Consider the following 43,967-nt stretch of genomic DNA (forward strand, 5'->3'; position numbering starts at 1 on the left):
GAGCTCGCCGTCGACGTACAGCCGGCCACCGTTGATCTTCTCCAGGTGGTTGATGCAGCGCAGGAACGTCGACTTGCCGGAGCCGGAGGGGCCGATGAGGCAGAACACCTCGCCGGGCCTGACCTCCAGGTCGATGCCCTTGAGCACCTCCACCTGGCCGAAGGACTTGTGGACGCCCTCGGCCTTCACCATCGCGACGCCGGTGTCGCGCACGGTGGTGTCCTGCTTGGTGAGCTTGTCCGTCATGCCGTGACCTTCCTGCTGGAGAAGGACGTCAGGTGCGCCTTGACCTTCTGCCACGGCGTCGGCGGCAGGCTGCGGCTGGAGCCGCGGGCGTAGTACCGCTCGATGTAGTACTGGCCGACGCTCAGCACCGAGGTCATGATCAGGTACCAGGCGGCGGCGAGGAAGTACATCTCCACCGGGGCGCCGGAGACCTGGCCGATGTCCTGGGCGTAGCGGAACAGCTCCGCGAACTGGACCGCGGACACAAGCGAGGTCGTCTTCAGCATGTTGATGACCTCGTTGCCGGTCGGCGGCACGATCACCCGCATGGCCTGCGGGATGACGATCCGGCGCAGGGTCTTGCCGTGGCTCATGCCCAGCGCGTGGGCGGCCTCCGTCTGGCCCTCGTCGACGGCGAGCAGGCCGGCCCGGCAGATCTCCGCCATGTACGCCGCCTCGTTCAGACCGAGGCCGAGCAGCGCCGTCAGCAGCGGCGTCATGAAGTTCGACCAATAGTCCTTGTAGAACGGCATCAGGTTGATGTACTCGAAGACCAGGCCCAGGTTGAACCACACGAACAGCTGGACCAGGACCGGGGTGCCGCGGAAGAACCAGATGTAGAACCAGGCGATGGCCGAGGTCACCGGGTTCTTCGACAGGCGCATCACCGCCAGGATGATGCCGCCGACGATGCCGATCAGCATCGACAGGACCGTCAGCAGGAGGGTCTTGCCGACGCCGGTGATGATCCGGTCGTCGAAGAAGTAGTCCGGAACCGCCTGCCAGTTGATCTTGCCCTGGCCGAACGCGTAGATGATCGCGACCAGAATCGCGATCGCGATGACGGCGGTGACGTACCGCCCGTAGTGCCGGACCGGAATGGCCTTGATGGCCTGCGGTCCGGCCGGGGGCGTCTCCTCGGCCCCCGCCGTCTTGCCGATGTCAGCAGTCACAGGTGTCGCCTCTCAGCGGCCGCTCGGGCGCGGTCACTTGCCGCCGTTGATGACGGACTCCTTGACGGCACCGTCCTGGGCGCCCCACTTCTCCAGGATCTTCTGGTACTCGCCGTTCTTGATGATCGCGTTCATCGCCGCCTGCAGCGCGTCGCGCAGCTGGGTGCTGCTCTTGCCGACCGCGACGCCGTACGGGGCCGCATCGACCTGCTCACCGACGAGCTCGAAGTCCTTGCCGCCGCCGGAGGTCTTGACCGCGTACGCGGCGACCGGGAAGTCGGCGGAGACCGCGTCGGCGCCACCGGAGCGCAGGCGGGTCTCGGCCTGCTGGTTGTCGTCGAAGGCCTGCATGGCGATCGTCTTGCCGCCCGGGCACTTCTTCGCCTCGGTCTTCGCCAGGTCCTCCGAGACGGTGCCGCGCTGCACGGCGAGCTTCTTGCCGCACAGGTCGGCCCAGGTGGTGATGCCCTTGGTGTCGCCCTTGCGGGTGTAGATCGAGACACCGGCGGTCAGGTAGTCGACGAAGTCGACGCCCTCGCCGACCTTCTTGCCCGTGGTGGGGTCGACGCCCTCCTGACGGCTCTTGTTGTCCGTCATCGCCGACATGGCGATGTCGTAGCGGTTGGACCGCAGACCGGTGAGCAGGGCGTCGAACGTGCCGTTCTCGAACTCGAAGGTCACCCCGAGCTGCTTGCCCAGGGCGGCCGCGATGTCGGGGTCGAGGCCGACGACCTTGCCTGACTTGTCCTTGAACTCGACCGGCGCGTACGCGATGTCGGAGCCGACCCTGATGACACCCTTGTCACGGATCTGGGCCGGGAGCTTGTCCGCCAGCGGGGCCGCGTTCGCCGAGCCGCTGTCCGATGGCTTGTTCGTGTCCTTGGTCTGGTCACCGCAACCGGTAAGGATCAGGGCGCCGGTGACCACGATCGCACCGACCGCAGCTAGCCGGGAGTGCGCGGCGGTCGTACGACGGGTGGAGCGTGCGGTCATTGTGGTTCCTCCGGCTGATGGATGGAGCTGCCGATGGGTCGACGAGAACACACACCTTCGGGTGTTGCGACCTCGTGTGATTGACCGCATCTTGCCATTCAGGCTGCGCCATTCAGGGGAGTCGCCATGTCAAAATCGGATAACGGGTGACCCCCGAACAGCGCAGAGCGGCTCCGGCAAAGCCGGACCATCTGCAGGAATGCCCTCTTCCGGCCGGAAGATCTTCGGTCCGTCTCAGGATGCGGTCTGCCGGGGCGTGATGTTTGAGTGCAGTTGCGGCTTTCTCGGGCATTCGACGGCGAGTTGTCCCCATATTGGGCCAAGTGCCCCGTCCCCGTCATGTGACCTTGACGTTATGGACTCGTCGTTGACGGCGATCGTCCGGTAAGAAGGTTCTTTACACCCCTCATCCGGGGCTCGGAGCGCGTGTGCGGCGCGCCGTCGCGCAGGTGGCCGAAGGCATCACTCACGGTCCGTGCGCGGTCCCGCCCGCTCCTCACCAGGAGCGGCAACCCTCAAACCATGAACACTTAAGGGGTAAAACGAAGTGGCAGCGGAGATCGTCAATCCTCGCAGCGACAGCAGTACGGATCAGGACGGCGGAGCTGAGCCGCTCGACTCCTTCGATCCGGCCTTCGCGCTGCACCGCGGCGGCAAGATGGCCGTGCAGGCCACCGTGCCCGTCCGTGACAAGGACGACCTGTCCCTGGCGTACACACCTGGCGTCGCGCGCGTGTGCTCCGCCATCGCGGAGCAGCCGGAGCTGGTCCACGACTACACGTGGAAGTCGTCCGTGGTCGCCGTCGTGACCGACGGCACGGCCGTGCTGGGGCTCGGTGACATCGGCCCCGAAGCCTCCCTCCCGGTGATGGAGGGCAAGGCGATCCTGTTCAAGCAGTTCGGCGGCGTGGACGCGGTGCCGATCGCGCTGAACTGCACCGACGTCGACGAGATCGTCGAGACCGTGGTGCGCCTCGCGCCGTCCTTCGGCGGGGTGAACCTCGAGGACATCTCGGCCCCCCGGTGCTTCGAGATCGAGCGCAGGCTCCAGGAGCGTCTGGACATCCCGGTCTTCCACGACGACCAGCACGGCACGGCGGTCGTGACCCTCGCGGCGCTGCGCAACGCGGCCCGGCTGAGCGGGCGGGCGATCGGGGACCTGCGGGCCGTCATCTCGGGCGCGGGCGCGGCCGGTGTGGCCATCGCCAAGATGCTGGTCGAGGCCGGTATCGGCGATGTCGCGGTCGCGGACCGCAAGGGCGTGGTGTCGGCCGACCGCACGGACCTGACGCAGGTCAAGCGCGAGCTGGCCGAGTTCACCAACAAGGCCGGCATCAGCGGTTCCCTGGAGGACGCGCTGGCCGGCGCCGACGTCTTCATCGGCGTCTCCGGCGGTACGGTGCCGGAGCGGGCCGTGGCGTCGATGGCCGAGGGGGCCTTCGTGTTCGCCATGGCCAACCCGAACCCCGAGGTGCACCCCGAGGTCGCGCACAAGTACGCGGCGGTCGTGGCGACCGGACGCTCGGACTTCCCCAACCAGATCAACAACGTCCTGGCGTTCCCCGGCATCTTCGCGGGCGCGCTCCAGGTGCGGGCGTCCCGGATCACCGAGGGAATGAAGATCGCGGCGGCCGAGGCGCTGGCCGGCGTCGTCGGGGACGACCTCGCCGCGGACTACGTGATCCCCTCGCCGTTCGACGAGCGGGTGGCCCCCGCCGTGACCGCGGCGGTGGCCGCTGCGGCCCGTGCCGAGGGCGTGGCCCGTCGCTGAGCCGACCCACGAACGGCCCCGTCCCCTCCGGACGGGGCCGTTCGTCTTGTCCTGCGTCCCTCCTGACCTTCTGCCTGGCAAGAGGGTGAGGGTCACAGAGGTGCGTGGTTCCGCCGGCCGGGGCGCACCCCTATGGTCAAGGTCATGTTCGCTGTCTACGCCGCCCGAATCGACCACGACCAGCCGCTGAGCGGCCTGGAGTCGGGGGAGCGCCCCGCCCCCGAGGCCCGTCCCGGCTGGAGCACGGTCAACGTCAGGGCCGCCTCACTGAACCACCACGACCTCTGGTCGCTGAGGGGGGTGGGCCTGTCCGAGGACAAGCTGCCCATGATCCTCGGCTGCGACGCCGCCGGCGTCGACGAGGACGGCAACGAGGTCGTCCTGCACTCCGTGATCGGCCAGAGCGGGTACGGGGTCGGGCCCGGGGAGCCCCGGTCCATCCTCACCGAGCGCTACCAGGGCACCTTCGCCGAACAGGTGGCCGTGCCGACCTGGAACGTCCTGCCCAAGCCCAAGGAGCTCTCCTTCGAGGAGGCCGCCTGCCTGCCCACGGCCTGGCTCACGGCGTACCGCATGCTCTTCACCAACGCCGGCGTGCGTCCCGGCGACTCCGTTCTCGTCCAGGGCGCCGGCGGCGGTGTCGCCACGGCCGCGATCGTGCTCGGCAAGGCGGCCGGGCTGCGGGTGTTCGCCACCAGCCGGGACGAGGTCAAGCGCAGGCGGGCAGTGGAGCTCGGCGCCGTGGAGGCGCTGGAGCCGGGGGCGCGGCTGCCGCAGCGGGTGGACGCGGTGATCGAGACCGTCGGCGCGGCCACCTGGTCGCACTCGGTCAAGTCGCTGCGGCCCGGGGGCACGATCGTCATCTCCGGGGCCACGAGCGGCGACCGGCCGTCCCATGCCGAGCTGACGCGCATCTTCTTCCTGGAGCTGAAGGTCGTCGGCTCGACCATGGGCACCAAGGACGAACTGGAGGACCTGCTGTCCTTCTGCGCGGCCACCGGGGTCCGTCCCGTCATCGACGAAGTGCTGCCGCTCGACCGTGCCCGCGAGGGCTTCGAACGGCTGGAGTCGGGCAGCCACTTCGGCAAGGTCGTGCTCACCAACTCCTGACTTTCACCACCTGTTCTTCGAGCGGCGGGCCCGGGCGTCTCCGGGGCCCGCCGCTCGTCTGTCGGCATCTCGGGCGTCCCCGGCTCCCCGAATGTGTCAACTATGGCGCGGGCGGCCGGTTGAAGGGTGGCCGCCCCCCTCGGGGGCCGGTGGGCGGCCGTCAGACCTTCGGGCGGTGCAGGAGCGAGGCGATGTGGGCCGCCGCCGTGGACAGATGGCGGCGGGCCTCACGGAGCTGGTCGGCGGTGATGCCGTTGTCCCGGGCCGTGTCGCGGATGTCGTCGCGGAAGCGGTCCAGGAGGCGGTCCAGGTCGCGGGCCGGGTCGCCCGTGAGGTCCTCGTGCGCCCAGGCCGGTTCGTAGCCGGCCGGGAAGTCCTCCGGGGTCGTGGAGTACTCGGGCCGGGCCGCGGTGCGGCCGAAGGCGTAGTCCTTGCCGAAGTCGCCGAACTCCTTGGCCAGTTCGGTCAGGCCCTCGCGCACCCCCGTGGGCCAGTCGCCCCGGTCGAAGTGGTCCTGCACCTGCTCCTGGACCCGCTTGGCGATGCGCTGCAACTCCTCCTGTGCCTGGACCCGCGCCCGCTCCTGCGCCTCCTTGGCCTGCCGCCGGGCCCGCTGGGCCTCGTCGCGCGCCCTGCGGCTCTCCTCCTTCGCGCGCCGCGCCTGCTCCTTCCATTCCTGCTTGACGCGCCGCATCTCCTCCTTGGCGGCCTGCCAGGCCTCCTTGTCGTCGGCCTTGCCGTGCTCGCCGTGGACCTCGGTGCCCTCCCGGGCCTGGGACGCCGCCGCCCGCATCTCGCGCCGCAGATCGCCCGCGGCGCCGCGCACATCGGCGCGGATCTCCGCGGCGAGTTCGGCGACGGACTCGCGGATCTCCAGCTCCAGATCGGCCAGTTCACCACTGCGGTCGGCCAGTTCGGCGCGGCCGGCGTCCGTGATCGCGTACACCTTGCGGCCGCCCTCGGTGGTGTGCGTGACCAGGCCCTCGGCCTCCAGCTTGGCCAGCCGCGGATACACCGTGCCCGCCGAGGGGGCGTACAGGCCCTGGAAGCGCTCCTCCAGCAGCCGGATCACCTCGTAGCCGTGGCGCGGGGCCTCGTCGAGCAGCTTGAGCAGGTACAGGCGAAGACGGCCGTGGGCGAAGACGGGGGGCATCTCAGAGCACCTTCTTGTCGGTCGTGCCATCGGCGGAGCCGCCGCTGGAATCCTCGGCCGGGCGGGCGTCCCCCGGCTCCGCCTCCCACGGTCCGTCCTCCGCCGGCGGGCGCCGCAGCAGCGCGATGGAGCCGGAGACGGTGGTCGCCTTCAGCCGGCCGTTGCCCGCGCCGAGGCGGCCGGTGATCCGCTTGGCGCCCCACTGACCGCCGACCTTGAGGTCCTCGAAGGCGTTGGACACCGTCCCGCTCGCGGTGTTCGCGTCCACCTGTGCGTCCGCCGGGTGGGGGAGCCGGATGGCGATCTCGCCGGAGACACTGGTCAGGCTCACGTCGGTGGGGCCGCCCGCCGGGTCGAGGTCGACGATCATCGACCCGCTCACCGAGTCCGCCCGCACCGAGGGGCCGGCTCCGTCGACCACCGTCAGGTCGCCGGAGACCGAGTTGAACCGCAGGTCACCGGAGAGGGCCTGCGCCTCCACGTTCCCCGACACGGTGTCCGCGCGCACCGGGCCCGTGAGGCCCACCAGGGTGGTGTCCCCGGAGACGCCCTTGACCTCCGCGCGTCCGTCGATCCCCGAGACCATCGCGCCGGCGCCGACCACTCCGAGCTCCACGCGGGTGCTCGCCGGAACGGCCACGGAGACCACGGCGCTGCGCCGCCAGCCCTTGCGGTCCAGCCACTTGAGGAAGCCCTTCCAGGGCAGGTCCTCGTACGCCACCGTCAGCGTCCCGCCCTGCTGGGTGACCACCAGGGGCGGCCCCTCGATCTCCGAGACCTCCAGGCGGGCCGGGCCCTCGTCGGCACCCACGACGTTCACCGTTCCGTGCACGATGCGGACGTTGAGCTCGGTCACGGACTCGTCGAAGGTGAGCTTCCCGGGCTCACCGACGGACCACTCGGACATGGTGCAGACCTCCCGGACTGGACGCGACACGCCATATCGCGTTGTCTGGAAACCACGATATATCGCGTTCACGGGAAGTCAAGACACTCGTTCCGGCGATACCGCGGCAGGCCCCTGAAAAGCGACAGGGCGCCCCGGAAGGGGCGCCCCGTACCGAACGTTCGTTCCTACTCGTCGTCCTCGTCGTCCAGCCGGGCGAGCCAGGTCGCCAGCCGCTCCACCGGCACCTCGAAGTCCGGATTCAGGTCGACGAAGGTCCGCAGCTGCTCGGCCAGCCACTCGAAGGTGACCTCCTCCTCGCCCCGCCGCTTCTCCAGCTCTTCGATGCCACGGTCTGTGAAGTACATGTGGTCAAGGATAGGCACGCCGAAACGACCGGGCCGCACCCCCGTCCAGGGGGTGCGGCCCGGTCAGGTACGACCCGCGGGAGCGGTTACGCCTCGAACACCTCGCGCACCAGCTGCTCCTGCTCCGCCTGGTGCCGCTTCGCGGAACCGACGGCGGGCGAGGAGCTGTGCGGACGGGAGATGCGACGCAGGCGCTCGCCGGCCGGGATGTCCGCGCCGACCGCCAGGTCCAGGTGGTCGATGAGGTTCAGGGCGATGAACGGCCACGCACCCTGGTTCGCCGGCTCCTCCTGGGCCCACAGGTACTTCTCCGCGTTCGGGTACTTGGCGATCTCCGCCTGGAGCTCTGCACCCGGCAGCGGGTACAGCCGCTCGAGGCGGATAATCGCCGTCTCGGCAGCCGCAGCGTCCGTCACGCCCCGCTTGCGGCGCTCGGCGTCCAGGTCGTAGTAGACCTTGCCCGCGGTGAAGACGACCTTCTTCACCGCCGCCGGGTCCACCGACGCGTCGCCGATGACCGGACGGAACTGACCCGTGGTGAACTCCTCCGCCTTCGAGGCCGCGGCCTTCAGGCGCAGCATCGACTTCGGGGTGAAGACGACCAGCGGCTTGTGGTGCGGGTTGTGCACCTGCCACCGCAGGAGGTGGAAGTAGTTCGACGGCAGGGTCGGCATCGCGACCGTCATGTTGTTCTGCGCGCAGAGCTGGAGGAACCGCTCCGGGCGGGCGGAGGAGTGGTCCGGGCCCTGGCCCTCGTAGCCGTGCGGCAGGAGCAGGGTGACGCCGGAGGTCTGGCCCCACTTCTGCTCGGCGGAGGAGATGAACTCGTCCACCACCGTCTGGGCGCCGTTGGCGAAGTCGCCGAACTGGGCCTCCCACATCACCAGCGCGTCCGGGCGGGCGAGCGAGTAGCCGTACTCGAAGCCCATCGCCGCGTACTCGGACAGCAGGGAGTCGTAGACGTTGTACCGGGCCTGGTCCTCGGACAGGTACAGCAGCGGGGTGAAGTCCTCGCCCGTCTCACGGTCGATGATCACCGCGTGCCGCTGGCCGAAGGTGCCGCGGCGGGAGTCCTGGCCGGACAGCCGGACCGGGACGCCCTCCAGGAGCAGCGAGCCGATGGCGAGGGTCTCGCCCATGCCCCAGTCGATCGTGCCGTCCTCGACCATCGCCGCCCGGCGCTGGAGCTGCGGCAGCAGACGCGGGTGGACGGTGATGTGGTCGGGGATGTTGACCTGGGACTCGGCGATGCGCTTGACGACCTCGGCGGAGACAGCCGTGGACACCGCGACCGGGAAGCCGTCCTGCGGTGCCTGGACGTCCCCGGAGGCCGGCTGGGAGGTGGCCTCGCGGACCTCGGTGAAGACCTTCTCCAGCTGGCCCTGGTAGTCCTGAAGCGCCTGCTCGGCCTCTTCCAGGGTGATGTCGCCCCGGCCGATCAGCGACTCGGTGTAGAGCTTGCGCACCGAGCGCTTCTTGTCGATCAGGTCGTACATCAGCGGCTGGGTGAAGGCCGGGTTGTCCGACTCGTTGTGACCGCGGCGGCGGTAGCAGATGAGGTCGATCACCACGTCCTTGTTGAACGCCTGGCGGAACTCGAAGGCCAGCCGCGCCACGCGGACCACGGCCTCCGGGTCGTCGCCGTTCACGTGGAAGATCGGGGCCTCGATCATCCTCGCCACGTCCGTCGCGTACATGGAGGAACGCGAGGACTCCGGGGCGGCCGTGAAGCCGACCTGGTTGTTGATGACGATGTGGACCGTGCCGCCGGTGCGGTAGCCGCGCAGCTGCGACATGTTCAGGGTCTCGGCCACCACGCCCTGGCCCGCGAAGGCCGCGTCGCCGTGGATGGCCACCGGCAGGACGGTGAAGTCCGTGCCGCCCTTGTTGATGATGTCCTGCTTGGCGCGGGAGACACCCTCCAGGATCGGGTCCACCGCCTCCAGGTGGGAGGGGTTGGCCACCAGCGAGACGTTGATCTGCTCGCCGTCCAGGCCGGTGAAGGTGCCCTCGGCGCCCAGGTGGTACTTCACGTCGCCGGAGCCGTGCATCGACTTCGGGTCGAGGTTGCCCTCGAACTCACGGAAGATCTGCGCGTACGACTTGCCGACGATGTTGGCCAGGACGTTGAGGCGGCCGCGGTGGGCCATGCCGATGACGACCTCGTCCAGGCGGGACTCGGCCGCCGAGTCGATGACCGCGTCCAGCAGCGGGATGACGGACTCGCCGCCCTCCAGCGAGAACCGCTTCTGGCCGACGTACTTCGTCTGCAGGAAGGTCTCGAAGGCCTCGGCCGCGTTCAGCCGGCGCAGGATGCGCAGCTGCTCCTCGCGCTCCGGCTTGGAGTGCGGGCGCTCCACACGGTCCTGGATCCACTTGCGCTGCCTGGGGTCCTGGATGTGCATGAACTCGATGCCGACGGTGCGGCAGTACGAGTCGCGCAGCACACCGAGGATGTCGCGCAGCTTCATCAGCGTCTTGCCGGCGAAGCCGCCGACCGCGAAGTCGCGCTCCAGGTCCCACAGGGTGAGCCCGTGCTCGGTGATGTCCAGGTCGGGGTGCTTGCGCTGCTGGTACTCCAGCGGGTCGGTGTCGGCCATGACGTGGCCGCGGACCCGGTAGGAGTGGATCAGCTCGAAGACGCGGGCGGCCTTCGTGACGTCGTCGTCGTGCGAGGCGTCGATGTCCTTGAGCCAGCGGACCGGCTCGTAGGGGATGCGCAACGACTTGAAGATGTCGTCGTAGAAGTCGTGCTCGCCCAGCAGCAGGTTGGCGACGGCGCGCAGGAACTCGCCGGAGGCGGCGCCCTGGATCACCCGGTGGTCGTAGGTCGACGTGAGCGTCATGACCTTGGAGATGCCGAGCTTGTTCAGGGTGTCCTGGGAGGTGCCCTGGAACTCCGCCGGGTAGTCCATGGAGCCGACGCCCATGATCACCGACTGGCCGGGCATCAGCCGCGGCACGGAGTGGACCGTGCCGAGACCGCCGGGGTTGGTGAGGGAGACGGTGACGCCGGTGAAGTCGTCCATCGTCAGCTTGTTGTCGCGGGCGCGACGGACGATGTCCTCGTAGGCCTGCCAGAACTCGAAGAAGTTCAGCGTCTCGGCCTTCTTGATGGCGGCCACGACGAGCTGGCGGTCGCCGTTGGGCTTCACCAGGTCGATGGCCAGGCCGAGGTTGACGTGGTCCGGCTTGACCAGGGTGGGCTTGCCGTCCTTCTCGGCGAAGGACCAGTTCATCGACGGCATCTGCTTGATGGCCTGGACCATCGCGTAGCCGATGATGTGCGTGAAGGAGATCTTCCCGCCGCGGGCCCGCTTGAGGTGGTTGTTGATCACGATGCGGTTGTCGAACAGCAGCTTCACCGGGACGGCGCGCACGGACGTGGCCGTGGGCAGCTCCAGCGAGGCGTTCATGTTCTTCGCGACCGCGGCGGAGGGGCCACGCAGCGTGACGAACTCGGGACCCGCGGGTGCCTCGGCGGCGGGTGCGGCCTTGGCGGCCGGCTTCGCGGGCGCCGGAGCCTGAGCCGCGGGCTTCGCGGGAGCCGGAGCGGCGGCCGCGGGTCGCGGCGCGGCCGGGGGCTGCGCGGGAGCGGCCGGCGCGGCGGCGGCCTGGGGAGCGGGCCGGGCCGGGGCGGCCGGAGCGGCGGCGGGCGCCGCCTGAGCCGTGGTGGTGGTCTCCGCGGCCCCCGCGGCCGCGGTACCCGCCGGAGCCTGCGGGGCGGCGGCCCCCGGCTTGTAGTCGGCGAAGAAGTCCCACCAGGCGCGGTCTACGGAGTTCGGGTCCTGGAGGTACTGCTGATAGATCTCGTCGACGAGCCACTCGTTGGCACCGAACGCGGCCGCGGGGTTCTTCCCGGCTTGGTCGGTGTCGGTCGAGATGCTCGAGTTACTGGGGGACTGTGGCGACACGGCGGCAACCGCCCTCTTCCGCTTCACAAGAATGATGGACAGCGGGAATAAAGGCTACGCCCCTGAGAGGGGGAAGGTCAGGTCGGGCCACTCCTTCGTCATGTAAGTCACATCAAAACCCGGGTTTCGGCGCTTGAATTGGCGGGAAACAAGCGTGGTTCCGCTGCGCCAGGGAAGGGGCGACCCGGGCCTGACCCCCGTGGGGTGCAGGCCCCGGCCTGATCACACGTGTCCGCCTGCGGGGATGCTCGTGGATCTTGGGGCTCTTGATCGAACTTTACGTCAACTTGGTAAAGAGGGCAGGCCCGGAAGAGTGATGAGGATCCGGCAGCCCCGCTCGGATTCGGCCACACCGATCCGGCCGCCGTGCAGATCCACCGCCCAGCGGGCGATCGCCAGACCGAGTCCGGTGCCGCCGTCGCTGCCCGGACCGTGCGGCCGGTGCACCGCCCCCCGGTTGAAACGCTCGAAGACGCGGTGCCACTCCGAGCGCGGGATGCCGGGCCCTTCGTCCAGGACCTCGAGCTCCAGCGACTGCGGCTGCGGGCCGCGCCGCGCCTTCACCGTCACGCGCCCGTGCGGCGGGCTGTGCTTGACCGCGTTGTCGATCAGGTTGGCGACCACCTGGTGGATGCGCTCGGGATCCGCGTGCGCGGTCAGCTCGGGCGGAAAGACGTCCAGGTGCAGATGGACGTCCGTACGGGTGTGGCTGCCGGAGCCGGAGGCGATGCCCGCGCGGGCCGAGGCGACCATGTTGGCCTCCTTCAGCACGCCCGACAGGTAGGGCCACACCTCGAAGCGGCGCTGTTTCAGCGGCACCACGCCGTTGTCCAGGCGGGACAGGTCCAGCAGCGTCTCCACCAGCCGACCGAGCCGCTCGGTCTGCTTCAGGGCCGTGCGCATGGTCTCGGGATCGGCCTCGGTGACCCCGTCGACGATGTTCTCCAGCACCGCGCGCAGGCCCGCGATGGGCGTGCGCAGCTCGTGCGAGACGTTCGCCACCAGCTCCTTGCGCTGGCGGTCCTGGGCCGCCAGCTCGTCTGCCATGCGGTTGATCGTCTGGGCCAGGTCGCCCAGCTCGTCCCGGCGGCTCTCGCGCACCCGGCGCGTGTAGTCGCCGTGCGAGATGGAGCGGGCCACCGTGTTCATCTCGTCCAGCGGCGCGGTGAGCGAGTGCGCCACGAACTGCGTGATCAGCAGCGTGGCGATCATCGAGAACACCGTGATGAAGCGCAGCTCCGTCGCCGTGCGCACGGCGATCATCAGCAGACCCGTGGTGATCAGCACCGAAATGACGACCAGCGCGCCCAGCTTCGTCTTGATCGAGAACGGGCGCACGCCACCCCAGGGCTCGCCCTGGTCCCTCCGTGCGGCCGGCCCGTCGCTCATGGGCTCGGCGTCTCCAGCGCGTAGCCCACGCCGTGCACCGTCCGGATCCGCTCGGCGCCGATCTTCCGGCGCAGCGCCTTGATGTGGCTGTCCACGGTCCGGGTGCCGGAGGCGTCCGCCCAGTCCCACACCTCCGCCAGCAGCTGCTCGCGCGAGAGCACCGCGCGCGGGGTGTTCGCCAGGCACACCAGCAGGTCGAACTCCGTCGGGGTGAGGTGGACGTCCTCGCCGCGCACGCGCACCCGGCGCTGGGCGTGGTCGATCTCCAGCTCGCCCAGACGCAGGATGCCGCTGCGCGGGGTCGCCGCGGCCAGTGCGGCCCGCTCCATGCGGCGCAGCAGCACGTGCACGCGTGCGGCCAGCTCCCGCATCGAGAACGGCTTGGTCATGTAGTCGTCCGCGCCGACCCCGAGGCCGACCAGCATGTCGGTCTCGTCGTCCCGCGCGGTGAGCATCAGCACCGGCACCGGGCGCTGGGCCTGCACGCGGCGGCAGACCTCCAGGCCGTCGAAGCCGGGCAGCATGATGTCGAGGATCAGCAGGTCCGGCTGCCAGGCCTCGGCGGTGTCGACGGCGGCCGGGCCGTCGCCCGCGGTCTGCACGAGGAATCCCTCGGCGCGCAGGCGGGTGGCGATGGCATCCATGATGGTCTGGTCGTCCTCGACCACCAGGACCCGGCGCTGGGCGCCCGGGGTGGCCGTCGTGCCGTTGTGCGCGGTGTGTGTCTGCTCCATCGCCCGCCCCTGAGTGTGCTTTCCGGAATCCGTGGGGTGATCCCTTGACTGCGCGTAGTTGCGATTGACGCTTGAATGATCGGCGCCAAGGGAGCAGCGTACGGGGACTCACCACACCTTTGCTATCCAGGTCGGACCGCGAGGTGCACGACGTCCGGAACGCCCCGGGCAACGGGGACCTCTTCGGTGCGCACCTGTCGGAACCCGACATTCCGCAAGGTTCCTTCAAATTCCGCAGATGGCTTCGCGGACCACACCGCGAGGACCCCGCCCGGCCTCAACGCCCTTGCGCAGCTTGCCAGTCCGGCCGGTCCGTACAGTTCCTCGTTGTGCTCGGTGACCGTCCAGTCGGGGCCGTTGTCGATGTCCAGGCAGAGCGCGTCGAACGTGTCGTATGTCTCATTGACGTAGGCGATCATGTCTCCTTCGACGACCTCGGTGCGCGGGTCGGCCAGCGCGTCTGCGGTCAGCTCGGCGAGGGGGCCGCCGCGATGCCAGTCGATGATCGCTCGTTCGCGTTCGACAACGGTGATCCGTCCCCAGCGCTGGTCCGCCGCGGCGTGTGCGAGTGAGAAGCCGACGCCGAGGCCGCCGATCAGCACGCTCGGCGCCCGCCGTTCCGGCAGCGCGGCGAGCGCCGCGTCGACCAGGAGGCGCTCGGAGCGCCCGTCGGAGGTGTCCATCAGGAAGCAGCCGTTGGCGATGATCTGCAGCAGTGCCCCGTGCCGGCGCAGCACGACCTCGCCGTAGGGGCCGTCACGGCGGTCCAGCACCTCAGGGGCGTCGTACGAGCCGGTCATGGGGCCATCCTGCCCCAACGGGCCCTTGAAGCCACGTGAATTACGGGTGACACCCGTGTGCGATGGGTCGCGCGCCGAGCGTCCCGGGGTCGGTGAGGTCGCTGGGTCCCTGAGGTCCTGTGACGGTTGGGGGCGATGAGGTGGCAGGGTCTCCGGGAACTTAATAGGTTGCTGAGAATCGCCGCGCGGGTGGCGTCGGTCATGGACAGGGGCGCCCGGTACACGAAGTGTGGGGCGCGACGGAAGGAGCGCCGCACCGTGGAACGGACCGCGACGGCCGGCCCCTCGGGCCCGCCGACACCTTCGGGCCCGCCCCTGCCTCCGTACGGCGTCGGGGGCGAGGGCACGGGTCCCGACGGGGGTGCGGGCGCGGTCGTGGGCGGCGCGCCGGTGGAGGCGCCGCAGGCACTGGACGGCATGCCGCAGCAGCGGGCGCGGGCGCGTGGTGTCGTCCTGGGGGGCGTGCGCGCGGAGCAGCCCCGCTCGGCGCGGCCCGCCGCGGGGCTCCGGGGGCTGCGCGGACTGCGTCCGTGGCGGTTGCTGCCCAGCCCCGTCGGGACCCCGTTCACCTTCGGGTACGCGGCTCTGCTCGCCGTCACCTCGCTGGTCGCCCGGTACGCCGATCCCGCGGTGGTGGACGCCCTGCACCAGAGTTCCAGCACGGACGTCGCCCACCTGGTGCGGGCGCCCCTGCTGGTGCTGCCGGCGAGCGCGCTGTGGATCGCGGGCGGCGTGGTGTCGGCGTACTCCCTGTGCTTCCTGCTGGTGCTCACCGCGCTGGAACGCCGGATAGGCGGACTGCGCACCGCCGGTGTGTTCCTGTTCGGGCACGTGCTGGCCACCCTCGCCACCGAGGTCCCCGTCGGGCTCGCGGTGCTCGCGGGCCGCCTGCCGGGCGGCGCGGCGCACCGCCTCGACTACGGCATCAGCTTCGGCGTCGTGGCCAGCCTCGGCGCCCTGGCCGGCCTGCTCACGCCCTGGCTGCGCTGGCCCCTGCTCATCGTGTTCGTGGGCATGCTGGCCCAGGACCTGGCCGCGTTCGTCGACCCGATGACGAGTTGCGGCCATCTGATCGCGCTGGGGCTCGGGGTGGCGACGTGGCCGGTGATACGCCGCTGGCGGCGGGCGCGCCTCGCGGAGGCGGCTGCCGCGCCCGAGAGCGTGTGAGAACACCCGGACGGCCCTCCTTCCCCCTCCTTGCCATCTCCTCCTTTCGTCCCTCTTTCTCCCTGTGTGCGCTGTTTGTGGACGGTGATCGCTCAGAGCGAACAGATGCCGGGGAACAATCGGCATGGCCCGTGCATTGAGTCGGCATAACTCAACTTGACTGCCGAAGGGGAGATCATGGCTGCTGAGTCCACCGCGTTCACACCGCTCACCCTGCCCGTGCTGCCGCTCGACGACGAGGTCGTGCTGCCCGGGATGGTGGTTCCGCTGGATCTGAGCGACGCCGAGGTACGGGCCGCCGTGGAGGCCGCGCAGGCCGCCGCGCGGGACGAGCCGGGCAAGCCCAGGGTGCTGCTGGTGCCGCGGGTCGAGGGGACGTACGCCAGGACCGGTGTGCTGGGCACGGTCGAGCAGGTGGGCCGGCTGGCCGACGGTGACCCGGGCGCGCTGATCCGCGGTCGCGGTCGTGTGCGGATCGGCGCCGGGACCACCGGGCCGGGCGCGGCGCTGTGGGTCGAGGGGACCCGGATCGAGGAGAGCGTGCCCGATCCGCTGCCCGGCCAGGTCGCCGAGTTGGTGAAGGAGTACAAGGCGCTTGCCACCGCCTGGCTGCGCAAGCGCGGCGCCTGGCAGGTCGTCGACCGCGTGCAGGCCATCGACGACGTCTCCGCGCTCGCCGACAACTCCGGCTACTCGCCCTTCCTGACCACCGAGCAGAAAGTCGACCTGCTGGAGACCGCCGACCCGGTGGCCCGCCTCAAGCTCGCCGCCCAGCAACTGCGCGACCACCTCGCCGAGCAGGACGTGGCCGAGTCCATCGCCAAGGACGTCCAGGAGGGCGTCGACAAGCAGCAGCGCGAGTTCCTGCTGCGTCGCCAACTGGAGGCCGTCCGCAGGGAACTGCGCGAGCTGAACGGCGAGAGCGACGGCGAGGAGTCCGACGACTACCGCGCCCGCGTCGAGGCCGCCGACCTGCCCGGGAAGGTCCGGGAGGCCGCGCTCAAGGAGGTCGACAAGCTGGAGCGCGCCTCCGACGCCTCGCCCGAGGGCTCCTGGATCCGCACCTGGCTCGACACGATCCTCGACATGCCGTGGAACGAGCGGACCGAGGACGCCTACGACATCCAGGGCGCCAAGGCGGTCCTGGACGCCGAGCACGCGGGCCTGGAGGACGTGAAGGAACGGATCACCGAGTACCTGGCGGTGCGCAAGCGGCGCGGCGACCGGGGCCTGGGCGTGATCGGCGGGCGGCGCGGCGGTGCCGTGCTCGCGCTCGTCGGGCCGCCCGGTGTGGGCAAGACCAGCCTCGGTGAGTCCGTCGCCCACGCCATGGGACGCAAGTTCGTGCGCGTCGCCCTGGGCGGCGTGCGCGACGAGGCCGAGATCCGCGGCCACCGGCGTACGTACGTCGGGGCGCTGCCCGGGCGCATCGTGCGCGCCGTCAAGGAGGCCGGGTCGATGAACCCGGTGATCCTGCTGGACGAGATCGACAAGGTGGGCTCCGACTTCCGCGGCGACCCGGCCGCGGCCCTGCTCGAAGTCCTGGACCCGGCGCAGAACCACACCTTCCGGGACCACTACCTGGAGGTGGAGCTGGACCTGTCCGACGTCGTCTTCCTGGCCACGGCCAACGTCCTGGAGGCGGTCCCGGAGGCGCTGGCCGACCGGATGGAGATCGTGCGGCTGGACGGTTACACCGAGGACGAGAAGGTCGTCATCGCCCGCGACCACCTGCTTCCGCGCCAGCTGGAGCGGGCCGGTCTGCACCAGGACGAGGTCACGATCGAGGAGGGCGCGCTGCGCAGGCTCGCCGGCGAGTACACGCGCGAGGCGGGTGTGCGCACCCTGGAGCGGTCCATCGCGCGGCTGCTGCGCAAGATCGCGGCCCAGCACGAACTGGCCGAGCGGGAGCTGCCGTTCACCGTCACCGACGGTGAGCTGCGCGGGCTGATCGGCCGTCCGCACCACGTTCCGGAGTCCGCCCAGGACCCGGCAGAGCGCCGCACGTCCGTCCCGGGTGTGGCGACGGGGCTCGCGGTCACCGGGGCCGGGGGCGACGTCCTCTTCGTCGAGGCGTCCCTGGCCGACCCGGAGACGGGTGCGGCCGGGCTGACCCTGACCGGTCAGCTGGGCGACGTGATGAAGGAGTCCGCGCAGATCGCGCTGAGCTTCCTGCGCAGTCACGGCGCCGAGCTGGAGCTGCCCGTGGGGGATCTGAAGGACCGGGGTGTGCACATCCACTTCCCGGCGGGCGCGGTGCCGAAGGACGGTCCGAGCGCGGGCATCACGATGACGACCGCGCTCGCCTCGCTCCTGTCCGGCCGTCTGGTCCGCACGGACGTGGCCATGACCGGCGAGGTCTCGCTGACCGGCCGTGTCCTGCCGATCGGCGGCGTCAAGCAGAAGCTGCTCGCCGCCCATCGCGCGGGCGTGACGACGGTGGTCATCCCCAAGCGGAACGAGCCCGACCTGGACGACGTCCCGGCGGAGGTGCTGGACAAGCTGGACGTCCACACCGTCACCGACGTCCGCCAGGTCCTGGAACTGGCCCTCGCGCCCGCGACGAACGAGGCGTCGCGGGAGATCCCGGCCGCCGCGTAACCCGGTCGGACCGACCGGGCCGTGACCGGTCCCCGCGGGTGTCCGGCGGGGCCTCCCGGCCGGACGCCGCGCCCGGGGCAATCGCGGCCTGCGCGGCCCGCTTCGGCTCGCCGGCTGCCAGGCGCCGGTGTCGGTAGGCCAGGCCGGGCCTGCCGGGCGGCGAGCGCGGCGGGCCTCTTGCTGTGTGGCGCGCCCAGGGCTCCCGGCCGTATCGCCGCCCGGGGTCTCCGGCCGAACCGCCCCCGAGCGCCGCCGGCCGTATCGCCGCCCCTCGGGGCTCCCGGCCGAACTGCCGTGCCTGGGGTCTCCGGCGATATCGCCGTGTCCTGGGACTTCCGGCTGAACCGTTGCGCCCCGGGGCTCCCGGCCGAACTGCCGGCGCCGGCGTTCCCGGCTGAATTGCCGGGCCCGGGTCTCTGGCTGAAGCGCCCCGGGGCTTCCGGCTGTACCGCCGCCCCCGGGGCGCCCGGCGAACCGCCGCGCAAGGAGCCGCGGCGGTTCGGGGCGTCCCGGGGCGCGCCCGGTGCGGGTCGCCGCGATCGCGCCGGGTGCGCCCGGGCCCCGGCCGGGGGACTCCCTGCCCGCGGCCGGGGAATTCGGGGGGCTAGCCGTTGGCGAGTGCCTGTACGCGGTCCAGCGCGCCGTTGAACTTGTCGTGGTCGCCGACCGTCGGGCCGGACGACGTGTACTGCCACATGGTGTAGTAGCCCCAGCCGGCCGGCAGGGTGCCCGGGTCCGATGCGTAGCGGGCGATCCACAGCGGGTTGTTGGCGGCGAAGCCGCCGTAGTTGCCGGTGCACTGGGTCCACCAGCTGGTGGCCGTGTAGATCACGGCGTCCCGGCCCGTGCGGGCCTTGTAGGTGTTCAGGAAGTCGGCGATCCAGCTGACCATCGCGCTCGCCGTCTTGCCGTAGCAGGCGGCCCCGTAGGGGTTCCACTCGATGTCGAGAGTGCCCGGCAGGGTCTTGCCGTCGCGGGACCAGCCGCCGCCGTGGTCGACGAAGTAGTTGGCCTGGGTGGCGCCGCTGGTCGTGTCCGGGGTCGCGAAGTGGTACGCGCCGCGGATCATGCCGACGTTGTACGAGCCGTTGTACTGCTGGGCGAAGTAGGGGTTCGTGTAGTACGTCCCCTCGGTGGCCTTCGTGTACGCCCACCGGACGCCGCTGTTCCACAACGTGGACCAGGCGACGTTGCCCTGGTAGCTGGCCACGTCGACGCCCTCGGTCTGGGTGGCGTCCCCGCCGGCCGGCGTGCCGCCCTGGCCGTCGTGCGGCACGACGCCCATGCCCATGTAGGCGGAGCCGCGGGCGGGCACGGTGGCTGCGGCGGAGGGAAGGGTGAAGAGCAGGGAGAACGCGGCGAGCAGGATTCCCGCGGCGGTGAGCCGCCGTACGCGGGTCGTTCCGGATCTGTGCACGGACATGACGTGCCTCCGAAGCTCGGTGGTGCTCGGTGGGGGGATGCGGGCATGTCCCGGTCACGGACATGTCCCGGTCACGCTGACGAGCAGGGCCGTGCCGGCCCGCGACCGCGGGCGACAGCAGTGGCGTGAGCATGCCAGTAGTTGCCTGGCAAAGAAGCTACGCACGTAGACCGGCGCCTGGGAAGGGGGGCCGGAGTCTGCCGATGGTCTAAGCCTGCGAAATACTGACGGAGCTGCGGTGATGGCGCCGACTGGCGGAAACTTTCAGGAACGGGAAATCTTCAGGCAGGGGCTGACGTGCACGAAGACGCAAACAGCGGCGGACGTGAGGTCGCGTCCGGCGCGTCACCGAGCGGTGCGGACCGGGAGTTCCTGTCCCTCGAACGGGAACTGACGGTGCTGCTGCGGCGCGCACGAGCCAACCAGGGCGAGATGGCCCGCGAGGTCCACCCGCACCTGGAGCCCGCCGCCTACGGACTGCTGGTCCGCCTGGAGGAGTGCGGCCGCCAGCGCGCCACGGAGCTGGCCGGGTACATCGGCGTCGGCAAGGCGACCATGTCACGCCAGCTGCACGCCCTGGAGGAACTCGGCCTCGTCGCCCGGGAACCGGACCCCGCCGACGGACGGGCCTGGCTGGTGGCCCTCACCGACGACGGCCGCCGCCGGGTCGGCCAGGTGCGCGAGGCCCGCCGCGCCCGCTACGTCAGCCAGCTCGCCCACTGGGACCGCCGCGAGGTGGCCGAACTGGCCCGGCTGCTGCACGAGTTGAACCAGGTCACGGAGAAGTAGCCGGCCCCGCCGCCGGGCCGCTCACGGCTCCACGAACACCACCGTCGCGTCGTCGTGCGTCTTGCTGCGCCGCAGATGCGTCCGCTCCTCCTTGTCGGCCGCCTCCAGGGCCCGCACCCGGTCCACGAGCGAGCCCGCCCCCTCCTTGCGCACAAGACCGAGACACCGCTCCCAGTCGCCCGCGCGGAACTTCTCCACCCACCGAGCCGCCCCGTCCGTCAGCGCGGCCAGCGCCCGGACCTCGGCGCGCGGCACGCTGCCCGTCACGGCCCGGCCGGCCACCGAGGGATCCGCCGCCGCGGTGAAGAAGCCGCCCTCCTTGTTCCGCACGACGGCGTCGATGAGCGCGTCCGTGGCGAGTGAGGCCCGGGGCAGGCGGGCCAGCCGGTCGTCCAGGACCGCGGCGACCGAGCCGTCGGGGGACTCCAGCAGCAGGACCGAGTCTGACAGCACCAGGTACTCGACCACCTCCTCCGACCAGCGCGCCAGAACGACGGTCGCCTGAGGCGTACGCGGGTGAGAAAGGTCACAGGTCGGAGCGTGTGCCTCGGCGGTACGGAGGATCGCGCGCGAAAGAATCTCCGGCAGCGTCAGATCTCGGCAGGAAAGCGTCAGTTCGGTCAGTGCGCCGCCCAGCCGGGCGGTGAACCAGGAGACCGAATGCGAACACCCCGTCCCGGTCCGCGGCGGAGTCACCCCGTCCAGGACGACCAGGCAACCACCCTGTCCAGACGCGGGTAGTCCGACACTCGCGAAGTCCTCGTTGGGGCAGTCGGGACGGCCGGGCTCCGAAACAACCTCAGTGCGCATCCGGCCAGTCTGCACGAGCCCTTCACAAGCCCTGCGAAAGGGTGGCAGCCATCCGGGAATCGGCGAGGCGGCGCAGGTCAGCCGCCTGTTTTGGGTGAAATTGGATCACTCCGGGAAGGCGTGGCGGCGAATATTGCCAAAGCCTGCCGCAGACGTCCAACCGGCCCACCGCACGGTGCCCGCGCACGCTCCGGAGGAACTTGCCCGCCAACTCCCCTCCGAGGTTCACTCCTTCGGGTGGCCGGTCGGACGATGCAGGACCACTGCCCACCGGCACTGGGAGGGTCGGGAACCGATGCAGGTCCCCCCTGCTCGAGCGGAGTCGAGAGCGTGGGGAGGGTGTACGCACCTGTCCGCGCCAGCTGACGGGGCACCACCCGGGCCCATGAGTACACGAGTACAGGAATGCGAGCACCGGTGCAGAAGAAGCGGCCTCGGCGCGCAGGCAAGCAGACGGCCATGGCAGGAGACCCGGCGCAGACGCCCGGCACGCCCCCCGTCATCCCCGTCGGCAAGGGCCGTCCCACGCACGTACGCAACCGTCTGATCGCCGCCGTCGCCGTCGTGGCCGCCGCGGTGGCCGGCGCGGGCGCGCCCTCCCTGATCGCCGCCTCCGGGCAGGTGAGCGACTCCCAGAACCTGGTGACGCTCGCCGGGCAGACCCAGGACGCGCTCACCCTCGCCCACTCGCTGGCCGACGAGCGCGACGAGGTCACCTCCTACGTCGCCGCCGGCCGGCCCGGGTCCAAGGCGCCCTCCGAGCAGCGCAGCACCCGCGTGGACCGCCAGGTCGACGAGCTGCGCGCCGACCCCGACATGCCCGCCTGGCTGCGCAAGGACCTCGACGGCATCGCCGCCGTGCGCCGCTCCGCGCTCACCGGGCAGAGCACCGCCCTCCAGGTCCACCAGGCCTACTCCGCCGCCATCACCGACCTGCACAAGCTGGCCGAGCGGATGGCCGAGCGGATGCCTGCGCGGGCCGGCTCCGGTGCCCACGCGCTCGCCGAGCTCGACACCGCCGTCCAGCAGGCCGCAGCGGCCCGCGGGCTGCTGCTCGCGGCGCTGAACGTGCCGTACACCTCGCAGACCGTCATCAGTCCCGTCACCGGCCTGCCCACGCAGACCAACACGTCCTCGGAGGCCGACACCAAGCAGCGCGACGCCCTGAGCGCCGCCGCCCAGCAGGCCCGGCTGCGCTCCGACGCCGCCCTCGCCGGCTTCCGCGACACCGCTCCCCAGGAGGCCCGCGCGTCGTACGACTCCACGGTGAGCGGGGCGGAGGTCGACACCGCGGAGAAGTATCTCGTCTCGCTCACCCAGCAGCCGACGCTCTCCGACACGGACCTGGACACCAGCGTCAAGAAGGCCGACGCCGCGCTCAGCGCCCGCGTCGACCTGATGCGCGGCGCGGAGTCCTCCCTGTACGACCGCCGCACCAAGGACCTGGCGCAGCTCCGCGACGACGACGTCACCGCGCTGGAGATCCGCATCGCCCTGCTCGGCACCCTGCTGCTGGTCACCATCGGCATCGCCACCGGGCTCGCCCGCACCCTGACCCGGCCGCTCGCGGTGCTGCGCCTGGGCTCGGCGCGGCTGGCCGGCGCGCAGGACCCGGCCGCCGAGGAACCCGTCAAGTTCACCGGCCGCAACGACGAGTTCGCGCAGGTCGTCCGCTCCGTCAACACCCTGCACGCGCAGGCCGTCTCGCTCGCCGAGCGGATCGCCACCCTGGAGGCCGACCGCAAGCACCTGGTCGGCCAGCGCCAGAAGATGGCCGACGCCCGCGAGGAGCTGCGCGCCGAACTCGCCGACTCCGCCGCCCAGCTGGAGCGGCTGCGCAGCGGCATAGGCGGCAGCTTCGTCAATCTGGCGCTGCGCACGCTCGGCCTGGTGGAACGGCAACTCACCGTCATCGAGGGCCTGGAGGACCGGGAGCAGGATCCCGACCGCCTGTCCACCCTCTTCAAGCTCGACCACTTCGCCACGGTCATGCGCCGGCACAGCGAGAACCTCCTCGTGCTGGCCGGCTCCGAGCACGTCCAGCAGCACGCCGGGCCGGTTCCGCTGGTCGACGTCGTACGCGCCGCGGTCAGCGAGATCGAGCGCTACGAGCGTGTCCGGATCGCCGCGCTGCCGCCGCACGCGCACGTGGCGGGGTTCGCGGCGGACGACCTGTCCCACCTGCTGGCCGAACTCATGGAGAACGCCACCTCGTTCTCCCCGCCCGACCAGCCCGTCGAGGTCTCAGGCTGGCTCCTGGAGAACGGCGAGGTCATGCTCTCCGTCCAGGACGAGGGCATCGGTGTGCCCGAGGAGCGGCTGGCCCGCCTCAACGCCCGCCTCACCGAGTTCGACCCGAAGTCCGCCTACGACAAGGAGGGCGACCAGGGCCTGGGCCTCGGTCTGTACGTCGTGGCCCGCCTCGCCCACCGGCACGGCGTGCGCGTGCAGCTGCGCGAGCAGAAGCAGGGCGGCATCGCGGCCGTCGTGGTCGTCCCCAAGTCCGTGCTGGCGGCCGCGCCCGCCTCCGCCGTCGCGGACTCCGCCCCGGCTGCCGGAGAGGCCCCCGCGGTCTCCCTGCCCGGCGCCGACGCCGAGGCCAACTCCAACGTCCTGCCCATCCGTGCCGAGGGCACCGACCCCCTGGTCGCGCTGGCCGAGAAGGCGGTGCGCGAGGCGGAGGCGGCGGACGAGGCACCGGCCACCGCGGAACCGGCGAACGAGGAACCGGCCACCGAGGGACCGGCCACCGAGGACCCGGTGGACGAGGAACCGGCATCGCCGTCCGAGACGACGATGGAGCTCCTGCTCCCGTCGCCCGCGGGCGAGCCGGACCCGGCGCGCCCGCACCCCGCCCCCGCCGACTTCGGGCAGGCCTCGCACGCGCCCTCCGCACCCGACCGGGAAACCCCCACGGACACCGCGGCCGGGAGCGAACCGGACCAGGACGAGACCGAGGCCGCGGCACCCCTCCAGCAGGAAACCCGTGCGGAGGGGAGCGAACCGGCCGAAGGCGGCGCCGAGGCCGCCCGCACCACACCGCCCCCGCAGCAGAACACCCCCGCCGACGGCGAAGCCGAGGCGGAACACCACCGGACCCCCGACGCGTCGGAGGACGAGGTCACCGCCAAGGGCCTGCCCAAGCGCACCCCGAAGATAACCGCTCCCGCCCCGGCCCCGCGCCAGCGCAGCACTTCCGTGGACGCCGAGGCACTCCGCCGCCGTCTGGGCGGCTTCCACCGGGGAGCACGGGAGGGCTACCGCGAGGCGGAGGCGGAGATCGCCGACCAGAACACGGGGGGCACAGTCGAGGAGGCAAGCAGTTGACCGCGCCCAGTACCTTCGGACTGAGCAGTGAGGCCCGCAACCTGCACTGGCTGCTGACGAACCTCGTCGAGGAGGTCCCCGGCATCCAATCCGTGGCCGTGGTCTCCTCCGACGGGCTCCTGCTCCTCTCCTCGGACACCGGCCTCCCCCAAGCTCGAACGAGCTCGCGCGGGGGGACCCCCACCGACGAGGCCGGCCAGGCCCGCGAGACACGCACCGGTCCCCGCGGCTCCGCCGCCGACCTCGCCACCATCGTCTCCGGCATCGGCAGCCTCACCCTCGGCGCCGCCAAGCTGATGGACTCCGGTTCGGTCAAGCACACGATGGTCGCGATGGACGAGGGCAGCCTGTTCGTCATGTCGATCAGCGACGGGTCGCTGCTCGGTGTGCACGGCTCCGCGGAGTGCGACATGAGCGTCGTGGCGTACCACATGGCGCTCTTCGTCGGCCGCGCCGGACACGTCCTGACACCGGAACTCCGCAGCGAGCTGCGCAAGTCCCTGGAAGCCGACGGGAGTACCCAAGGAGCGGCCCGATGAGCGGTAGTACGTCCAATCGGCAGCTCCCGGTCCGCGGCGGCGACCGCAAGGCCGCCCGCGTCCGCCCCTACTCGCTCACCGGCGGCCGTACCCGCTTCGGTCACGTCCTCCTGGTGGAGACGTTCGTGGCCGCGCTGGAGGCCCCGGAGGAGCGCAAGGAGCTGACCAACGGCTCGCTCGCCACCCAGGGCATGCCCGAGGTGCGGGCCATCGTCGAACTGTGCCGCCGGATGCGGACGGTGGCGGAGATCGCCGCGCTGCTGAAGATGCCGCTGGGCGTGGTCCGCGTGCTCCTGAGCGACCTCGCGGACCAGGGAAAGATCCGTGTGTACGGAACCGGAACCGGTCATGGCACTGGCCGGCCGGACCGCGCACTGCTGGAAAGGGTGCTGAGTGGACTCCGCCGTCTCTGACGCCGCCGTGGGCGTCTCCCCGCTCGTCGAGCCCGACGAGACCTTGCAGCCCTGGCAGACGGACCGCACCCGCGCCCCGGTCGCCACGAAGATCGTGGTGGCCGGCGGCTTCGGCGTCGGCAAGACCACGCTGGTCACCGCCGTCTCGGAGATCACGCCCCTGCAGACCGAGGCGCTGATGACCGAGGCGAGCGAGGAGACGGACGACCTCACCGACACGCCGGACAAGGTGACCACAACGGTCGCCATGGACTACGGCCGGATCACGCTCGACGACGACCTCGTGCTCTACGTGTTCGGCACGCCGGGCCAGCAGCGGTTCTGGTTCATGTGGGACGACCTGGTGCGCGGCGCGATCGGCGCCGTGGTCCTGGCCGACACCCGCCGCCTGAAGGACTGCTTCCCGGCGCTGGACTACTTCGAGAGCTGCGGGCTGCCGTACATCGTCGCGGTCAACCACTTCGACGGCAGTGAGGAGTTCGATCCGGAGGACGTGCGGGAGGCGCTGACGATCCCCGCACACATACCTGTCATGATCATGGACGCGCGGCGCCGGATCTCGGCCATCGAGACCCTGCTGGCCCTCGTGGCCCACGCACTCGAGGAGACCCCCGAGTAGTACCCGCTCCCCGAGCAGTCCAGCGAGCAGTCCCGAAGTCGTAGGAGGCAGCACCCGTATGCGGAAGATACTCGTCGTGGGGGCCGGGCAGTCCGGTCTCCAACTGGCCCTCGGACTCCAGTCGCACGGGTACGAGGTGACCCTGATGTCGAACCGGACCGCGGACGAGATCCGCACCGGCCGGGTCATGTCGACGCAGTGCATGTTCCATACGGCCCTCCAGCACGAGCGGGACCTGAAGCTGAACTTCTGGGAGTCCCAGGCCCCGGACATCGAGGGCCTCGGCGTCTCGGTCGCCGCCCCCGGCTCCTTCGACCCGGGTCCCTCGCAGCGCGCGATCGACTGGGTCGGCAGGCTCGACGGGTACGCGCAGTCGGTCGACCAGCGGGTGAAGATGGCCGGCTGGATGGAGACATTCGCCCAGCGCGGCGGCCAGCTCGTCATCCACGGCGCCGCGGTCGGCGACCTGGACTACTTCTCCCGCACGTACGACCTCGTCCTCGTCTCGGCGGGCAAGGGCGAGCTGGTGAAGATGTTCGAACGGGACGCCTCCCGCTCCCCGTACAGCGAGCCGCAGCGCGCGCTGGCGGTGGCGTACGTGCACGGCCTGGGCCCGCGCCCGGAGCACCCGGAGTTCGACGCGGTCCGCTGCAACCTGGTGCCCGGCGTCGGCGAGATGTTCATCATGCCGACCTACACCCTCTCCGGCCGCGCCGACATCCTGTTCTGGGAGGGCATCCCCGGCGGCCCGCTCGACGCCTTCCGCGGTGTCAAGGATCCGTCCGAGCACCTTGCTTTGACGTTGGACCTGATGAAGACGTTCCTGCCCTGGGAGCACGCCCGGACCGCCGACGTCGAACTCACGGACGCGGGCGGCACGCTGGCCGGCCGTTACGCCCCGACCGTGCGCAAGCCGGTCGGCCGGCTGCCCGGCGGCGGGCTGGTCCTCGGCGTCGCGGACGTCGTCGTCGCCAACGACCCGATCACCGGTCAGGGCTCCAACTCGGCCTCCAAGTGCGCCGCCGCGTACCTGGCCGCCATCCTCGAGCACGGCGACAAGCCGTTCGACGAGGAGTGGATGCAGCAGACGTTCGACCGCTACTGGGCCACCGCCCGGCACGTCACCAAGTGGACCAACGCCATGCTGGCCCCGCCGCCCGAGCACGCCCTGAACGTCCTCGGGGCAGCCGGTCAGCTCCAGCCGGTCGCCGACCGCTTCGTGAACTGCTTCGACGACCCGTCCGACCTGGAGAACTTCTTCTTCGACCCGGACAAGGCCCAGGCCTACCTCGCCCAGGTGTCCGAGGCGTCCGCCGCCTAGAGACTCACGTCCGGCCCGGCCAGGGCGCCCCGGGGGAGCTTCGGCGGCGTGTACCGCCGCAGGGGCTCCCCGCCCGGATCGGGTCGTACGGCGCCCAGCACCGGGTTGGCCGCGACCGGTGAGACCTTCACCTTCGTGCCGGGCCGCGGGGCCTGCACCACCATCCCGTCGCCGAGATAGAGGGCGACATGCGTGGCCTCCTGGAAGTAGACGACCAGGTCGCCGGGCCTGAGATCGCGCAGCGGGATGTGCTTCAGCCGCGCCCACTGCTCCTGACTGGTGCGCGGGATGGGCGTCCCGGCGTGCTCCCAGGCCTGCGAGGTCAGCCCCGAGCAGTCGTACGCCTGCGGGCCCGTGGCGCCCCACTGGTAGGGCTTGCCGAGTTGGCGCACGGCGTAGCGCACGGCCTCGTCGCCCTCCCGTGACGGTGAGCGGTCACCGCTGAGCACCCCGGTGGCCAGGAACGAGCGCTGCGCCATGGTGATCCCGTTCGTCTCGGCCCGGGTGAGCGCCGTCACCTGTTCGGCGCTGAGCGAGGCCAGCAGTTTCTCCACGTCGTGCAGCCGTGCCCGGACGTCGTCCCGGGCCTGCTGCTGCCGCCGGGTGAGGGCGACCCGGGTGTCGAGCGCCTCGCGGGCCTTGCCGGCGAGGTCGGCGGCCTTCTTCTCGTTGCGGGTGAGCCGCTTGACCGTCTCGGCCCGCTCCCGCGCCAGCTGCCCGATCACATGCCCCTCCGCCAGCGCGTGCTGCGGGTCGGGCGCCAGCAGCAGCCGCAGGTACGGGGAGAGTCCGGTGCTGCTGCCCTGGTACTGCTGGAGGGCAAGCCGTGCCGCCTGCGCGCGGCTGTCGCTCAGGGCGCGCCGGGCGGCGCCGAGGGCGGCGTCGAGGCGATCGGCCTCGGTGCGCTGCCGCTTCAGCCGCTCGGCGGTGGCGTTGTAGGTCTCGGTGGCCTGTTCGGCCTGCCCGTACAGCTTCTGAAGATCCGTCAGCAGCTGGGCGACGGACCGCTGTCCGGGGCCCTGCGGCCCGGGTACGGCCACGGCGGCCACCGGTACGAAGGCGGCCTGCGCCGCCACCGCCGCCGTACACACCAGACGCGGCACCCTTCCTGACACGTCATCACCTCCCGTGCGGGGCGGTGTCTCCGCTCCGCATCGTGAGGATTCGACGTATGAACCGACTTTCTGAGCCGATGGTGCGCCGCACGGCGCAACGAGGTCACCCGTCGGTGTCGTCCGGCTTGCCGCCCGGCCGGGTCTCCGGCTTGGACCACGGCCATTTCAGCCGGCCGCCGCTCCTGCCCGCCCTCCTTTCACCTTCGGCGGCAAACTCGTACTTCCATCCCTGGGGCAGTCCCAGGCGCTTGCTGTGCCCGCGCGGTACCCGCCGGTAGACGAGCACGGTCGGCGGGCCTCCCGCGGCGTTCGGCACCGGGATGCGGTAGGTCTTCGGCGGGTTGCCGGTGGGCCCCACCAGCACGGGCAGCACCCGCCCGTCCATCGGGCCGCCCTCGAAGGGGGTGTCTTCGCTCTTCACGGCACCAGTGTCAGCCATCCGCCGAGGCCAGGGCGCGCCCCACCAGCCCGGCGGTCTGCGCGTCCCGGGCGGCGGTCACGGTCAGCACGGCCACGAACTGCTCGACCAGCCAGTCCCGCAGTTCCTCGGCGGGCGGCTGCTTGTCCTCGTCCAGCCAGATCAGGGACGCGGCCTCCACGGCCGTGATCCACATCCGCACGGTCATGCGCAGCCGGGGGCCGGGGTCCGTGACCTCCAGATGGCTCAGGATCCGCTCGGCGGCGGCCCGGCGCACGCCGTCCACGATGGCCGTCGTCCGGGAGGTCTCCACCACGCTGCCGCCCTGGAGCAGCGCGGTGAACCCGGCGTCGTGCTGGTCGACGAAGGCCAGGTACCGGTCCAGGGCGTGGGCGAGGCGGGGCAGCAGCGGGCCCTCCTGCGGCTCGTCGAAGCAGTACCGCAGTTCCTCGGCGGCGGAGCGCAGGGCGGCCTCGTACAGCTGCTGCTTGCCACCCGGGAAGTACCGGTACACCAGCGGGCGCGACACCCCCGCCGCCTCCGCCACGTCGTCCAGCGACACCTCCTCGGGCGCCCGGTGCGCGAAGAGGGACAGTGCCGCGTCGAGCAACTGGGCCCGCCGCTCCTCGACACTGAGGCGACGGTACGCGGGAGTGGACGCGGCAGGGCTCATGACCAGCAGCGTAATCGCCCCCTCCACCCCACACCCACGCCCATGCCCCGAAGCCCGACGGACCGGCCGCCCCGCTCCGGACCTGCTGCCGCCGGACCGGGCGTGGCGTACCGGGGCGGTGTACCGGGGGCGCGAACCGGTCATGGCGGAGCAGGGGCGCGAACCGGGGGCGCCGGGCTGGGGACGCCGGGCCGGAGGGTGCGGGGCCGGGCGGGCGACCCGGGCGAGAGAACCGGGGGCGGGCCGGGGCGGCGGACCAGGAGTGCCGGACGGGGGCTGCCGGACCACCGGAGCCACCGCCGTGCCGTGCGCCGTCGTGCCGTGCGCCGCCGTGCCGCGCGGCTACCGCTGCCCCGCGTGGCCCGCGGCCTCACGCGGGAGGGCCGGACCTAACGGCGTCCAGGTGCCGCGCGGCTCCTGCGCGGCTTCCCGGCCCGGCGCCGGGCCGGGCGTGGCCCGTGGCCCCCGCGTGACGGCAGCTTCCGCCGGTCACGCGGCTTCGCTTGCCACGCGGGTCGGCGCAGCCCGCGGGCGCACGGCCCGGTGCGGGCCCGTGGTGCCGCCCGGGGTGTTTCGGGTTGTGTCCGCGCCGGGGTTCCTCACGTGCCGCGGGCAGCGCTGCCGCTTCGGCGGCAGGACGGGCCGGATCCGCATGGACGTCGGCGGCGCCGGACGCGGGGGGAGCCGGCGGTCCGCTCACTGGTCGCCGGGACGTCGACACGGACGGGTGCCGGGGCCCGACCCGCGTCGAGGCCGGTGGCTCCGGGTATCGGGTGGGGTCTCCGGTCTGTTCAGCGTTGGCGGGGAGGATGGGGTTCGGGTCAGGCCAGGAGGCCTGAGGACTGCCAGAGACGGCGGCCGACACCGCGGAGGACGCCGATGTCGTCCAGGAAGTCCGTCAGCCGCTTCGCGCCCGTCTGCATGACCTCCCGCCGGTGCCCGCACGCCTTCACCTGGGCCATCGCCTCCCGCTTGTCGAGGCCCACGTTCGTGTACACCTCGGGGTTGACGAAGGCGACCGAGAAGACCCGGGCGAACTCGCCCGAGGTGATCCGCGTGAACTCCTGCGACCACTTCGGCGCCGTCATCATCTGCCGGCGCAACTCCTCGCGGGCGTAGCGGACATGGCGCGCCTCCTCCACGACGTGGATCCGCGTGACGCCCCGGATCAGCGGCTGCACCCGCTCGTCCGGGAACGTCAGCCGCTGCATCCAGTCCAGGACCTCCTCACCGAGCAGGGTCGCGGTGAAGGACCCGGGGGTCGTGGAGATCGTCTTGAAGAGCCGGCCGAGGTTCTGGTGCGCCCGGCTCACCGGGTACCAGGGCGTCTCGCCGCGCGCTATCACGCGGGCGAACATCTTCGAGTGCCGGCACTCGTCCTCGATCTCGGTCAGCGCGTACCGCACGTGCGCGCTCGTGGCCGCCTTGTCGTAGATGTGCCGTACGAGCAGCTGCATGAGGATGAGCTCGAACCAGATGCCGAGCGAGGCGAGCGCCGCGGCCTCGTGCCGGGAGAGCAGGATCCGCTGCTCCTCGCCCATCCGCTTCCACAGCGGCGTGTCGTACAGCGACACCAGCTCCGGTGGCCAGAACCACTTGCCCTCCTCGAAGGGCGCGTCCCAGTCCAGTTCCTCGTCCGGGTCGAAGGAGTGCTTGGCGGAAGAGTCGAGCAGCCGCTCGGCCACCTGCTCCCGGTCCTTGAGCAGGCCGAGCGCGTCGCGCAGACCTGCGAGCGCGCCGTCTTCCGTCACGGTCGTCATGGCTGTCCCACCTCGTCGTACGGGATGTGGCTGGGTCGGCTGGTTACCCGGGGGTCAGGTTCTCCCGCCTCCTATGAGACTGTCTGTCAGCAAGCTCGTCAATCCCTTGCGCACGACTTGTTGACTCAGCGTCTACGTGTGAACCTGCGAAGTATGCCGACCTACGACCTGTACGCCAGGAATCCGGGGGACTCGCACTGGCAGATCCCCGCGACCGGCGCGGCTCGGTTCAGTTGGGAGTACGACGACGGCCGCGACCGCCTCCTCGCCCTCTACCAGAAGGGCAAGGACAAGCAGTGGGACGGACAGAAGCGGATCGACTGGGACCTGGAGGTGGACCCGTACGACCCGCTCGGCACCCCCGAGGAGGCGATGACCCTCTACGGCACCCCGCACTGGGCCAAGATGACCGACCGTGACAAGGGTGAGCTGCGCCGGCACTTCGCGTCCTGGCAGTTCAGCCAGTTCCTGCACGGCGAGCAGGGCGCGATGATCTGCGCCGCGCGGATCGTGGAGTCCGCCCCCGACCTGGACGCCAAGTTCTACTCGGCGACCCAGACCATGGACGAGGCCCGGCACGCCGAGATCTACGGCCGTTTCCTGCACGAGAAGATCGGGATGCTGTACCCGATCAACGACAACCTCCAGTCCCTCCTCGGCGACACCTGCGCGACAGCCGCTGGGACATGCCGTACCTGGGCATGCAGGTACTGATCGAGGGCCTCGCCCTGGCGGCCTTCGGCATGATCCGCGACACCACGGACAAGCCCCTGCCCAAGCAGATCCTCGCCTACGTCATGCAGGACGAGGCCCGCCACGTGGCCTTCGGCCGCATGGCCCTGCGCGACCACTACCGGCAGCTCACCGACGCCGAACTGCGCGAACGCGAGGAATTCGTCATCGAGGGCTGCTACTTGATGCGCGACCGCCTGCGCGGCGTGGAGGTCCTGGAGAACTTCGGCATCCCCAGGGCGGAGGCCGACGAACTCAGCGAGCGCTCCGAATTCCTCAAGCTTTTCCGCCGGTTGCTCTTCAGCCGCATCGTCCCCTGCGTCAAGGACATCGGCCTGTGGGGCAAACGCCTCCAGCAGGCCTACGTCGACATGGGCGTCTTCGAGATGGGCGACTCCAACCTGGACCAGCTCATGGCCCAGGACGAGGAGATCGCCGAGAAGCTGGACGCGGAACGCTTCGCGGCCGAGGAGCGGGAGCGGGTGGCGGAGGTGGAGGAGGCGATCGAGGAGGGGCAGCGCCTCACCGGCTGATCCCCCGGCTCACCGGGCGCCCCGCCGGTCACCGGCACCGCCCGCCGGGGCGGGAACGACGCCCGCAGGGTGAACGCGTACCCCGTCGGACCGTGCGCACGGAGGTGGAGGAGCCGTTCCTCCGCCTCCGCCACCGTCGGGCGGTGACCCGCCGGAACCCACCACAGGGCGGTGGCCGCTTCCAACGGCCGCTCGAACCTCCCCACTGCCTGAACGGCGTGGGGGAGGGAGCCTCACCCGGCGGCGGGCCGGCATCTCACGGTGCCGTCCCCGGTACGTGTAGGCCGTCAGGGCGTTCGGGTCCCGCGCCACGACATGCCGATGATCGGCCACGCGTCGCCGAAGACCGCGACGTCCGTCGCGTTGCCGGAGTCGCTCCGCAGCGGCCAGACGAAGCCGTCCGCGGCGTCCGCGCCCGGCCTCGCCGGGTCGAGCGCGTCCACGAAGTCCTTCAACTGTGGTGAGTCGAGTGGTTCGTTGAGACGTGCAAGGTTGACCCGGGCGAGTTCGTACGCCGGTGCCGGAATCGTCGCGCCGGAACGGTAGGGCGGCCTCAGCCCACCCCCGGCACCCCCGTCTCATTTGGCGGGCGCCGCGTGCAGCACCGTCTGCATCACCGCCTTGGCGATCGGCGCCGCCGTACCGCCCCCGCTGATGTCACCCCGCCGCGCGGACGCGTCCTCCACCACCACGGCGACGGCGACCCTCGGCTCCATGTCGCCGTCGCCCTGCGCCCAGGAGACGAACCAGGCGTACGGCGTACCGGCGTTGCCCAGGCCGTGCTGGGCGGTGCCGGTCTTGCCGCCCACCGTGGCCCCGGGGATCGCCGCGTTCCCGCCGGTGCCCTCGGTGACCACGCCGGCCATCAGCTCCCGCAGCCGCGCCGCTGTCGTCGGACGCATCACCTGCCGCGCGGGCCGGGAACCGGCCGCGGAGATCGTGCCCCCGCTCCGGCGCGTGGTCCGCTCCACGAGGTACGGCGACCGCACCCTCCCGCCGTTCGCGACCGCCGCCGCCACCACCGCCATCTGAAGCGGAGTGGCCCGCGTGTTGTACTGCCCGATCGACGACAGCGCGAGCTGCGCCCGGTCCACCCGGGTGTCGAAAGTGCTCGGCGAGACCGAGAAGGGGATCCTCACCTTCTTGTCGTTGAAGCCGAACCCCTCCGCCGCGGCCCGCATGCCCCGCACCCCCGCGTCCACGCCCAGCTTCGCGAACACCGTGTTGCACGACCACTCGAACGCATGCCGCAGGGACGCGTTCTCGCAGTCGTCGGCCTCGTTGTACAGCCACGTCGTCGTGCCCGGCAGCAGGTACGGGTCCGGTGAGTCGGTCGGCTCGTCCAGATCCCGCACCACGCCCGCGTCCAGCGCGGCCGCCGCGGTGACCACCTTGAACGTCGACCCCGGTGGATACGTCTGCCGCACCGCCCGGTTCAGCATCGGCTGCTCCGGGTCCTCGTTCAGCCGCGCCCACACCGCCGACACCGCCGGCCTGTTCCCGGACAGCAGCGAGGGGTCGTACGAGGGCGTGGACACCAGCGCCAGGATCCGCCCCGACGTCGGCTCGATCGCCGCGACCGCCCCCTTGCGTCCGCCCAGCCCGTCGAACGCGGCCCGCTGGGCGGCCGGATCGATCGTCGTCACCACATTGCCGCCCGGGCTCTGCCCGCCCCTGAACCCCCTCCACGGCCCGAACCCGGCGAGCATCGGATCCGAGCCCGACAGCACCGCGTCCTCGGAGTGCTCCAGGAACGTCGTCCCGTACAGCTGCGAGGCGAAGCCGGTAACCGGCGCGTACAACGGCCCGTCGGTGTAGGTCCGTTCGAAGCGCAGTTGCTCCCGGGTGTCCTTGGAGCCGGTGACCGGCCGGCCGCCGACCAGGATCTCGCCGCGCGGCTGCTGGTAACGGGCGATGGTGGGGCGGCGGTTGGCCGGATTGCCGCCGTACTCCGGGCTCTGGAGCACCTGCAACCAGGCGATGTTCACCAAAAGCGCCACCAGCAGCAGCACGCAGAAGGCCGCGGCGTGCCGGATGCACCGGGTCAACGGACGGCCTCCTCGCGGGTCACGGGGCCACCGTCCCGTCGTACTCCCGGCGTGCCACATGGCTCACCCGGATCAGCAGCGCCACGATCGTCCAGTTGGTCACGACCGACGAGCCGCCCTGCGCCAGGAACGGCATCGCCAGTCCGGTCAGCGGGATCAGGCCGGTCACCCCGCCGGCGATCACGAACACCTGGAGCGCCACGAGCGAGGCGAGCCCGATCGCGAGCAGCCGGCCGAAGGGGTCGCGCAGGGCGAGGCCCGCCCGGTATCCACGCTCGACGAGCAGCGCGTACAGCAGGAAGACCGCGGACAGCCCGGTCAGACCCAGTTCCTCCCCGGCGGTGGCCAGGATGAAGTCCGACTTGACGGCGAAGCCGACGAGGATCGAGTGGCCGAGGCCCAGCCCGGTGCCGGTCACACCGCCCGCCGCGAAGGAGAACAGCGACTGGGCCACCTGGCCGGGTCCCTGACCGGCCTCGATGGACGCGAACGGGTGCAGCCACTCCCCGAACCGGCTGTGCACGTGCGGCTCCAGCCAGCCGACGGCGACCGCGCCGGCCGCCGCGAGGAGCAGCCCGACGGCGATCCAGCCGGTGCGGCCGGTGGCCACGTACAGCATGACGACGAACAGCCCGAAGAACAGCAGCGAGGTGCCGAGGTCGCGTTCCAGGACCAGCACGCAGACGCTCAGCAGCCAGATCGTGACCACCGGTCCCAGCACCCGGCCGGTGGGCAGTTGCAGCCGCCACACCTGGCGGCCGCTGTAGGCCAGCGCGCTGCGGTTGGCGGCCAGGTACGCGGCGAAGAACACCGCCAGCAGAACCTTCGCGAACTCGCCCGGCTGGATGGAGAACTCGCCCAGCCGGATCCAGATCCGGGCGCCGTTGACGGCGGGGAAGAAGATCGGCAGCGTGAGCAGGGCGAGCGCGGTGGTGACACAGACGTAGGCGTAGCGCTGGAGCAACCGGTGGTCGCGCAGCACGAGCACCACCAGGATGAACAGCCCCACGCCCAGCGTGGACCACACCAGTTGGGCAGGCGCGGCCTCGTCGCCCGGTGTCTCCAGGTCGAGCCGGTAGATCAGCACCAGGCCCAGCCCGTTGAGCAGTACGGCGATGGGCAGCGGCAGCGGGTCGGCGTACGGCGCGCACAGGCGCACCGCGATGTGCGCGACCAGCGCGAGCACGCCGAGCCCTGCGCCGTAACCGGCGGCGCCGGGCGGGACGGTGCCGTTCCGAGCCAGGCCTACGGCGCAGTAGCCGCAGACCGGCAGCAGGACGGCGAGGACGATGAGGGCGAGTTCGACGCCGCGGCGCCGGGGAAGGCGGACGGCGGGCGCGGACGGGGCAGCCGCTGCCTCGGTGGTTCCGGCCTGGGTCATATCCGGAATCTACCCAAAAGGCGATGCTTGTCCGCCTTGCGTGTCAGCACCAGCGTGGCGTGGGCCCGATGTTGGCGATGTAGCGCGCCGAGCCCCACGCCCGGACGCCGTCCGAGAGGAGGTACCACACGCGGTTGCCGTTCACCGGCCCGCCCAGCGTCTTGCAGTGGATCCACACGAGCCGGCCCGGCCGGGCCACCCGCAGCACCCGGCTGCCGCGGTCGGGGAGGGTGCGCAGGGCCAGCCCGGAGCGGGCCGTGACGACGCCCCGGTAGAAGCGCGGGTGGCGGTGGTCGGGGGCGTCGCTGTTCTGCCGGGCCGTGCTGTGGTGGGGTGTCGTGCTGTGCCGGGGTGTGGTGCTGTGCCGGGGGGTCGCTTTCTGGTTGCCGCTCCGGCCGTCGTCGGCGACGGCGGGTGTCGCGGCGACCGTGGAGAGGAGTGCGCCGGTGGCGGCCGCCATGGCCAGTCGGGTGAGGGGGGAGCGCAGGGACATGGAGTACCTCCACCTGAGTGGCGAAGCCCATCGAAGCCGGGCGGATCTGACTAACCGCCACATTAGGAGTGCCGCGTCCCGGAGGCCCGTCACACTGCGCCATCGGGGCGCCGCCGTCCGAGGGGGCGTCACCCCCGTGCGGCGGGGCGCCGCCCGGGACGGGTCACCCGGACGCGGTGCCGGCCGGTCCCGCGGTACCCGGCCCCGCGTCACCCGCGCCACGGCGCCCGCGCCGGCGTCACCGGGCGAGGGACGGGGAGGGAGCGCGGGTGGGCGGGAGCGGGGACGCGGCGAGGTGCGAGTGGGTACGCGCGTGCGTGGGCCGGTGCCGGCCGGTGCGCAGGAACTCGTCGCGCGAGAACACCATCGCCCGCTGCTCCGGGTCCCAGGACCACGTGGTGCGGTACTCGTACCCGGCGATCCCGGCCGGCGAGCGGATGATCACGGCCCGCCCGGCCAGCTCCACGCCGATCACCGCGTCGTCGTTGGCGAAGACCTGCACCAGCCGGTGCCCCTCGAAGGTGTAGACGCGCACCGCGGTCTGGTTGGTCGGGTGCAGCCGGAAGCTCAGTGCCATGTCGTCGTGCCCGTCACCGGTGAGATCCCGGTAGTACGGCCGCATGACCGGACACCGCGACGGATCCTTCCCCCGGCCGCACTCCGCGAGCCGGACGGCCGTGTCCTGGTACGGCGCCTTGGCGCTCGTGTAGGCGTCCGGATGCACGGCCACCTCGGCCCGTACGACGGCCACCGGGTCGACCTCGTGGATGTCGTCGCCGAGGGCGGTGACGCCCTCGACCGTCTCGTTCTGTATCTCGTCGTAGGGCCAGGCGGGGCTGGCCGCCGGGCGCAGCGAGGGCCACAGCCGGGCCGGACTGACCGCGGTCGGCGTGGGCCCCGCGCCGCGCAGCCCGCCCGCGTCGCCGCAGGCAGCCGTCGTCGCCGTCAGCAGGGTGACGAGGGCGGTGGCCAGGGCGGGGCGTCTGCGGAACACGTTTCTCCGGTGGCTGGAGGAGAGCTGGGGGAGGGGTAGTGGCGCGGGTGACAGCCTCGTACACCCTATTCGTTTCGTATGGAAGTCCCTTTTGCTCACGGGGTTTTCGTTTCTCGCGTACGCAGCCGGGTGAAACGGTTACTCGGCCAGCTCCTCCAGCAACCGTGCCGTCGACAGGCCCGTCCGCAGATAGTCGACGAACAGCTCGTTGTGCAGTGCCCAGGGGGAGCGGCGGGCGCGGACCAGCCGGATCGCCTCGTCGGCGGAACGCCCCTGGCGGACCAGCGCGTGCGCGACCACCAGCCCCGAGCGGTTGTACCCGGAGTAGCAGCGCACCAAGATCCGGCGGTCCTGGTCCAGCGCGTCACAGGCTGCCCGGGCCAGCCGCATCACCCCCGCGAGCTGCGTTCCGTCCAGCGGCCCGTCGGGTATCGGCCACACATGGTGCTCGACACCCGGGTCGGGCCCGTGCCCCGGCAGTCTGAGCAAGGTCTGCACAAGATCGAACTCATCGCGCACGACGGCGAGTTCCAGTTGCCCGGAGGGCGCTCTGAACTCGTGCCCGCCCATCCACAGGCCGGGCACGATCTCGCTCCACGGGCTGTCCGGAGCCGGTACGTCGGGCTGCTTCCTGCGGGTCCGCAACGGCGCCTCCCCAACCTCCCCCTCCCAACAAGAGCCCGTCCTCAGGCTCCCGCCTGCCTGGCGGTGTCCGGCACGCACGCTCGCGGCGTGCCCGACCACCCACGTGACTGCGCCACGAGGGCGCTCCGGCGCCTTGCGATCGCACACACCGGACACCGCCAGGCCCGCCCTCCGGGCGGACGACGGGAGTCTGCCGACAGGCTCTCTCAAGGTAGCCGGGTTCTTGCCCCGGGAGCACCCCGCCTGTTCCCATGGTCGTGGGGGTGATGATGCATGAGCGGACACCGCGGACTGCGCGTCATACCGACCTGGCGCCACGGACAGGAACGGCTCTACGTCTGCCGGCCCGACGGCAGGAACATCGCCTGGTACGACCGTGAGGCCGCCCGGGTCAACCTCCTCAGCGAGGACGAGCAGGACGACGTGCTCCAGGCCCTGGGCCCCTTCCTCACCGGCCCGGTGGCGGTGGGCCCGCCCCCGGTGCCCACCCCCGCCGAACTCGCCCGCCTGAGCCTGCACCCGGACGACGACCTGGCCCCCAACCGACCCGGCGAGGCGCTGCTGATCGCCCTCGACCGGGAACCCGCCCCCGCCCACCGCCTCCGCCCGGACCCGCGCCGCCGCGCCCTGACCGCCGAGCAGACGGTGGGCGAGGCCCTGGACCACCTCGACGGCGCCGGCTGGCACGCCCTCCACTCCGTCCCGCTGCCCGGCGGTGACCGCATCCACCACCTGGTCATCGGCCCTGGCGGCCTCTTCGCCGTCCACGCCCTGTACGCGCGCAAGCAGCGCGTCCGCATCGACGACCCGATGGTCGCCCTTGGCCGCCACGACCCGGCCCCCCTCCTGCGCGACCTCCGCAGCCGGGCCGACCGGGCCTCCTACGCCCTGACCGCCGAGGTGCGCCCCATCCTGGTCCTGACGGACCCGGGCGCCCTCCGCGTCACCGCCCCGCCCAGGGGCGTACGCGTCCTCGAGCCCGCCGACCTGCGGGACCTGACCCGCCTGGGCGGCCTGCTGAAACCGGCGGACGTGGAAGCACTCCACGCGATGGCGAGGGACCGCAGGACGTGGGAGCGGGTGTGACCGGACGGCCGGGTCCCTGAGTGGGTGTGACCGGACGCCCCGGTTCCCCCTTCACGGCAGCACGGCCGCACGCTCAGGGGCCAGCAGCGGAGCCAGCAGGTCACCGTGGTCCCGCAGCCGGGGCACGATGTCCGGCGCCCGGAACTCCAGCCGCCCCGGCGCCCGGCACCCCGCCACCTCCTCCCAGGTGACCGGCGCCGAGACCAAGGGCTCCCGGCGGGCCCGCAGCGTGTAGGGCGCGGCCGTGGTCTTCCGCGCCGCGTTCTGACTCCAGTCGACGAACACCTTCCCCGGGCGCAGACTCCGCGTCATCCGGTGCAGCACCAGCTCGGGCATGGCACGCTCCGCCTCCACGGCGAGCCCCTTCGCGTACTCGGACGTCCGCGCGCTCGAAGCCCCCCGCACCGCGGCCAGCAGATGCAGCCCCTTCGATCCGGACGTCTTCGCGTACGCCTCGATCCCGTCCTCGGCCAGCCGCTCCCGCAGCCACAACGCCACCCGGCAGCAGTCCACCACGCTCGCCGGCGCCCCCGGATCCAGATCGAACACCAGCCGGTCGGCCGCCGCGGGCGCCTCGACCACCCACTGCGGGGTGTGGAACTCGGTCACCAGGTTGGCCGCCCACATCAGACTCGGCAGATCCTGCACCAGGACCATCCGCGCCGCCCCCGTCGACCTCGGCACCTCGGCCGTCGTCACCCACTCGGGCGTACCAGGCGGCACGTTCTTGGCGAAGAACACCTGCCCGTCCGGCCCGTCCGGGTACCGCAGGAAGGACAGCGGCCGGTCCCGCAGATGGGGCAGCAGCGCGTCGGCGGTCGTCGCGTAGTAGTGCAGCACCTCCCCCTTGGTGAACCCGGTCGCGGGATACAGCACCTTGTCCAGGTTGCTGAGCGCGAGCCGTCGCCCCTCCACCTCCGTGATCGGCGCCATACGATAAGAAAACCATGGAAATCACGTAAACCATGACAAGTAGATCAAATAGATCAAGCAGATCGTATTGATCCGATCCGGAAGGTGCTGCACGTGCGATCCATTTGGAACGGCGCCGTCTCGTTCGGCCTGGTCAGCATCCCGATCAAGCTCGTGAACGCGACCGAGAGCCACACCATCTCCTTCCGCCAGATCCACACGGAGGACGGCGGCCGCATCCGCTACCGCAAGGTGTGCGAACTGGAGGAGCGCGAGGTCACCCAGGCGGAGATCGGCAAGGCCTACGAGGACGCGGACGGCACCATCGTCCCGATCACCGACGAGGACCTGGCCCACCTGCCGCTGCCCACCGCGAAGACGATCGACATCGTGGCCTTCGTCCCGGCCGACCGGATCGACCCGCTCCAGATGGAGAACGCGTACTACCTGGCCGCGAGCGGCGCCCCCGCCGCCAAGCCGTACACCCTGCTGCGCGAGGCCCTCAAGCGCAGCCGGAAGGTGGCGATCGCGAAGTTCGCCCTGCGCGGCCGCGAGCGCCTGGGCATGCTCCGGGTGGTGGACGACGTCATCGCCATGCACGGCCTGCTCTGGCCCGACGAGATCCGCGCCCCCCAGGGCGTCGCCCCGGACGTCGACGTCACCGTCCGCGACAAGGAACTGGACCTCGCCGACGCCCTCATGGACACCCTGGGCGAGGTCGACCTCCGCGACCTCCACGACGAGTACCGCGACGCGCTGGAGGAGGTCATCGCCGCCAAGGCCGCCGGTGAGGCACCTCCCGAGGCCCCCGAACCCGCCCCCGGCGGCAAGGTCCTCGACCTGATGGCCGCCCTGGAGAAGAGCGTGCGGGCGGCCAAGCAGTCCCGGGGCGAGGAAGTGGCGGAGGAGGCCGGGGAGCCGGCGGAGGAGGCCGAGGAGGCCGAGGTCAGGCACCTTCCGCGCGGCAAGCGGACCGGCGCCGCGGCCAAGAAGACGACCGCCCGGAAGCCGGCCCCCGCGGCGAAGAAGACCGCCGCGAAGAAGACGACGGCCGCCGCGAAGAAGTCCACGGCCGGCAGGTCCAAGGCGGCGCAGTCGTCGCGGTCCGCGAACAAGACCGCGTCGACCGCCAAGAGCACGACGAAGAAGACCCCGGCGAAGAAGACGGCCTCCCGCAAGCGCACCGCGTGAGGACCGGCCCCGCGCGACTCCCGCCGCACGGGGCCCGTCCCGTCACCGGACGTCACCGGGCCCCGGTCAGCGCACGCGCCGCAGCGCCGGCACGGCGTTGTGCCCGCCGAACCCGAAGGAGTCGCTGAGCACCAGGTCGCCGTCCCGCGGCAGCGCGCGGGCGGCCCCCGTCACCACGTCGAGTCCGATCTCCTCGTCGACCTCCGCGCACCCCACGGTCGGCGGTACGACCCCGTGGTGCAGGTGACGAGGACCAGGTTGAGGGCGTAGACGGGCAGGTGCCCGGTGATCCAGCGCGCGGCCCGCGCGATGCCGGCGGTGACGTCTCCGCCGTGTTCGCGGGTCTCCCGGGTGACGAGGGCGAAGAACCGCTCGGAGTCGGTGTCGCCCTTGACCAGCGACCGGTCCTCGCCCAGGTGGTCGTCGAGCGCGTCGAGGCCCTCGATGACCCCGTTGTGCGCGAACAGCCGCCCTTCCTGTTCGAAGGGGTGGGTGTTGCGGGCGTCCAGGCCGCCGGTCGAGGCGAAAGGCACATGGGCGAGGAAGGTGGCGGACTCCACCTGCCGGGCGTCCTCGGCGAACGCGCGGTCCCGGTAGGCGGCGATCGGCGCCTTGTCGACCCGCGGTCCGCGGTCCGCGGTGAAGTACCCCAGCCCGGTGCCGTCCGGATCACGGTGACTCTGCCGGCTGAGGCTGTCCGGGGCGTCCAGCAGCCAGAAGGTGGCGCGGGTGCGCCGCGGCGCGCTGCTGAGTCCGAACAGACGGCACATCGGGTTCCTCCGCGGGTTGTGGGACGGCCCAGGCCGGCGAAGGTGCGTGACCGGCGGCCGCTCCGGCCGAAGACCTTCTCCGTGTTCCATGCCACCAGGTCGCGAACCGGGCCGTCCGTGAAGATCCGCCTGTCCTTGTTCAAGAGCACGGGGAGTACCCGCGGCAACGCGCAGTCCGGCTTCATCCGCGGCGTCGACGACGCCGTAGACCGTTTTCACCGGACCTTGGTAGTCCACCTGGACAGCCCGGCACCGCGCCGGACGCCGTCCACGGAAGGAGCGGCGAGAGGCTGAGCCCCGGCGATCACGGTACGGCGGTGGTCAGGAACGCGGCGGCTCGCCGTGCGCGGGTGTCTCGCCCATCGCCATGAGCTGGAGCCGCAGCGCCAGCCGCAGACGGGGCGAGGAGAGGTCGAGCGGGACGGCCTCCTCGAGCTTGCGCAGCCGGTAGCGCAGCGTGTTCGGATGGACCCGCAGGTGCCGTGCGGCGCTTTGCGGGTCGCCGAAGTGGTCGAGCCAGGCCGCGAGGGTGGTGAGGTACGGCGTGCCGTGATCCTCGTCGTGTGCGCGCAGCGCGGCGAGCGGCCCGCCGAGCAGCCATGTGTCGGTACCGACGGCGGCCTTGGCTCGCTCCACGACGACGGCGTCCCAGGCGTCCTCCATCAGCACGATCCCCCTCCCGTGGGCGAGAGGGAGCCGGCCGGCGCCGATCAGCCGGTGGAGCTCGACCGCTTCCGCCGTGGAGCGCGGCAACTCGTCGGGGGAGCGGGCGGGGCAGCCCGCGGCGGCGTACAGACCGGGGTCGTGCGAGCGTGTCTCGGCGAGCACGTGCCGGAGCCAGTCGACGGTGCCGGCGTCGGCCCGGGCACCGGGCGCGGCCCGCCGCCCGCCCCGACCCCGATCGGTGACCACGCCGAACAGCAGCCCGTCGAGGTCGGCGAGCAGTGGCTGGTGCCAGCCGAACCGGTGGGCGACCGATTCCCACAGGTCCAGCTGCCTGCGTACGTCCTCCGTCCCGCCGGCCGACGACCCGAAGGCCACCACCCGCCAGGGGCCGGCCGGCAGCGCGGCGGCCGCTCCCGGCCCCCGGTCCGGGACGGCGCCTTCGCGCAGCGCCGCCCGAAGTTGCCCGGCCGACACCCGCCGTGCGATGCCTGCCTCGGCGCGCAGCCGCAGCAGATGCAGGGCCAGGACCGAGGCCACATCGCCGAGCTCGCGGACGCGCTCCGGCGGAACCGGCGACTTGACCACGGCCCAGATCGATCCGAGCCACTCGCCGCCGGCCCGCACGGGGATGATCAGCCTGGGCAGGATGCCGTCGGGACCGGCGGGGGTCCGGATGGGGTCGCTGGAGCGTGCCAGCCGGCGGAAGACGCCGGTGGCCCGGAAATGCGTCAGGGTCTCCGCGGGGACGCGCCGCCCCACGATGGTGGAGACCCGTGCCGGGTCGGTGGTGTCCTGCCGCGCGGAGTAGGCGAGTACGCGGGACTGCGCGTCCTCCACCGTCACGGGCGCGTCGATGATCTCGGCCGCCGCGTCGGCCAGTGCGAACAGGTCGCTGTGCGGACCGGGGGTGCCGAGCGCGCCGGTGGCGGGCGCGGAGGCCCGGTCGATGACACCGCGCAGCAGCCAGACGACGTGCGCCCACGAGGTGTGCGGTTGCAGTTCGACCAGTGCGGGGCCCGCCAGCCTCCGGGCCGCGCGCACCACCTGCGGGTCGCGCGGGGCGGGTCCCCTGAGCACGAGGCCCGCGGCCCCTGCCCCGGCGGTCCGTTCCAGCAGGGCGAGGGTTCCGGCCCGGTCCGTCACGCCCACTCCCAGGACGAGTTCCCCGGGCCGGCCCGCGGTGTCACCGGGCTCGGCCAGGGCGACGTCGTGCACCTCGGCGTTCCCGGCCGCAAGGACCGTACG

35 protein-coding genes and 4 pseudogenes (1 of these 39 running past the window's edge) are annotated in these 43,967 nt (G+C 71.7%); 13 read left to right on the top strand and 26 right to left on the bottom strand.

Going from position 1 to position 43,967, the window contains the following annotated elements; all coding sequences use genetic code 11:
* The 3 genes in view from ACFY4A_RS08915 to ACFY4A_RS08925 are tightly spaced (at most 50 nt apart) and all read right to left on the bottom strand, a layout consistent with a single transcriptional unit that may run on beyond the window.
* On the bottom strand, nt 1–192 hold the beginning of the coding sequence (locus tag ACFY4A_RS08915) for an amino acid ABC transporter ATP-binding protein (protein WP_390828765.1). Its footprint begins 561 nt before the window's first position; only the first 192 of its 753 coding nucleotides appear in the window; it begins with the start codon at nt 190–192; its stop codon lies beyond the left edge, outside the window.
* Nucleotides 193–242: 50 nt separating this feature from the next.
* Nucleotides 243–1,178 (bottom strand): amino acid ABC transporter permease, encoded by a 936-nt coding sequence (locus tag ACFY4A_RS08920; RefSeq protein ID WP_390828721.1) that lies wholly within the window; start codon nt 1,176–1,178, stop codon nt 243–245.
* A 33-nt stretch (nt 1,179–1,211) separates the two neighbouring features.
* A complete protein-coding gene (locus tag ACFY4A_RS08925; RefSeq protein WP_390828723.1) occupies nt 1,212–2,171 on the bottom strand; it encodes an ABC transporter substrate-binding protein in 960 nt (319 codons plus the stop codon).
* 547 nt (nt 2,172–2,718) lie between these two features.
* On the opposite strand from ACFY4A_RS08925, the gene ACFY4A_RS08930 reads away from it, so the two are divergent.
* Both ACFY4A_RS08930 and ACFY4A_RS08935 read left to right on the top strand, forming a co-directional pair.
* Nucleotides 2,719–3,942, top strand: a complete 1,224-nt coding sequence (locus tag ACFY4A_RS08930; protein ID WP_390828724.1) for an NADP-dependent malic enzyme — start codon at nt 2,719–2,721, stop codon at nt 3,940–3,942.
* A gap of 144 nt (nt 3,943–4,086) precedes the next feature.
* Entirely contained in the window at nt 4,087–5,052 is a 966-nt protein-coding gene (locus ACFY4A_RS08935; RefSeq protein WP_390828725.1) for a zinc-binding dehydrogenase, read from the top strand.
* Nucleotides 5,053–5,212: 160 nt separating this feature from the next.
* Here ACFY4A_RS08935 and ACFY4A_RS08940 read toward each other — a convergent pair whose 3' ends face one another.
* From ACFY4A_RS08940 to ACFY4A_RS08970, 7 genes are all read right to left on the bottom strand, one after another.
* Nucleotides 5,213–6,205 carry a helix-turn-helix transcriptional regulator gene (locus tag ACFY4A_RS08940; RefSeq protein WP_390828726.1) on the bottom strand — a complete coding sequence of 331 codons (993 nt, stop codon included), beginning with the start codon at nt 6,203–6,205 and terminating at the stop codon, nt 5,213–5,215.
* A 1-nt stretch (nt 6,206) separates the two neighbouring features.
* Nucleotides 6,207–7,112, bottom strand: a complete 906-nt coding sequence (locus ACFY4A_RS08945; RefSeq protein ID WP_390828727.1) for a DUF4097 domain-containing protein — start codon at nt 7,110–7,112, stop codon at nt 6,207–6,209.
* Between the two features lie 167 nt (nt 7,113–7,279).
* Nucleotides 7,280–7,459, bottom strand: a complete 180-nt coding sequence (locus ACFY4A_RS08950) for a DUF6104 family protein (protein ID WP_003992906.1) — start codon at nt 7,457–7,459, stop codon at nt 7,280–7,282.
* Between the two features lie 86 nt (nt 7,460–7,545).
* On the bottom strand, nt 7,546–11,373 hold the full coding sequence (locus ACFY4A_RS08955) for a multifunctional oxoglutarate decarboxylase/oxoglutarate dehydrogenase thiamine pyrophosphate-binding subunit/dihydrolipoyllysine-residue succinyltransferase subunit (protein WP_390828728.1): 3,828 nt from the start codon (nt 11,371–11,373) through the stop codon (nt 7,546–7,548).
* Between the two features lie 282 nt (nt 11,374–11,655).
* On the bottom strand, nt 11,656–12,762 hold the full coding sequence (locus tag ACFY4A_RS08960; RefSeq protein WP_390828729.1) for a sensor histidine kinase: 1,107 nt from the start codon (nt 12,760–12,762) through the stop codon (nt 11,656–11,658).
* Nucleotides 12,759–13,496 carry a response regulator transcription factor gene (locus tag ACFY4A_RS08965; RefSeq protein ID WP_390828730.1) on the bottom strand — a complete coding sequence of 246 codons (738 nt, stop codon included), beginning with the start codon at nt 13,494–13,496 and terminating at the stop codon, nt 12,759–12,761. Before ACFY4A_RS08965 ends, ACFY4A_RS08960 begins: the two co-directional genes overlap by 4 nt.
* A 122-nt stretch (nt 13,497–13,618) precedes the next feature.
* On the bottom strand, nt 13,619–14,296 hold the full coding sequence (locus ACFY4A_RS08970) for a spermidine synthase (protein ID WP_390828731.1): 678 nt from the start codon (nt 14,294–14,296) through the stop codon (nt 13,619–13,621).
* Nucleotides 14,297–14,554: 258 nt separating this feature from the next.
* Between ACFY4A_RS08970 and ACFY4A_RS08975 the strand changes: the two genes are divergently transcribed.
* Both ACFY4A_RS08975 and lon read left to right on the top strand, forming a co-directional pair.
* Nucleotides 14,555–15,463 carry a rhomboid-like protein gene (locus ACFY4A_RS08975; RefSeq protein WP_390828732.1) on the top strand — a complete coding sequence of 303 codons (909 nt, stop codon included), beginning with the start codon at nt 14,555–14,557 and terminating at the stop codon, nt 15,461–15,463.
* 177 nt (nt 15,464–15,640) lie between these two features.
* On the top strand, nt 15,641–18,064 hold the full coding sequence (gene lon / locus ACFY4A_RS08980; RefSeq protein WP_390828733.1) for an endopeptidase La: 2,424 nt from the start codon (nt 15,641–15,643) through the stop codon (nt 18,062–18,064).
* A 604-nt stretch (nt 18,065–18,668) separates the two neighbouring features.
* On the opposite strand, the gene ACFY4A_RS08985 is transcribed toward lon, so the two are convergent.
* Entirely contained in the window at nt 18,669–19,487 is an 819-nt protein-coding gene (locus ACFY4A_RS08985; RefSeq protein ID WP_390828734.1) for a lysozyme, read from the bottom strand.
* Nucleotides 19,488–19,784: 297 nt separating this feature from the next.
* On the opposite strand from ACFY4A_RS08985, the gene ACFY4A_RS08990 reads away from it, so the two are divergent.
* Entirely contained in the window at nt 19,785–20,276 is a 492-nt protein-coding gene (locus tag ACFY4A_RS08990; protein WP_390828735.1) for a MarR family winged helix-turn-helix transcriptional regulator, read from the top strand.
* Nucleotides 20,277–20,297: 21 nt separating this feature from the next.
* On the opposite strand, the gene ACFY4A_RS08995 is transcribed toward ACFY4A_RS08990, so the two are convergent.
* Complete coding sequence (locus ACFY4A_RS08995) at nt 20,298–21,086, bottom strand: protein phosphatase 2C domain-containing protein (protein WP_390828736.1); 789 nt, start codon at nt 21,084–21,086, stop codon at nt 20,298–20,300.
* A gap of 417 nt (nt 21,087–21,503) precedes the next feature.
* Here ACFY4A_RS08995 and ACFY4A_RS09000 point away from each other — a divergent pair, with 417 nt between their 5' ends.
* The 5 genes from ACFY4A_RS09000 to ACFY4A_RS09020 are packed head-to-tail and all read left to right on the top strand — an operon-like array spanning nt 21,504 to nt 27,305.
* Nucleotides 21,504–24,413, top strand: a complete 2,910-nt coding sequence (locus tag ACFY4A_RS09000) for a nitrate- and nitrite sensing domain-containing protein (RefSeq protein ID WP_390828737.1) — start codon at nt 21,504–21,506, stop codon at nt 24,411–24,413.
* Nucleotides 24,410–24,952 (top strand): roadblock/LC7 domain-containing protein, encoded by a 543-nt coding sequence (locus ACFY4A_RS09005; protein WP_390828738.1) that lies wholly within the window; start codon nt 24,410–24,412, stop codon nt 24,950–24,952. Before ACFY4A_RS09000 ends, ACFY4A_RS09005 begins: the two co-directional genes overlap by 4 nt.
* The gene (locus ACFY4A_RS09010) at nt 24,949–25,365 is read left to right on the top strand and encodes a DUF742 domain-containing protein (RefSeq protein ID WP_390828739.1); all 417 of its coding nucleotides are present in this window, start codon (nt 24,949–24,951) and stop codon (nt 25,363–25,365) included. Before ACFY4A_RS09005 ends, ACFY4A_RS09010 begins: the two co-directional genes overlap by 4 nt.
* Complete coding sequence (locus ACFY4A_RS09015; RefSeq protein ID WP_390828740.1) at nt 25,346–25,984, top strand: ATP/GTP-binding protein; 639 nt, start codon at nt 25,346–25,348, stop codon at nt 25,982–25,984. The genes ACFY4A_RS09010 and ACFY4A_RS09015 overlap by 20 nt, the downstream gene beginning before the upstream one ends.
* 58 nt (nt 25,985–26,042) lie before the next feature.
* Nucleotides 26,043–27,305 carry a styrene monooxygenase/indole monooxygenase family protein gene (locus tag ACFY4A_RS09020; RefSeq protein WP_390828741.1) on the top strand — a complete coding sequence of 421 codons (1,263 nt, stop codon included), beginning with the start codon at nt 26,043–26,045 and terminating at the stop codon, nt 27,303–27,305.
* Here ACFY4A_RS09020 and ACFY4A_RS09025 read toward each other — a convergent pair.
* From ACFY4A_RS09025 to ACFY4A_RS09040, 4 genes are all read right to left on the bottom strand, one after another.
* Entirely contained in the window at nt 27,302–28,420 is a 1,119-nt protein-coding gene (locus ACFY4A_RS09025) for an NlpC/P60 family protein (RefSeq protein ID WP_390828742.1), read from the bottom strand. The genes ACFY4A_RS09020 and ACFY4A_RS09025 overlap by 4 nt on opposite strands.
* Nucleotides 28,421–28,523: 103 nt before the next feature.
* Entirely contained in the window at nt 28,524–28,841 is a 318-nt protein-coding gene (locus ACFY4A_RS09030; protein ID WP_390828743.1) for a hypothetical protein, read from the bottom strand.
* Between the two features lie 10 nt (nt 28,842–28,851).
* Nucleotides 28,852–29,511 (bottom strand): TetR/AcrR family transcriptional regulator, encoded by a 660-nt coding sequence (locus ACFY4A_RS09035; protein WP_390828744.1) that lies wholly within the window; start codon nt 29,509–29,511, stop codon nt 28,852–28,854.
* A gap of 821 nt (nt 29,512–30,332) precedes the next feature.
* A complete protein-coding gene (locus ACFY4A_RS09040; protein ID WP_390828745.1) occupies nt 30,333–31,271 on the bottom strand; it encodes a diiron oxygenase in 939 nt (312 codons plus the stop codon).
* A 153-nt stretch (nt 31,272–31,424) separates the two neighbouring features.
* Between ACFY4A_RS09040 and ACFY4A_RS09045 the strand changes: the two are divergent.
* A pseudogene (locus ACFY4A_RS09045) lies at nt 31,425–32,536 on the top strand (diiron oxygenase).
* Nucleotides 32,537–32,655: 119 nt separating this feature from the next.
* Here the strand turns inward: ACFY4A_RS09045 and ACFY4A_RS09050 are convergent.
* The 6 genes and pseudogenes from ACFY4A_RS09050 to ACFY4A_RS09075 all read right to left on the bottom strand — a co-directional run.
* Nucleotides 32,656–32,991 (bottom strand): annotated as a pseudogene (locus tag ACFY4A_RS09050) (DUF3291 domain-containing protein); the annotation flags it as partial.
* 123 nt (nt 32,992–33,114) lie between these two features.
* Nucleotides 33,115–34,584 carry a penicillin-binding transpeptidase domain-containing protein gene (locus ACFY4A_RS09055; RefSeq protein ID WP_390828746.1) on the bottom strand — a complete coding sequence of 490 codons (1,470 nt, stop codon included), beginning with the start codon at nt 34,582–34,584 and terminating at the stop codon, nt 33,115–33,117.
* Between the two features lie 19 nt (nt 34,585–34,603).
* A complete protein-coding gene (locus tag ACFY4A_RS09060; protein ID WP_390828747.1) occupies nt 34,604–35,965 on the bottom strand; it encodes an FtsW/RodA/SpoVE family cell cycle protein in 1,362 nt (453 codons plus the stop codon).
* A gap of 43 nt (nt 35,966–36,008) precedes the next feature.
* Entirely contained in the window at nt 36,009–36,458 is a 450-nt protein-coding gene (locus ACFY4A_RS09065) for an SH3 domain-containing protein (protein WP_390828748.1), read from the bottom strand.
* A 238-nt stretch (nt 36,459–36,696) separates the two neighbouring features.
* A complete protein-coding gene (locus tag ACFY4A_RS09070) occupies nt 36,697–37,452 on the bottom strand; it encodes a hypothetical protein (RefSeq protein WP_390828749.1) in 756 nt (251 codons plus the stop codon).
* A 138-nt stretch (nt 37,453–37,590) separates the two neighbouring features.
* Nucleotides 37,591–38,097, bottom strand: coding sequence for a protein phosphatase (locus ACFY4A_RS09075; protein WP_390828750.1), 507 nt, complete (start codon nt 38,095–38,097; stop codon nt 37,591–37,593).
* Nucleotides 38,098–38,370: 273 nt separating this feature from the next.
* Between ACFY4A_RS09075 and ACFY4A_RS09080 the strand changes: the two genes are divergently transcribed.
* Nucleotides 38,371–39,183 (top strand): nuclease-related domain-containing protein, encoded by an 813-nt coding sequence (locus ACFY4A_RS09080; RefSeq protein WP_390828751.1) that lies wholly within the window; start codon nt 38,371–38,373, stop codon nt 39,181–39,183.
* 51 nt (nt 39,184–39,234) lie between these two features.
* On the opposite strand, the gene ligD is transcribed toward ACFY4A_RS09080, so the two are convergent.
* A complete protein-coding gene (ligD, locus tag ACFY4A_RS09085) occupies nt 39,235–40,116 on the bottom strand; it encodes a non-homologous end-joining DNA ligase (RefSeq protein WP_390828752.1) in 882 nt (293 codons plus the stop codon).
* A 93-nt stretch (nt 40,117–40,209) separates the two neighbouring features.
* On the opposite strand from ligD, the gene ACFY4A_RS09090 reads away from it, so the two are divergent.
* Nucleotides 40,210–41,286, top strand: coding sequence for a Ku protein (locus tag ACFY4A_RS09090; RefSeq protein ID WP_390828753.1), 1,077 nt, complete (start codon nt 40,210–40,212; stop codon nt 41,284–41,286).
* 66 nt (nt 41,287–41,352) lie between these two features.
* On the opposite strand, the pseudogene ACFY4A_RS09095 reads toward ACFY4A_RS09090, so the two are convergent.
* The 3 genes and pseudogenes from ACFY4A_RS09095 to ACFY4A_RS09105 form a co-directional block, all read right to left on the bottom strand.
* Nucleotides 41,353–41,529, bottom strand: a pseudogene (locus tag ACFY4A_RS09095) (beta-ketoacyl-ACP synthase); the annotation flags it as partial.
* Nucleotides 41,529–42,056: pseudogene (locus ACFY4A_RS09100) on the bottom strand (class II glutamine amidotransferase); the annotation flags it as partial. The pseudogenes ACFY4A_RS09100 and ACFY4A_RS09095, both read right to left, overlap by 1 nt.
* 321 nt (nt 42,057–42,377) lie before the next feature.
* Nucleotides 42,378–43,967, bottom strand: a 1,590-nt coding sequence (locus tag ACFY4A_RS09105; protein WP_390828754.1) for a helix-turn-helix domain-containing protein, incomplete at its 5' end; no start/stop codon positions are given.

Source organism: Streptomyces sp. NPDC001292 (genome assembly GCF_042896465.1).
In the GTDB taxonomy this organism is placed as follows: domain Bacteria; phylum Actinomycetota; class Actinomycetes; order Streptomycetales; family Streptomycetaceae; genus Streptomyces.

Coding starts and splice junctions, on each gene's coding strand:
- ACFY4A_RS08985 (WP_390828734.1), bottom strand. CDS start 19,487: ATGTCCGTGCACAGATCCGGAACGACCCGCGTACGGCGGCTCACCGCC.
- ACFY4A_RS09010 (WP_390828739.1), top strand. CDS start 24,949: ATGAGCGGTAGTACGTCCAATCGGCAGCTCCCGGTCCGCGGCGGCGAC.
- ACFY4A_RS09040 (WP_390828745.1), bottom strand. CDS start 31,271: ATGACGACCGTGACGGAAGACGGCGCGCTCGCAGGTCTGCGCGACGCG.
- ACFY4A_RS08950 (WP_003992906.1), bottom strand. CDS start 7,459: ATGTACTTCACAGACCGTGGCATCGAAGAGCTGGAGAAGCGGCGGGGC.
- ACFY4A_RS09065 (WP_390828748.1), bottom strand. CDS start 36,458: ATGTCCCTGCGCTCCCCCCTCACCCGACTGGCCATGGCGGCCGCCACC.
- ACFY4A_RS09080 (WP_390828751.1), top strand. CDS start 38,371: ATGAGCGGACACCGCGGACTGCGCGTCATACCGACCTGGCGCCACGGA.
- ACFY4A_RS08940 (WP_390828726.1), bottom strand. CDS start 6,205: ATGCCCCCCGTCTTCGCCCACGGCCGTCTTCGCCTGTACCTGCTCAAG.
- ACFY4A_RS08960 (WP_390828729.1), bottom strand. CDS start 12,762: ATGAGCGACGGGCCGGCCGCACGGAGGGACCAGGGCGAGCCCTGGGGT.
- ACFY4A_RS09035 (WP_390828744.1), bottom strand. CDS start 29,511: ATGAGCCCTGCCGCGTCCACTCCCGCGTACCGTCGCCTCAGTGTCGAG.
- ACFY4A_RS09020 (WP_390828741.1), top strand. CDS start 26,043: ATGCGGAAGATACTCGTCGTGGGGGCCGGGCAGTCCGGTCTCCAACTG.
- ACFY4A_RS09060 (WP_390828747.1), bottom strand. CDS start 35,965: ATGACCCAGGCCGGAACCACCGAGGCAGCGGCTGCCCCGTCCGCGCCC.
- ACFY4A_RS08970 (WP_390828731.1), bottom strand. CDS start 14,296: ATGACCGGCTCGTACGACGCCCCTGAGGTGCTGGACCGCCGTGACGGC.
- ACFY4A_RS08925 (WP_390828723.1), bottom strand. CDS start 2,171: ATGACCGCACGCTCCACCCGTCGTACGACCGCCGCGCACTCCCGGCTA.
- ACFY4A_RS08935 (WP_390828725.1), top strand. CDS start 4,087: ATGTTCGCTGTCTACGCCGCCCGAATCGACCACGACCAGCCGCTGAGC.
- ACFY4A_RS08995 (WP_390828736.1), bottom strand. CDS start 21,086: ATGCGCACTGAGGTTGTTTCGGAGCCCGGCCGTCCCGACTGCCCCAAC.
- ACFY4A_RS08965 (WP_390828730.1), bottom strand. CDS start 13,496: ATGGAGCAGACACACACCGCGCACAACGGCACGACGGCCACCCCGGGC.
- ligD (WP_390828752.1), bottom strand. CDS start 40,116: ATGGCGCCGATCACGGAGGTGGAGGGGCGACGGCTCGCGCTCAGCAAC.
- ACFY4A_RS08945 (WP_390828727.1), bottom strand. CDS start 7,112: ATGTCCGAGTGGTCCGTCGGTGAGCCCGGGAAGCTCACCTTCGACGAG.
- lon (WP_390828733.1), top strand. CDS start 15,641: ATGGCTGCTGAGTCCACCGCGTTCACACCGCTCACCCTGCCCGTGCTG.